33 protein-coding genes and 1 pseudogene (1 of these 34 only partly in view) are annotated in these 43712 nt (G+C 39.2%); 24 read left to right on the top strand and 10 right to left on the bottom strand.

What is annotated here, in order from left to right:
* A partial coding sequence (locus P20495_RS22330) for a hypothetical protein (protein WP_206774411.1) occupies positions 1 to 209 on the top strand: 209 nt, incomplete at its 5' end.
* A gap of 116 nt (positions 210 to 325) precedes the next feature.
* On the opposite strand, the gene P20495_RS00100 is transcribed toward P20495_RS22330, so the two are convergent.
* Together P20495_RS00100 and P20495_RS00105 are read right to left on the bottom strand one after the other, a co-directional pair.
* Positions 326 to 1825 carry a DUF2235 domain-containing protein gene (locus P20495_RS00100; protein WP_008139619.1) on the bottom strand — a complete coding sequence of 500 codons (1500 nt, stop codon included), beginning with the start codon at positions 1823 to 1825 and terminating at the stop codon, positions 326 to 328.
* Between the two features lie 95 nt (positions 1826 to 1920).
* On the bottom strand, positions 1921 to 3225 hold the full coding sequence (locus P20495_RS00105) for an NAD(P)/FAD-dependent oxidoreductase (protein ID WP_007377410.1): 1305 nt from the start codon (positions 3223 to 3225) through the stop codon (positions 1921 to 1923).
* 247 nt (positions 3226 to 3472) lie between these two features.
* Between P20495_RS00105 and P20495_RS00110 the strand changes: the two genes are divergently transcribed.
* From P20495_RS00110 to P20495_RS00120, 3 genes are all read left to right on the top strand, one after another.
* Complete coding sequence (locus tag P20495_RS00110) at positions 3473 to 5401, top strand: ATP-dependent DNA helicase RecQ (RefSeq protein WP_008139617.1); 1929 nt, start codon at positions 3473 to 3475, stop codon at positions 5399 to 5401.
* Between the two features lie 253 nt (positions 5402 to 5654).
* Entirely contained in the window at positions 5655 to 6062 is a 408-nt protein-coding gene (locus P20495_RS00115) for a phosphate ABC transporter substrate-binding protein (protein WP_007377412.1), read from the top strand.
* A gap of 344 nt (positions 6063 to 6406) precedes the next feature.
* Positions 6407 to 6715, top strand: a complete 309-nt coding sequence (locus P20495_RS00120) for a YkgJ family cysteine cluster protein (RefSeq protein WP_007377413.1) — start codon at positions 6407 to 6409, stop codon at positions 6713 to 6715.
* Positions 6716 to 6819: 104 nt separating this feature from the next.
* On the opposite strand, the gene P20495_RS00125 is transcribed toward P20495_RS00120, so the two are convergent.
* From P20495_RS00125 to P20495_RS00140, 4 genes are all read right to left on the bottom strand, one after another.
* On the bottom strand, positions 6820 to 8439 hold the full coding sequence (locus P20495_RS00125; RefSeq protein ID WP_033016536.1) for a methyl-accepting chemotaxis protein: 1620 nt from the start codon (positions 8437 to 8439) through the stop codon (positions 6820 to 6822).
* Between the two features lie 212 nt (positions 8440 to 8651).
* Positions 8652 to 9269, bottom strand: a complete 618-nt coding sequence (locus P20495_RS00130) for a glutathione S-transferase family protein (RefSeq protein WP_008139612.1) — start codon at positions 9267 to 9269, stop codon at positions 8652 to 8654.
* Between the two features lie 50 nt (positions 9270 to 9319).
* Entirely contained in the window at positions 9320 to 10348 is a 1029-nt protein-coding gene (locus P20495_RS00135; protein WP_008139610.1) for an NADP-dependent oxidoreductase, read from the bottom strand.
* A gap of 179 nt (positions 10349 to 10527) precedes the next feature.
* Positions 10528 to 11022: a GNAT family N-acetyltransferase gene (locus tag P20495_RS00140; RefSeq protein ID WP_008139608.1), complete on the bottom strand. Its 495-nt coding sequence runs from the start codon at positions 11020 to 11022 to the stop codon at positions 10528 to 10530.
* A 149-nt stretch (positions 11023 to 11171) separates the two neighbouring features.
* On the opposite strand from P20495_RS00140, the gene P20495_RS00145 reads away from it, so the two are divergent.
* Entirely contained in the window at positions 11172 to 12377 is a 1206-nt protein-coding gene (locus P20495_RS00145) for an anhydro-N-acetylmuramic acid kinase (RefSeq protein ID WP_008139606.1), read from the top strand.
* Between the two features lie 41 nt (positions 12378 to 12418).
* On the opposite strand, the gene P20495_RS00150 is transcribed toward P20495_RS00145, so the two are convergent.
* A complete protein-coding gene (locus P20495_RS00150) occupies positions 12419 to 12904 on the bottom strand; it encodes a hypothetical protein (protein ID WP_008139604.1) in 486 nt (161 codons plus the stop codon).
* Between the two features lie 366 nt (positions 12905 to 13270).
* Between P20495_RS00150 and P20495_RS00155 the strand changes: the two genes are divergently transcribed.
* The 8 genes from P20495_RS00155 to P20495_RS00185 all read left to right on the top strand — a co-directional run bounded on the left by P20495_RS00155 (position 13271) and on the right by P20495_RS00185 (position 26930).
* A complete protein-coding gene (locus P20495_RS00155) occupies positions 13271 to 19093 on the top strand; it encodes a DUF4011 domain-containing protein (protein WP_008139602.1) in 5823 nt (1940 codons plus the stop codon).
* Between the two features lie 463 nt (positions 19094 to 19556).
* Positions 19557 to 21524, top strand: a complete 1968-nt coding sequence (locus P20495_RS00160; protein WP_008139598.1) for a hypothetical protein — start codon at positions 19557 to 19559, stop codon at positions 21522 to 21524.
* Positions 21525 to 21595: 71 nt separating this feature from the next.
* Entirely contained in the window at positions 21596 to 22054 is a 459-nt protein-coding gene (locus P20495_RS00165) for a thioredoxin family protein (protein ID WP_008139596.1), read from the top strand.
* Between the two features lie 149 nt (positions 22055 to 22203).
* Complete coding sequence (locus P20495_RS00170) at positions 22204 to 22992, top strand: trypsin-like serine protease (protein WP_008139595.1); 789 nt, start codon at positions 22204 to 22206, stop codon at positions 22990 to 22992.
* Positions 22993 to 23572: 580 nt separating this feature from the next.
* Entirely contained in the window at positions 23573 to 23872 is a 300-nt protein-coding gene (locus P20495_RS21190; protein WP_202945848.1) for a hypothetical protein, read from the top strand.
* 407 nt (positions 23873 to 24279) lie between these two features.
* Positions 24280 to 24927, top strand: coding sequence for a hypothetical protein (locus tag P20495_RS00175; protein ID WP_008139591.1), 648 nt, complete (start codon positions 24280 to 24282; stop codon positions 24925 to 24927).
* Entirely contained in the window at positions 24924 to 26033 is a 1110-nt protein-coding gene (locus P20495_RS00180; protein WP_008139590.1) for a hypothetical protein, read from the top strand. Before P20495_RS00175 ends, P20495_RS00180 begins: the two co-directional genes overlap by 4 nt.
* Before the next feature lie 537 nt (positions 26034 to 26570).
* Positions 26571 to 26930, top strand: coding sequence for a GFA family protein (locus P20495_RS00185; RefSeq protein ID WP_008139588.1), 360 nt, complete (start codon positions 26571 to 26573; stop codon positions 26928 to 26930).
* Positions 26931 to 27011: 81 nt separating this feature from the next.
* Here P20495_RS00185 and P20495_RS00190 read toward each other — a convergent pair whose 3' ends face one another.
* Positions 27012 to 27890: a LysR family transcriptional regulator gene (locus P20495_RS00190; protein WP_008139586.1), complete on the bottom strand. Its 879-nt coding sequence runs from the start codon at positions 27888 to 27890 to the stop codon at positions 27012 to 27014.
* A 121-nt stretch (positions 27891 to 28011) separates the two neighbouring features.
* Here P20495_RS00190 and P20495_RS21185 point away from each other — a divergent pair.
* Positions 28012 to 29093: pseudogene (locus P20495_RS21185) on the top strand (YeiH family protein).
* A 26-nt stretch (positions 29094 to 29119) separates the two neighbouring features.
* Here P20495_RS21185 and P20495_RS00195 read toward each other — a convergent pair.
* Both P20495_RS00195 and P20495_RS00200 read right to left on the bottom strand, forming a co-directional pair.
* On the bottom strand, positions 29120 to 30430 hold the full coding sequence (locus P20495_RS00195) for a DASH family cryptochrome (RefSeq protein WP_008139581.1): 1311 nt from the start codon (positions 30428 to 30430) through the stop codon (positions 29120 to 29122).
* A gap of 119 nt (positions 30431 to 30549) precedes the next feature.
* Positions 30550 to 32277, bottom strand: coding sequence for a DUF885 family protein (locus P20495_RS00200; RefSeq protein WP_008139580.1), 1728 nt, complete (start codon positions 32275 to 32277; stop codon positions 30550 to 30552).
* A 226-nt stretch (positions 32278 to 32503) separates the two neighbouring features.
* Here P20495_RS00200 and P20495_RS00205 point away from each other — a divergent pair, with 226 nt between their 5' ends.
* The 10 genes from P20495_RS00205 to P20495_RS00250 all read left to right on the top strand — a co-directional run.
* Complete coding sequence (locus P20495_RS00205; protein ID WP_008139579.1) at positions 32504 to 33091, top strand: DUF4202 domain-containing protein; 588 nt, start codon at positions 32504 to 32506, stop codon at positions 33089 to 33091.
* Positions 33092 to 33126: 35 nt separating this feature from the next.
* The gene (locus tag P20495_RS00210) at positions 33127 to 33585 is read left to right on the top strand and encodes a zf-TFIIB domain-containing protein (protein WP_008139578.1); all 459 of its coding nucleotides are present in this window, start codon (positions 33127 to 33129) and stop codon (positions 33583 to 33585) included.
* A 382-nt stretch (positions 33586 to 33967) separates the two neighbouring features.
* Positions 33968 to 35041 (top strand): hypothetical protein, encoded by a 1074-nt coding sequence (locus P20495_RS00215; protein WP_008139577.1) that lies wholly within the window; start codon positions 33968 to 33970, stop codon positions 35039 to 35041.
* A 24-nt stretch (positions 35042 to 35065) separates the two neighbouring features.
* On the top strand, positions 35066 to 35809 hold the full coding sequence (locus P20495_RS00220) for a hypothetical protein (RefSeq protein ID WP_008139576.1): 744 nt from the start codon (positions 35066 to 35068) through the stop codon (positions 35807 to 35809).
* Positions 35796 to 38306 (top strand): hypothetical protein, encoded by a 2511-nt coding sequence (locus tag P20495_RS00225; protein WP_008139575.1) that lies wholly within the window; start codon positions 35796 to 35798, stop codon positions 38304 to 38306. The genes P20495_RS00220 and P20495_RS00225 overlap by 14 nt, the downstream gene beginning before the upstream one ends.
* Before the next feature lie 3 nt (positions 38307 to 38309).
* Positions 38310 to 38924 (top strand): hypothetical protein, encoded by a 615-nt coding sequence (locus P20495_RS00230; RefSeq protein WP_008139574.1) that lies wholly within the window; start codon positions 38310 to 38312, stop codon positions 38922 to 38924.
* Complete coding sequence (locus P20495_RS00235; RefSeq protein ID WP_008139573.1) at positions 38917 to 39396, top strand: hypothetical protein; 480 nt, start codon at positions 38917 to 38919, stop codon at positions 39394 to 39396. The genes P20495_RS00230 and P20495_RS00235 overlap by 8 nt, the downstream gene beginning before the upstream one ends.
* Positions 39393 to 40052 (top strand): hypothetical protein, encoded by a 660-nt coding sequence (locus P20495_RS00240; RefSeq protein WP_008139572.1) that lies wholly within the window; start codon positions 39393 to 39395, stop codon positions 40050 to 40052. Before P20495_RS00235 ends, P20495_RS00240 begins: the two co-directional genes overlap by 4 nt.
* A gap of 14 nt (positions 40053 to 40066) precedes the next feature.
* Positions 40067 to 40678: a hypothetical protein gene (locus P20495_RS00245; RefSeq protein WP_008139571.1), complete on the top strand. Its 612-nt coding sequence runs from the start codon at positions 40067 to 40069 to the stop codon at positions 40676 to 40678.
* A protein-coding gene (locus P20495_RS00250; protein WP_083829725.1) for an IPT/TIG domain-containing protein crosses the window boundary here: on the top strand, positions 40648 to 43712 show its 5' portion. 829 nt of this gene lie beyond the right edge of the window; the window shows 3065 of its 3894 coding nt (coding positions 1-3065); it begins with the start codon at positions 40648 to 40650; its stop codon lies off the right edge, out of view. Before P20495_RS00245 ends, P20495_RS00250 begins: the two co-directional genes overlap by 31 nt.

Here is a 43712-nt window from a genome sequence, read left to right as displayed (position 1 = left end):
AAAATATGACGAGCTGCACTCGTTACGCCAGCAAGCTGCGGGTCTACAAGGTAATGATCATTGAGCTGCGGTTACGATTTCTTGTAGGCGTAGAGCTTGATCACGCGAGAAGCGCAGCCTCTAATCTAAAGTCTGTTTTTCATTTTAAATATGACGTGCTTCACTCGTTACGCCAGCAAGCTGCGCGTCTACAAGGGAATGATCATTGAGCTGTGGTTACGATTTTTGTAGGCGTAGAGCTTGCTCACGCGAGAAGCAAAGCTTCTCATTACTTAATATCCTAAAAACTGCGTTTTTACACGCCAGCAAGCTGCGCGTCTACAGGCTATTCCAGTCTTGTTACTTTTACTTTTATTTTTCCTGCGTTCGCACCATAAAAGCGGCTTAAGTCGTTTGCAAATGGGCAAAACTCACCAGATTTAGTAATTTTAATATCAGCGCCGTCAGCTATTTTAAATAGGTGCTCGTCGTTTTTATTAATCGCTCCTATCAACGAAAACCATTGTGCATGAGGCAATCGTCTAAATGGTTCAAGCACTGCCATTGGGATTTCTTTTACGCCAAGCTTCACATTATCGCGATGCCAACCTATTGGTGTGCACTTTATACCATCGTCAAACCAGTATTGATTTGGATATGGGGTAAAACGGTAAGTAGCGCCTTGCTCTAGCATAAGGCCAGTTGCATTGTATTGCTCACTAGCAAATACTATTACATCTTGGCTTTGGTTAACGCTCAGCACATTCATATTTTGATTAGCCAGTTCTATATGTTGGCTTAAACCAATAAAGCTAAGCGTGGTGTTGTCGTTATAGCTAATTTTGTAATGCAGTTTTTTAAGCGATTCTGGGCGGTAACTGGTTAGCTTGTTAATACGCTCTGCAACGCTGTGATGCACTAAAGGTTTAAGATTGCTAGCTTCGTTATCTATAAGTACATAGCATTCTCTGTCTACTAGTTTAAATAAGGGGTTAAACCAAAAGTAATTTTGCTGATGACTTAATGCGAGCGGATCAGGAATAACCGTCACATCATCTTGCGCAACTAAGTTGTTATCGGGTAGTAGTGTTGTGTAATCTATATCGCGGCTAGTTAATAACGAAATATTAAGCGGTTGCTCTATTAACCACTCAAGTGCATAACGCAAGCTAATATCGGCTAGGCCATCGCGGTAGTAACCACCACCAATGTCTGAATGCGCGCCAGCAAACCACAGCTCGGTAATATTATTTTGATGGTTCATTAGTGTGGGTTCAAAGGCGCGGCGTTTTTCGTCAAGCGATACACAGTGCAGAGCTTGAGATACGTTTGTGGCTATGGTGTGGTTTTCAAAAATAACATGTTCAGCGCCGCGCGTTGCTTTACTTACTTTTGATAAGCCAATTGAGGCTACTGTATCAAATACACAAAGGTAGACTCGTTCACATATTAATAACTCCAGACATTTTGCAAAGCGCCTGGCAAGTGCTGCACCTCGACTAAAACCTGTTAAAAGTAGTGAATCGCCTAGTTGGTAATGAGTTTTAAAATCGGTTAAAGCCTGATTTAAAATACTGGCTACATCGTCACCACGAGGTGCAAATGTTTGGTTTAATACACGCTTTAAGCGACTACCTTTAGTGCCTATCCCTTGATAATAAAAACTGAGTTGGTTTGACTGTGGGGTAATGGGGGAGTCTTCTAATTTACCGCCAAGCAGTAAGTGTAATTTTAGAATATTAGAAATACTGGCGTCTTCTTTAAAGTGTTCTGAGCTAAATTGCTCTGCGTCACGGGGCTCATTCCCTGTGCCATCAAAGTTGAAAATTAGCGTTTTGCCCGTCATAACCCAATTTCCTTAGTTGTTTTAAATACTCTACACAGACAATGTTAAAAATTAAAGACAGTGATAACGCTCACTGCCTTTAATTTAAATCGCCTTTAATGTAACTTCATTTTTGGGCGCACTACACGCAGTACTTTTTCGCTTATCCATAATGCAAAGGTTTTTGCACTGCCGTGAATAGCGCGTTGATGCATTCTATAAAGCGATATATACATAAAGCGGGCAATTTTACCTTCAATAAAAAAGGTATTACTGGTGAGGTTACCCATTAAATTACCCACAGTACTGTAGCTTGATAAATTAACAAGTGAGCCATGGTCGCTATACTTAAAGCCGCGTAGTGGTTGCTGTTTTAGCGTGGCGATAAGGTTTTTTTCGACGCACTGCGCCATTTGGTGCGCCGATTGTGCGCGTGGTGGTACTTGCTTACCATCTGCCTGCGTAAATGCGCAGCAATCGCCTAACACAAAAATGCTTTCATCAACGGTGCTTTGTAAAAACTCATTTACTTGAATTTGGTTGCTGCGGGTCAACTCAAAAACACCTAAATCTTTTATAAAATCAGGCGCTTTTACGCCTGCTGCCCACACCATAATATCGGCATCAATGTGTTCTTCATCTTTGGTGATAAAGCCTTGTGCGGTGCCTTCTTTTACTTGCGTTTGCTCACGTACGTTTACGCCGAGTTTTAATAGTTCGCGTTTGGCGCTGGTGGCTATGCGCTCTGGTAATGCAGGTAAAATACGCGGGCCTGCCTCTATTAAATGTATATGTAAACGTTTAGACGACATATTTGTTAAGCCATACAACTTTAATAGCTCAGACACATGGTAAAGCTCAGCTGAGAGTTCAACACCGGTAGCACCGCCGCCTACAATGGCGATATTGAGCGATTGTTGTTGATTGTCGTCCTGATGAAGGCGCGTAAAGCTGTCGAGTAATGAATGCTGAAAGCGTTCTGCTTGTTGGCTTGAGTCTAAAAAGTAACAATGCTCTTTTATACCTGGGGTATTAAAGTCGTTACTTACGCTGCCAATGGCAATAACAAGGTGATCGTAGCGTACCGTGCGCCCAGGTAAAATGGTGTGGCCTAACTCGTCGTTGAGCGCGGAGAGAGTAATTGTTTTATTGCTTTGGTCTATATTGCAAAAAGTACCAAGTTGAAAACGGTAATGATGTTTTGCGGCATGGGCTGAGTACACAACGCCATCTAAATCGGGGTCAATAGAGCCTGTCGCTACTTCGTGCAGTAACGGCTTCCATATGTGGGTACGGTTTTTGTCTATTAACAGTATATCTGCTTGGTTTTTTTTCCCTAGTTTATGCCCTAGTTGGGTTGCAAGCTCTAGCCCGCCAGCACCACCGCCAATAACGACGATTTTAGGTATTGTAATACTCATAACGTTGCCCTTAAAAATAATATACCCAAATAATCTGTATTATTTTTAGTGTTTTGAGGTTATTTGGGTATTATGAAAATTATTTTTGGCAAACGTAATAACATACTCTTTAGTGAGGTTATTTTGCGCTTAAATAAAGGATATGTCAGCAAAAAATGATGATTAAAGGCATATAAGTTATACTCACTTTTTTATCGCTTAGCTGTGCAGTTAAATCGCTGTTTGAAAAACAACGAAAAGGGTATTTATGACCACGCCATTAATTCAGTCACTTGAACAACATTTTGGTTTTAGCCAATTTAGAACAGGGCAGCAACAAACTATAGAGCAGCTTTTAAATGGTCAATCGTCGTTGGCTATATTTCCGACCGGCTCGGGTAAATCGTTGTGCTACCAACTCACTGCTTTGCACTTACCTAATTTAACCTTAGTGGTTTCACCTTTACTTGCGTTGATGAAAGATCAAATTAGCTTTTTAAATAGCAAAGGTATTTATGCTGCCAGCCTTGATTCGAGCCAAGATCAAATGCAAAGCAGCACTGTAATGAACGACGTGCGAAACGGTAAAATTAAAGTATTAATGGTCTCGGTTGAGCGATTTAAAAACGAACGCTTTAGAGAATTTATAAGCCAAGTGGCGCTTTCTATGCTGGTGGTAGACGAAGCGCATTGTATATCAGAATGGGGCCATAACTTTAGACCCGACTACCTTAAACTGCCACGTTACCGCGAAGAGCTTAATATTCCTTTAGTGTTGTTGCTTACTGCAACGGCCACAAAAAAAGTAAAACGCGATATGGCAGAGCGATTTGCTATATCGCCTGAGTGCATTGTACAAACGGGCTTTTACCGCGCTAATTTAGATTTAAGCGTGTTGAGTGTTAAAACAGCCGATAAAAATACCGAGCTTACCAACATTGTGCGCGCGCAAAGTGGCCCTGGTATTGTGTATGTAACGCTACAGCAAAGCGCAGAGCAAGTCGCTAATGTGCTAAGCGCGCAAGGTATTCACGCTGTTGCTTACCATGCAGGGCTTGAAGATACGCTACGCTGGCAAATTCAAGATGACTTTATGGCGGGTAAAATTAACGTAGTGGTGGCTACCATTGCCTTTGGTATGGGCATTGATAAGTCGGACATTCGCTTTGTTATACATTATGACTTACCTAAATCGATAGAAAACTACAGCCAAGAAATTGGCCGTGCAGGGCGCGATGGCAATCCATCAAATTGCTACACCCTTGCCAATTTAGATGGGCTAAATACGGTTGAAAACTTTGTATATGGCGACACCCCAGAGCTTAGCGGTATTGAATATGTAATTAACGATATTCGCCAAAGCCACCAGCAATGGGAAATGCAAGAGTACAGCCTTTCAAGCGAAAGCAATATTAGGCAACTGGCCCTTAAAACCTTGCTAGTACAACTAGAAATGCAAGGCGCAATAACGCCACAATATGCCTACTATGCCGATTTTAAATACAAATTTTTGGTTGATAAAAACGAGCTACTAAGCCAGTTTGACCAGCAGCGCCAAGCATTTTTAACACAAATATTTAGCCATACCGATTTTAAAAAAATATGGGGTACGCTAAATTTTGACTCCCTTACACAAGCCGCGCAGGTTGATCGAAAACGTGTAGTGGCTGCTCTTGACTACCTAGCCGAAAAAAACCTAATAACGCTTGAAACTAAACGTATTACCCAAGTATACAAAGTGCATGGAGAGGTTATAAACAACCCTGAACTTGCCCAGCAACTGCACGACTACTTTAGCGATAAAGAACAGGCCGAAATTAAACGTATTGCTGCACTGGTTCGCTTTTTTGAGCTACAAAGTTGCTTAAGCTATAACTTAGCGCGCTATTTTGACGATCAAAATGCACCTGAGCAATGCGGGCATTGTAGTGTGTGTAGAGGCCATGCGGTTAAGCTTGAATACTCTATAGAGCCTGCCTATATTGACGAGCAACTTATTTATCAAAAGGTAGATGAGTTTTTAGCGCATATGGCAGGTAAGGGTAATCATAATGTGGGTATTGAAACCCAATGCCGCTTTTTAGCGGGGATGAGTGTGCCGTTATTTGCGCGTAATAAAGTGCGCCAGCTGAGTGGTTTTGCACTGTGCGAGCAGATGCGTTATAGCGAAATTAAAGCAACACTTCTTGCTAGATAGGTATTTAAATAATTACCAAACCAGAATAACGATAAAAAATGTTAAATTTTTGTTTGTTTTCTCGTGGTTTAACTATACTCAACGTGGATATTTCGTTCATACATAGATGATGTGAGCATCGAGACTTCAAAATTGATTGTTTTAGATGTGTTTAAAACTGCTGCAAGAAAGAGACAAAGTGGCTCGTTTGCATAAGCAGTAATGAGTAATAGTAAAGTAACCACGTTTGGTATTGTTTTTTAAGGGGATAGAGATGAAAAAATTAGTGTTATGTGTTCTGTTTTTGTTTAGTAATGTTGCCTTTGCAGATTTTGCCATTATTGTGCATCCCTCGAATGATAGCAGCTTTGACGAGTCTGTTATTACTCGAATTTACACCGGAAAAGAAAAGTCGTTTAGTAATGGCAATACAATTATTCCTGTATCTCAAGAAGAAAAAAATACCGCTACAGAGCAGTTTAACAGCAAGTTACTCAATAAAAGCGCTTCACAGTTGAGAGCATATTGGTCAAAACTTATTTTTACAGGCAAAGGCACGCCACCTAAAGCGCTCGAAAATGACGCTGAGGTCATTAAAATGGTTGCAACTAACCCAAATACCATTGGTTTTGTTTCTACCTCTGCGGTATCGGGCGATGTTAAAGTGGTTTTAAACTTTTAATATTAAAAAACACCAAACAAGCGTGCTAAGTAATAGCACGCTTAATATTTTTAATTGGCATACCCGCTCGTTTAATTAAATGAGCTACTTTAAGATAAAAAAGTATTGTTTATAACAAGACAAAAATTTTGTTATTTAGTTGTTATCGATAATTGCTCCCTGCATTGCTCTACCTCCTGCACCCATACAGTCGTATATAAGAAATTTTAGTATCAGATTAACTAATCAAATTGATTAAGTATTATTTCGGATTAGTATTATATTTATCAACTACAATAAAATTTACTAGCACGTTTTGACCGCTCGTGTATCCTAATTGACGAGTTTCTCTTATTTAAGCCACTATGCCGCATATTGTTATCCCCGTTGAAAATATTTCTACTATCTCAGAGCCAGTTACATGTGCTAACTGCCAAGCCTGTTGTTGCCAATTAGAAGTGCGCATAGTAACCGATACCGGCGTGCCCTTTAACTATATTGAATACGACAAATGGGGGAGCGAGGTAATGAAGCGCGCAGACGATGGTTGGTGCGAAGCGCTCGATAGAAATACGCTTATGTGCTCTATTTACGAAAACCGCCCATTGGTATGCCGCGAGTTTGAAATGGCGTCGGGTGAGTGTATTACTGAGCGCGATTTAGCGGGTATATAGTGATAGCAAGTTAGTTAACTAGATTATACCTACATACAACTTATTGCTACCTACAACAAAGGGGCTTAAAGCCCCTTTTTTAATTACTGTAAAACGCTAAACACTTAAACTTTAAAGTAACTAATATATTTCTTAAGCGTGTTTGAAAGGTCAGCTAATGCAACGGCTTCTTGTGCGTTACTATTAAGTGACATACTGGTTTCTTTCGACATACTGGCAATTTCTTCAACGCCGGTACTAATTTGCGCCACGGTGGCTACTTGGTTTGATGTTGCTTCAACAATTTCAAGTACGTTACTTAATGAGTCGTTAGCTTGTTGCTGTATTTGGTGTAGTAACTCGTTTGCCTCGTGAGTAAGCGTTAAGCCGTTTTCGACTTGCGGTACAGTGGTTTCCATTGCTGTTACCGACGCTTGCGTGTTTTCTTGTACTTGCAAAATCATCTTTTCAATATCGCCTGTTGCATCACCGGTACGCTGGGCAAGTTGTCTTACCTCATCAGCAACAACGGCAAACCCTCGGCCTGTTTCGCCTGCTCTTGCGGCTTCTATTGCAGCATTTAGTGCAAGCAAGTTTGTTTGATCAGAAATACCGCGTATCACACTTAAAATATCGCCAATGTGCTTTACATGTTCTTGAAGTACATTTACTTGAGTAACCGTCGCTTTTACCGTTACCGATATTTGTTCAATTTCGGCTGCTACTTTTTGCACTGCCGTACTGCCTTGCTGCGATAACTGGGCCGTAATTTTTGAATTGTCTTCAGTTTGCCTTACTGCATCGGCAACAGAATGAATACTGCGACTCATTTCTTCTAAACTACTGACAGCAGAATTGGTATATGTCACTTGTGTATCGGCTGCGCTTAGTGCTTGTTGTGAGCCTGATGCCACACTTGCCGAATGTGTTGAGAGCTCTTTAGATGAATTAATAATACTATCTACAATGGCTTTTAGCTTAGTTTGCATTACTCCTACTGATGCCATCATGCTGTTGGGGCAACACGAGTGTACATCGCCTCTTAAATCGCCTTGTGCGATAAGTGCAATTACTTCAGCGGCTTCTTGCGGTTCTCCACCGACTGAGTTTCTGATCAGCTGGCTAATAATATAAGCGACGCTTGCACCAATGATAATAGCGAGTGCCGTTAACGAAATCATCCATATTTTAAATGAGCTGGCTACTTCGCGGGTATCGATAGTTGTTATTTGATTTGCTTGCTCTTGCAAGTTTATGAATTGGTTTATGGTATTGAGCCACTCGGTAAAAGCAGGGCGGGCATCGTTTAATAAAGTATTCGAAGCCTCGTTTAAATCACCCGCATTTTTAGCACTTATTACATTTTGTATAAAAGGGAGGGTACGTCGTTCTATTTGGTTAATTTTATTTATAAGTGAGCGTTCTGCACTCGACATATCTGTAGTTAACTCGGCCATAGCGCGGCTCGATTTTTGATAAAATGCGTCGAGTTCTTTTATATTATTAAAAACGGTATTTAAATCGCTCTGGTTTGTTATTAACACAACATCGCGAACTGCAATAGCCCTGTCGTGTACACTGCCTCTAAAATTAATAGCGTATCGCTGTTTTACCGAATTTACGTCTGTTATGTGAGTAATATTAGAGTTAATGAGGCTAACACGTGAAATTCCGATAATGGTTAAAATAAGCATCATTGATAAGATCACGCCGAAACCAGTAGCTAAGCGCATATTTATTGTCATGGTTTGTCCCAAATATGAAAAGTACTCGTTTTAAGCTTACCAGTACAATTAAGAAATTTTAGAATAATGAATGCATTATGCACCATGACTACTAGTTTTAGCACAATAATAAGTTTTTTTTGTAAAAAATATGTATATAAAATTTATGGTTAAGCTATAAAGCTAAAAAAGAGGCCTAAGGCCTCTTGAGTTTATCTATATTAAATCATTTATTAGTCGTACTTTGCTTCTAGCTCATTAGCTGTATGAAACTTTTCATGGCTTTGTAATTGCTCGTCGTATTTAACGAGGTTTTTAAAGTGCGCTAATTGACCTGAGTTTTTAACTATTTCAACAATAAACGACATCATAAAGTCAGCGCCGGTTAGAGTATCGCCCACTAAATAACGTTTACCTTCTAGGCGGTCGTTAAAGTAGCTAATTACTTTAGCTGTTTCAGCGTCGGCATAGCCTTCTAAAAACTGTGTTTTAGCGCCATCTTTTAGTACAAACATTTTAAGTAAAAGCGGTAAAATTGCTGAGCTTTCTGCAAAGTGGAGCCATTGCTGGTAGTCAACATATTCAGCGGTATTTACTTTTGGAGCAAATTTACCGTTACCGTATTTAGTAATAAGGTAGTCGGTAATAGCGCCTGATTCAGCAATAATTAAACCGCCGTCTTCAATTACCGGCGACTTACCAAGTTGATGAATATGTTTTAATTCGTCAGGGGCTAGGAAGGTGTCTTTGTTGCGCTGATAAGCCACAATTTCGTAGTCAACATCTAGCTCTTCTAAAAGCCAAATTATACGTTTAGAACGGGATTTATTTAAATGGTGTAGTTTAATCATGTCAGTCCTTTTATGGCTTGTAAGGGCTTGGCCTTACAAGCCGTTTAAAATTAAAGTGGGTTATTAATTTTAACCACTGTTTTACCAAAGTTTTTGCCGCAAATCATATCGTTGAACGCGCCTACTGTATTTTCGATGCCTTCTACCATGTGCTCACGGTATTGAATTTTTCCGTCTTGTAGCCATTTTTGCATGTCTTGTGCAAACTCGTCGTAACGGTCACCGTAATCATCAAAAATGATAAAGCCTTGCATTTTAATACGCTTAGTAAGCAATTGACCCATTAGCATACCTAAACGGTCTGGGCCTTCTGGCAAGCTAGTAGCGTTGTATTGCGATACTAAACCACACAGTGGTACGCGCGCTGCGGTATTTAAGAGTGGCAGTACGGCGTCGAATACTTTACCGCCCACATTTTCGTAGTAAACATCAATGCCGTTATCGCAGGCTTTTTCTAGCTGCTCCGCAAAGCCATCAGCTTTGTGATCAATACAGGCATCAAACCCTAGTTTTTTAACTGCGTGTGCACATTTTTCGCTACCACCAGCAACACCCACCACTTTACAGCCTTTAATTTTAGCTATTTGACCAACGGTTGCGCCTACAGGGCCTGTTGCTGCTGCAACAACTACGGTTTCGCCTTCTTTAGGCTGGCCAATATCAAGTAAACCCATATACGCTGTAAAGCCAGGCATACCCATAATACCTAATGCGTATGAAGGGTTTGCAGGTTCTTTACCTAATTGCATTAAGCCTTCGCCGTCGGTAATGGCGTAGTCTTGCCAACCGGTGTAGGCAAGGACCCATTCACCGATCCTAAACTTATCGTTTTTAGACTCTTCTACTTGGCACACTGTTGCGCCAACCATTACATCGCCAATATTAACTGGATCTGCGTACGACTTAGCATCGCTCATACGACCACGCATATACGGGTCTAGTGATAGGTAAATAGTGCGTAGTAAAACTTCGCCGTCTTTTAATGCAGGAAGCTCTACCGTTTTTAATTTAAAGTTTTTTTCGTTCGGGGCGCCATTAGGGCGTGATTCAAGAGTAAGTTGGCGACTAGTCGTAGACATAAAAGATCTCCTATTAATATAAATAAACTACTTACCGAATGTTCACGCTTTAAAAATCGTGTTCAGCTAAACAATAATGCGCGGCTAAGCAGTATGAATATGTACAATGCGTACCTTGATAAAGGAGTTTTGGGCGGGTGGTTGATAATTCAACCTTTGCGCAGATTTAATTAGAGTAATTAGTCTGCTTTGAGCTTACTAAATATATGATTGTTGTAAAACACCCCGTTTTTATAAATGGCCTGTTTAAGCACAGCCTCTTGCTCAAAGCCGCTCTTAGTAAGTGCCTTCATAGAGCCAGTATTACCAGCAAACACAGCGCCAAAAATTCTATTTAGGTTAGATTGCGCAAACGCTTCTTCGCAGATAAGTTCAATAGCGCGAGTAATAATGCCTTGCCCCCAATAGGTTTTATTTAGCCAATAACCAATTTCGCCACTGTGGCTGTATTCAAATTCGCCGGAAGTTATGCCAATACAGCCCGCAAATTCCCCATTTACAACAATGGCCTTAATAATACCGTTTTTTGAGCCTTGGTTTATCCACCAATCAGCATCGGCTTGCGTATACGGAAACGGAATTTTTGACGATAAGTAACGAGTCACCTGTTCATCATTTAAGGTGTTAATAATAAAAGGCGCGTCTTGGGCTTTAAAATCTCTGAGGGTGATCATATTTTTCCATAAATTTTTAGTATGCACGCTAACTTAGCAATCATTTAAGAGTTAAACAATCAGAACCTAAATTAAACGGTTTACGGCTATTACTTTGTTTTAAAGTCCTCTAATATAAGCAAAATATTACACCTATTTTAGATGCCATTATGCACCCTCACATTAAAGCGCTTTATAACAGCGCCCAAAAACCAAGCCGTTTAATTATTGGTTTAATGAGCGGCACCTCGTTGGACGGGCTTGATGTTGCACTGTGTAAAGTAACGGGCGCAGGCTTAAATACACACATTGAGGTTTTAAATTTTACCACTGTTGATTATAACGACGATTATAAAACTAAAATAAAGCAGGTATTTGCTAAGCGAGAATGCGATTTAGAGCTTGTTACTTTATTGCACCCGTGGGTAGGTAAACTCCATGGCGATATGGTTAATAAGTGCTTACATACTTGGCAAATAAATCCGGCAAGTATTGATGTAATAGCAAGCCACGGGCAAACCATTTACCACTGTCCGCAGTCGCAACATAATCACAAAAGCTTTAATAACGGCACCTTACAAATTGGCGATAGCGACCAAATAGCCGTTACTACGGGTATTACAACCATTGGGGATTTTAGGCAAAAACACATAGCCGCAGGAGGCGAGGGCGCACCACTGGCTGTGTATGGCGATTATTTATATTTTTCGAGCGCTATTGAAAGTCGGGTTTTGCTAAATATGGGCGGCATAGCTAACTTAACGTTTTTACCCAAAAATGGTGATGCAAACGGTGTGTTTAGCTCCGATATTGGCCCCGGTAATACCATTATGGATGCCTACGTACAGCAGCATTTTATAGGACTACATTATGACGATGGCGCAAAAATAGCAAAAGCAGGCAAGGTAAATACGCCATTATTGAATGCATTATGTAATAACGCGTTTTTTAAACTCCCAATGCCTAAAACCACAGGGCCTGAGGTATTTAACTTAGCGTATTTAAACGCCGCACAGCAACTTACAAATACTCACCATTTAAGCCACGAAGATATAATGGCCACCTTAAATACCTTTACTGCAACCGTTATAGCAAATGCATTAAACGAGTGTGCAGAGCGCGCACAAAATTGTGTGGTGTATGCAAGTGGTGGCGGTATTCATAACCCGTTACTAATGGCGCAACTTACAGCGCTTTGCCCACGTATTAAGGCGTTTAAAAATACTGACGATTTAGGTATAAATCCCGACGCAAAAGAGGCCGTGTTATTTGCTATTTTAGCAAACGAATGTCTAGCAGGAGAGCAGCAACATCTAAGTAATACTGCACAAGGTATCGCGGGAGTCACTATGGGTAAAGTAAGTTTTTCAGACTAATAACTTATAAGTAGTGTCGCGTAATTTAAGTGCAGTGAGTACTAAAACAGCGATAAAAACGTAGAACCCATACTCGCAAAGTAGCTACGAACGCCTTGAGGCTTAGCATGTTCAGTTGTTATGTGTTCAGGAATGTAGCCTTGCTCAAATGCTTTAATGTACACATCGAGTTGTTGGCTTTCTTTTAAGGTCGTGTTTTTTCCGTGCAGCATCATTTGCACTACAAAACACTGGCTTTGTGTAATGTTACTTAAAGTTAGGTTTACAGTACCAAATTCAAGGTCGTCATTGCTCAGTGTTTTTTCAGTAAAATACTGCGCCCCACGCGCACTGGGTTGCGTTGCACTTAGTGAAATAACATCGCTCTCATTTGCGCCATCAGGCAACACACACTGCAGCGTAATGTTATGCGCAGCATTGGCTTTTAGCGATAGCTTTTCATATTCCATAGCGTGGCTCATCGCCGCAGACATAGAATCATCAAATGATTGCAGTGCAAATGTTAGTTGCACTAAAGGTGTACTCATCTTACTTAATCTTCTTGAGTGTATTCATTTATCGGATAGAGATTATCGCGGATCAAAGTTACAGAATTATGACTCTTATGGTATAAAAAATACGCGTTAAGTTGTGGTGAGTTTCGGCACGGGAAAAGCTATTTAGCAAGAGAGGGGATGCCTTTGAACTCTACCAACGTATGGCTTTTAATGAAATCATGTGAATAAAATAGCCAGACTTGTTTTAGCATATTTTTGGTACATTTTGTTTAAGTGAATAACTTTCTCTATGTAACCAACATGCAAGCCGAGCACTTCTTGACCTATAGTAATGTTATGGTTACATTGATTAAATACACTATCGCACACTAGCAGAAATAGGGATTAATACCTCTCATGGAAGAAACCGATTTACTCGAACAAGATCAAATTCAGTTGGAAATTGATGTAATCTCTACTTTTTCATTAGCTGCTCAGCAGAATGCTTACTCAGTTCTTCGTAATATTCAGGTTTTTGTCTCTGAAAATAACCAGTCAATCTATCGAAACTTAAAGTTAAAGTTATGTGGTATTGACGGGTGGTTAGATACGGTTGAATGGTTAATTGATGAAGTTACTTCTGGCCAACCGGTTAGGTTACCTATTAAAGAGCTAAAGTTTCCTTTTGAAACATTGTTCGGTTTAACCGAAGAAATGGTTTTGCAGCTTAATTTTGAGTTGGTCGATAGCGAAGATAAAATAATATGCAACAAAATTCATAAAGTCAGTGTATTACCTTCAAATTTTTGGGGTGGTGAAACACGCCAACCAGATTTACTTGCTGCTTTCGTTAAGCCAAATGGTTTATATGTAGAGTCTTTAGTGAGAAAAGTTGCATCTGTATTAGAGACCGGTGGCCATGGGCGTTCTGTAGATGGATATCAGTCCAACACTAGAGAAAAGCCTTATTTAATGCTTGCAGCGCTTTGGAACGTGATTTTTCAGGAAAAACTTGCGTATGTCAGTCCACCACAAGGTTTTGCTAAAACGGGTCAGCGAATTCGCCTAGCTGCTGATATAAGTCAATCTAAAATAGCTGCGTGCTTAGATTCGTCGATTTTATTTGCTAGCTGTATCGAGGCTATGGGTTTAAACCCAGTAATTGCAATTACTCAAGGACATGCATTTGCTGGTGCATGGCTCATTGATGAAAAACTTCCTGTTCTTTGTAATGACGATCCTCAAGATATAAGAAAACGTTTCGATAATAGAGACTTGGTTTTATTTGAAACCACGCTTGTAACAAATGCCTCTGCTGTAACTTTTGAACAGGCTAAAGAATACGCCCGTAATTTACTCGGTGAGGATAAAGAAGAAGAGTTTATAATGGTTTTAGATATTGCTCAGGCAAGATCACAATCAATAAAGCCATTATCTACAATTGAGGAAGCACGAATTGAAAGTGAATCTACAGGTGAAAGTATAGAACTTGTTTTGTCTGAAATCCCTCCATTACCACCAGTGCGAGCTGAAGAACGTATAGTTGAAGATAGTCCAGAGACGCGCATTGAATCATGGTGTAGGAAGCTTCTTGATTTAACTAAACGTAACCGGTTATTAAACTTTAACGATAGATCGGTATCAATTAAATTATATTGCCCAGACATAGCGAATATGGAAGATATGTTAGCTGATGGGACTAAATTTAAGTTTTTATCAACGCAAGAGAGCCCATATTTTGACTCTGATCGTGACAGTGAACTATTTCGCTTCCAAACAGGTTCAGAAATTCATAAAGAGTACGCTTTAAACCAGTTAAAAAATAAAGTTTTGTTAGCTAATCAGCCACCTAAGCGGGTTGAGAAAAGTGCGATTGAGCTTTTTAGAAAGGCAAAAAATGATTTAGAAGAAAGTGGTTCAAATACTTTATTTTTAGCTCTAGGTTTTCTGAAATGGAAAGAGAACGCGGACGATAGTCGAAGCTTCAAAGCTCCATTGATATTAATACCTGTGAATTTAACCCGTAAAAGTGCACGTGCTCCTATCTATGTAGAGCAAGTACAAGGTGAAGATCCGATTTTTAATCTTACTTTGATTGAGTTTTTATTATCTGAGCACGATATCAACTTAAATGAGTTTAAAGATGAATTACCTGAAGATGATAGCGGGATAGATGTTCCTTTTATTTGGCACAAAGTCAGGCAAGCAGTCAGTGAGCAGCAAGGTTTTGAAGTTGTAGAAGAGTTGGTTCTATCTTCTTTTTCATTTGCAAAATATTTAATGTGGAAAGATTTAAGAGATCGGTTAGAAGTTTTAAAAGAAAATCAATTTGTTCAACATTTAGTCGATAATCCAAAAGAAGCGTATATTCAAACAGCAGAGTTTGTTGAACAGCATAAAGTTGACGATGCTATAGATCCTGCTGAAGTATTTACTCCATTGAATTGTGATAGTTCGCAATTAGTCGCTGTAGATGCGTCAGCGAAAGAGCAAGACTTTGTTCTTGAGGGCCCTCCAGGAACAGGGAAGTCAGAAACTATTGCTAATATTATTGCTCATAATATTGGTAAAGGTCGCAAAGTCTTATTTGTTGCCGAGAAAATGGCGGCCTTGAACGTGGTATACAAAAGGTTGCAAAAAGTTGGATTGGATCACCTGTGTTTAGAGTTACATAGTAATAAAGCAAACAAAAAAGCTGTGCTAGATCAACTTGGTCAAGCTTGGCAATTTAGAGAAGGGTTGAATCCTGAAACGTGGACTATGCACATCTCTGATCTAAAGGATAAAAAAGATAAGCTAAATGATTATGTAAGAGAACTTCATAAAAAATCGAAGTCAGATATCTCTGTTCGTGACGCAATTTCTAAACTTGCTTTAAACAAAGATAATATTAAATTCAGCTTAGATTGGCCTCTTGATTTGGGTGCAGATAAAACATTAGAAAATGACTTAGGTACACTCAAAGACGCGGTTCTACAGCTTAAAATTGCATTTGAAGACATCTATGATCTGGATATTACTAGTTTCTCATGTGTTAATTCTTCCTCATGGTCGAATGTTTGGCAAAGCCAGCTTATCCAAAAAATAGATGAATGGGCTTCTCAGTTTGCAAGCATTTCAAATAGGTTTAAATCAGCTTTAGATGTTTTAGAATTAAAATTACCTGACATGACTGGCAAGAGCTTATCTGCTTTGAACTCATTACATAAGCTAAAAGAGTTTGCAAAGAGCCGTAATATTTTATTTGTACTGAAGCCAGGTTTTAATGAACGACTCAAATTAATAGAAGATATTGCGTTACGAAAAGAGAAACTAGATGAATTAATTAGTAAGCAAGATAGCCTCATAAAGATAGAGCTATTACTAGCAGCTCCAATAAGAGAATGGCACTCAGAATTTAAGGCGGCCGATAATAGCTGGTTTAAAACCTTTTTTGCTAGATGGAAAATTAATCAACAAGTTAAAAGCTTTGGCTTTCAAAAATTTAATAATTTATCTGTTTTATCTGAGCTCATAAGGGCTAAAAATCTTGCAGAAGAAATCAGTAAAGATGTAACTGAGCTTGAAAATTTAGATATTTGGAAAGACTGGTCAACCACTACAGAAGAGTTAATAGCCACAGCTGAATTTGGTAGATTAGTGAAAGCTAAGTTAAATGAAGTCTTTCCTCTTACGAATGACCTAACTAACATTTTAGTATTAATAAACAAGTATTTCGTTGATGGCAGAGATTATCTAGATAGCTCACTACTGGTCTCTAAACTTGATGAATTCAACTCAACATACATTGAATTTGAAAAAGTACAAAAAGATTTATTTGATTTCAGTATTACGGTTCCTTTTGATTCAAACTTAACTAAAATTAGTAAGTCATTGGCTAAGGTGAAAGATAATCAAGCTAAGCTGAAAAGTTGGTGCGAGTGGGTTAATGCAAAAGATATAGTAAGTAATATCGGTTTAAGTACAGTAGAACAGGCACTAAGTTCAGGTGTAGTTTCATCCTCTGAGTTACTAGATCAATTTGAGCTAGCATATTATAGCTGGTTGGCCCCGCTCATGATCGATGAAAGCAAAGTGTTGAGAGAGTTTAAAGCTTCAACCCATGAAGCAACAATTGATGCTTTTTGTAAGTTAGACGAAAAAGTAGCTAAGATCACGAGCGAATATATTATTGCACTTGCTTCAAGCAGAGCACCTAGTAAGGAAATAAAAGATTCTAAAAATGATCAGCGCTTTGGAGTATTAGCAAAAGAGGTTCAGAAGAAAACCCGGCACATCCCAATTCGAGCTTTAATTAATGAGCTAGGGGAGTCATTGCTAGAACTTACACCATGCATGATGATGTCACCACTTTCAGTAGCTCAATTTTTGCCAGCAGACTTCAAAGGGTTTGATTTAGTCGTTTTTGATGAAGCATCGCAAATGACAACATGGGATTCAGTTGGTTCTATTGCAAGAGGCCGCAATGTTATTATTGTTGGTGATCCAAAGCAAATGCCTCCAACAAATTTCTTCTCAGCGGGGACTTCTGATGCCCCTGATGAAGAAGATCTGGAATCTATTTTAGACCAAGCTTTAGCTGCTCGATTGCCGCTTAAAAGGCTCATGGGACACTACCGTAGTAAACATGAGACTCTCATTGCGTTTTCCAATAGCAAGTACTATGAAAACTCTTTAGTGACTTACCCTTCGTCAGAAACAAAAGAATCAGCAGTTTCGTTGCACAAAGTAAATGGCCTCTATGCAAAAGGTAAAGGTAGAAATAATGTCAAAGAAGCACAAGCTGTTGTTAATGAAATAACAAGACGTTTGCTTGATAAACAATTACAAAACTATTCTATAGGTGTAGTGACATTAAATAGTGAGCAACAACGTACAATTGAAGATTTATTAGATGAAACTAGACGGAATAACCCTGATATTGAGAGATTTTTTCATGAGTCTGAAACAAGTGATTCTGTATTCGTCAAAAACTTAGAGTCAGTACAAGGTGATGAACGAGACATTATCATGCTTAGCTTAGGATATGGTCCAACTGAGCCTGAAGCGAAGACTATGAGCATGAACTTTGGACCGCTTAATAAGCAAGGCGGTGAACGTAGGTTAAACGTTGCTATCACACGAGCGACTACAGAGGTAATTGTTTTTAGCAGCTTTAGCTCATCAATGATTGATTTGAGCCGTACTTCATCTACTGCAATCGAACATCTAAAACATTATTTAGAGTTTGCAGAAAGAGGTCCGGTAGCACTTGCCGAAACTGTTAGAGCTGAGCACGGAGTTGATCAATTCGATAGTGATTTTGAACAAGCAGTGGCTAACGACTTGCGACAATTGGGCTGGAAGGTACAGACTCAGGTTGGTGTCAGTAAATTCAGAGTTGATTTAGGTATTCTTCATCCAGACAAGCCCGGTTGTTATATTACGGGTGTTGAATGTGATGGGGCAACATATCACAGCTCACCAGCAGCTAGGGATAGAGATAGAGTAAGGCAAATTATACTCGAAAGCTTGGGTTGGAATATCGTTAGACTGTGGTCAACAGATTATTTTGTTGATGCTGAAACAGCTATTAAAAAACTTGATCTTAAGTTGAATGAAATACTTGAGCTTGAAAGAGAAAAAGATAGGCTGTTAAAAGCAGAAGCAGAAGCAGAAGCAGAAGCAGAAGCAGAAGCAGTAATGACCCATAAAGATTATGAGCACAATGCTATAGATCAAGATACCTTATCAAATCAAAGTGTCCTTTCTAGAGGCTTACCGTTGCTTGCAAGTGATGAGTTCGATGCAAATAATTACTTCAAGCCTGAATATAAAGCTCGTTTAGAAAAACTTGTGAAAGAAACTTTAAGAGAGAGGCCGGGGATAACATTGCATACTCTTGCCTTAGAAATTGCTAATTTACATGGATTAACTCGTACAAGTAAAAAGCAAGTCGACTACATTTGTGAGCTTATAACTCCGTGGGCTGGAATCAAAGATAACGCAGGTTATTCCCCAACAGTCTGGCTTTCACCTGAAGATACTTGTGAGCTAATAAATTGGCGTGGTGTTAATGCTTTTGGCTATGAACGAAATTGGAAAGAGCTAGCTTATGAAGAGGCTCTGGGTTTAGCTATTCATGCTAAAAGTGCAAATGTAGAAAATCCAGTTGAAGAAATGTGTTTAGAGCTAGGACTCAAAAGGAAACATGAGACAACGATTAAGCAGTTTCAAATGTGGCTTTCTTTAGTTAAGTAAAATGATTTAGGCCATTATGCATCAGGTAATATTCTTATCTTATGGCCAAAAGTGTGATCCAGCTCTTATATTAGGCGAGTTTATTCGGCTTGTTTAGAATAAACCGAGATTGATTGTAAACGTAATATCTCAGCTAATGACACTTCGTGCGTGTAGTTGCTCGAAAATGCAGTAGTGATATTGCCTGCAACGCATTTGTGCATTGTATTACTGTATTAGTCCGCGCTTTAGTACGCCATAAATATACACTTTGCTATGAAAATATCTTAAAACTAAAAGAGTTTAATTATTGAGGATTGCAGAGCTGGGTTAATAACATGTCAGATGACGCTGCATTTACCCGTTCTACGTTTATTAATAAATATTTTGTATAAATAATAGGTAAAAAAAGCCTCTTTAAACTAAAGCTTTTAACCAAACGACCGATAGGTTACTTAATAGAGTTTAGCGATTAGGGATAATCATGGTTAATAATGCATTTGGCAGTTTGGCTAATTTAAACACTTTGCTTGCCCAATCAGTTAATAACACTAACCAAACCTCTGTGACTCCTGCGCTACTAACCAGCGGCGATCTTCAAGCTATTAATGATTTACAAACTAACGCGCCAAAAATAACCGATGGGTTATTAAGCCAGTTAAATAATGAAACTCTTGATGAAGCACTAGCCAGTAATCAAAATGTAGAGGACGTTTTAAAGCAGCAACTTACCTCGTTATTTACTATTTCAAGCACGCCTAGCGCGCTTAACTATAAACTCTCCGATGAAGAACTCGCCCTACGCACCGTAATAAGCTCTCAGCATGAGGGGTTATTAAAAAACGAAAACAGTACCCAATTAATTGAGCGATTAAATACGTCGGTTAAAAATATTCACGGTGCTTATGCTAATACCAGCGATATTTTATCGAGTTTAGGTCAGCTTGGGCATGAGCAAAAAACGTTTTTAGCCTCAAGCCAGCAACGTGTTGAGCGCTCGCTTAATCCTTACATGGAAAGCCTTAATCGCGCAAAATACGAGGATGACGATAACTACCTGTTTGAGCTCTCGGTAAAAACTAAAGAGGGTGATGTTATAAACATTACCTTTAACTCATCGCAAGGTTATGACGAAAAAACAGGTGAAGCGATAGATGGCTTTGGCATAAGTTACGAAGTTAATGGTAATTTATCTGAGGCTGAACATGGCGCTTTAACGCAGGTTATGGCGGGGGTTGGCGAAATGGCCGATGAGTTTTTTAAAGTGAGTGAAAATTCATTCAACCCTCTTATAGTGCCAAATCAAACAGACATGAGCTTAGATTTTTTAGCGGGCTTTAATAGTGATCAGTTAGCCGGTTTTAATGTGTCGTTTTCAACAACGCAAAATGATGCGCTTGATACTGACCAGAACACGCTTGATTTAAGTTACTCCGTTGATGAAGCATTAAACCAGCAAGCACTTGTGTTTAAAGCCGCAGGTGGGCAAAACGACATTGATTTTGCACTCGATATGTCAACCATTGGAGCTAAAGACACGCAGCAAATGCAGCAGTATTTAGCGTCGCTCGATCAAAGCCTAGAAGATAGCCGAGTAAACAGTACTAAAGATGATAAAACATCTGCATTTGGTAAAAGTGGCGATGAGGTAATGCAACAAGGTTTTGCATTGTTTAAAGGCGCTTTTGCGAGTATGTCAGCGGCGGCTGAGCGTTATAGCAATTTGGAGTCACTTGCAGATCAGCACTTTAATGACGGGCGCGCTATGGTTGCCGATTTGGTTGATAACATGATTACAAACGATGCCCGTTACCAAGGGCTTGGTAATAAGGCGCCAAATACATTAGGAGCGGGTATTTCTAAGCTCGCTGATTTTGATGCTACATTTTCTTATGCGCTTGATAACGGCGACTATCAACCTAAAAGTACAATTGAGCTAAGCCAAGCGACTGAACAAGCCCAATTAGGGGAACTTAGCGGTGTAACGCAAAGTAAAAATGTAAGTAGCCACTTTGATTATCAATACAGTCGCCCTGATTATTACGACAAAGAAGAGAGTTATAACGTAAACACCGCCGTTAAAAATAAAGAGCTTGTGGGGCTTGATCAGTCTCACGAGGTTGATGTTGATACAAAAATGTTTGAGTTTAATCCGCAAACTAATCAATACGAGCTGCAAATGGCGATGCAAGAGCAAACTGTTAGTAAAAGCGACATTCGCTTAATTGACGATATTTGGCTTGAAGAAAACGAAAACAGCTACAACATGAATAAAAAAGAGCGTGTTGAGAGCGACGAAAAGCAAGACGAGTTTAAAAAAACAAGCAGCCATTCTCATAATAAACTAGTTACCTTAATTGGTGACTTAGATAAGCTAGCTGAGAATAAAAACGTAAGGCGAGAATATTTAACTAACTTATCGCAAGTTAACTTTTTTATGGATAAAAAGTAACGGTTTTGAGTTGTTCACTCCACACTCAATATTGGGTATAGTCGTTTAATACCTAAATTAAGAGCAACCTTATGTTTAAACAATTAATTTTACTGTGCGCTCTAAGCATGCCGCTTGTAAGCTGCGCTGCTACGGCACCATTTTCGGGCGAGATAAGTACGCAAGCACTGCTAAGCGACTACGATAAATTTAACGAACAATACAAAGTGTTTACGCCAACGGCGCAAGATATAGCGCTAATGCAAAAATTAGCAGGTAAAGAGCTTATTGTATTGTTCGGCACGTGGTGCCACGACAGTGAGCGCGAAGTGCCAAAACTCATTAAGTTACTTGATGCATCGAAAGTACAACTTGCAAGCATTGACTATGTGGCCGTAGGCTACAACAAGCAAGACGATGCAGGCATTGCACAGGCCCACGACTTACAATACACACCTACGTTTATTGTTAAACAAAATGGCAAAGAGTTAGTACGTGTAGTTGAAAAGCCAACGGGTACATTGGCGCAAGATTTAACTCAGGGTTTGTAAATAGACCTTGGTTATATCGACGCTGCCAATTTAGCTAATAGACTTATAAGTTAGCTGCTGGCCCGCTATGAATAGTCTCCTGATACTTTATTATATGAACTCAGATTTTGACCTCTTTGGATTCTTCACAAATTACACTATGGAGTGATATGAAACTTTCCATTTTTCTAGTATTAGCCCTTTACTGCATCGACTCCAATGCGGTAGTCATGCGACATGATGTTTCAGTTGACAAGTATCGTGTTGAAAAAATACCCGAATACATAATCGATATGCCTCAGGAAGGTCATGGAGTTCTCATTGATGAACAATGGGTAGTCACCGTTGCACATACCATCTTTTTCGATTATGCGGGCTCTAAGTTAAACGTCGGTTCGAAACAATATGAAATTGAAAAAGTATATATTCATCCAAACTACGTAAAACCCAGCAGTAATATACTTAGTGGCGATTTAGCACCGCTTATGCAAGTTTTGAAATCAAGTAGTGATATTGCTTTAATAAAACTATCCAGGCCTGTTTTAGGTATTAAGCCAATTTCTATTTATTCAAAATCTGACGAAAAGGGTAAAGTCATAACTGTATTCGGCAAAGGCGCTATGGGTAATGGATTAACAGGTGAAAATTTAGAGACTAAATCGCTATATCGGCCAAACAAATTTCAAAATGTTGTAGAAAGTGCAAATGGCAAATGGCTAACTTTCAAATTTGACTCACCGCGCAACGCGCTCCCTTTGGAAGGAATGCATGGCTCTGGAGACAGCGGGGGCGCCTCTATCATTTATCAAGATGGTGAGCTCTCTCTAGTGGGTCTGTCTAGTTGGCAATTTGCAATTGGAGATGTTTCGGCATTTAAAGGCGGTTTATATGGTACAACTGCTTATCAAACTAGAATATCTAGTTACTACAACTGGATTAAAGGTGTTGTGGGTAGCTAGCAAGCCGATTAACGCGCTTACTTCGTTTGCTGGGACGCTACAATATTTGTGGTTTCGCCAGTATGCCCCACGAACCTGCCCCCGTTAATTACTACGAAAATATCTAAATTAAACAGGTGATAAGCCCAGTTAATACTTTATTACGCGAAAAATGTAATGTTTAGTACATAATCTAGAAAAGCAGAGAAACATGATAAACTCATAAAAGCTACTCAAGCAGCAGTAATACCTTATAAAACGCCAATTAAAGCAGCATCAAACTCTTTTTTATATTCAGGGTAAAAATACAACAATCGATTGACCCAAAATAGGAACTCGGCTATGGTTAGTTGACCTACCAATATAAAATTAAAAACGAGTTATACCAATTTACTAATGAAGTTAGCTATTTTGAGATAAGAGCACCTTGTTGATAATGAAGCTAAAATTTCGTTATTCTCTTCAATTGCTCTACATCCATGCAGTCGTAAATAATAAATTTTCAACGCAATTGTCGTCAGATTTGAGCACTCAAACTGATTAAGTATTTTAACGGATTAGTATTAATGTGAGGCTTGTTAGCCTACTCAAGGATGTGTACATGTATCGAAATATATTCCTATTCTTATCAATGTTTTTATCTTTCTCAGTATTATCTGAAACATCCAGTGATAGTGAAAATATACAAAGAGCTGTTCTTGATTACATAGAGGCTCAGCACAACGTTGAACCTGATCTAATGAAAAGAGGCTTAGATGAAAAACTAGCTAAAAGAACTTACTGGAAATCTGAAGATGGTTCAGAGTTCGTCATGGAAACCGATTTTAAAACAATGGTGTGGGTGGCTGAAAACTACAACAAAGAGGGGAATAAATTTGCTGTCTCACCAAAGTTGATATAGATATACTGGATATTGATAATCGAGTAGCATCAGTGAAGCTAACGGTCGATGATTGGATTGATTATATGCATTTGTATAAAAATGGAAAATAATTAACGTTTTTTGGCAATACCATGATCCAAAAAAACACTCGAGTCAAAAGTAAGCTAACAATTTAATAAACAGGGGCATAGCTAGCTTATCCCGCTGTTTAGTATACATCTTTACATCACACTTAATGATGGTGTAAATGTGAGTGAGCAATAATTTGTTAGTCCCTAAATTTAAAGTTGAACTTAATGGTAAAGCGTTCGAAGATTAATTAGGTGGCTTTTCGTTTCATTTTATTTTATTGATTTAAATGCATGCTATGCGATAAGCCTTTACTTAATGATAAGTGCAAACAGCTTTTTAAAATGGAAGTTTCTATGAAAACTGCAGTATTAGTTTTAATGATTATGTTACTAACCGCCTGTAAAACAACAAATATAAATACAGTTTTACATCATGAACCATCAACTCAAGGAATCATTTCTGGCAGTATGGCTTGGCCTATTGATGGCCCAGTGTATAACCCTTTAGTTTTTAAATTACGATCAACAGACACCGGGCAAGAGTATTCACTAGAAGTTCGCCCTTCATTTAATATATTTCATGGAAAAACAGAGGTTCAGTTTTCTTCTAATGGTTATGGTGGGACGACGTATGCCCTAGCCTTACCATCGGGCGAATATGAATTTTATAATTACAGCATGTATGATCTAAACGGGACAACGTGGTCTTCTAGAAATGATTATTCAATCCCTTTTAATGTCTCCGCTAATCAAACTATCTACATTGGTGAAATTAAGCTTCATGTTAAGAGCAGCACAGATTTTTTAGGCGGAGACGTATACCATGGCGGGTTCTGGACATTTGCAGATAAGCATAAACGTGATTTAGCTATCCTATCAAAACACCAACAAAACCTATTTAATGAAAACACCTTAGTAGATATTCCAAAAATTAAACGTAAATTTACTGATTTAGTTTTATTACCTAGTGAAAAAATTAATCAAGATGAGAGCGAAAAATGAAAATAAAAAATATTAAACCTCTTGCAATAATTATTGTGTTGTTAACTTCACTGCTTGGTTGTCAATCAACAAAAAGCAATAAAGCAGATATAGAACATAAGCAATATGCTACCTATTTTAGTGAACATAAAAACTATAAAGATGCTATTGCAAATGATAATAAAAAAGAGGCCTACCGAGCACTCAATGCTATGTTTGAGCTCTCTAAATCAAATACAGATTATTATTCACTGACAGGGAATTTGCTAGCGAGTTCATTTGTTTCAGGTGCATTTAATAAATTAGATGAAAAGGAATTTAAAAAAATCGCCGCAGTGTTAGGAGACGAATTAAACTTGCAACTAAAGTTTAAAATTGAAAGTATTGAAAAATATTATGCTTTTAAAAAGTTGGAACCAACAAAGCTGCTGGCTTTGCATAATGATACCAATAAATATTGTCAAGCGGATAGCATCGCTATGCGTCTACCTATTACTGATGAGAATGAGGCATTACATTATTTAAGTAGTAATGATTGTCTAAGTGATGCGTTAAAAGATGATCCAAATGCTAGAGCATTATACGTAGAGTACTTAACATATATTGCCAGTCGGCCAGATATGAAGTTACGCGCTGATGGATTCAAAATTTATGATACCAGTAGTAGTCAGTATTCTGCGTTGTCTCAAGAGCAACAAAGCGCGTTATTATCTGCCAAGGAACAGGTTTTTGCTTTTTCTACTGAAACTAAAGCACCGAATTTCTCGCTTTCTGTAAAAAAAGGAGAGTTAGAAGAATTAGAGGCTATAAGCAAAATTGGTGAACTATTACCATTAGCCAAAAGTGGCATAGCCAAAAACTATCAACAGATTGAAACATTATTTAATGAAATAGAGGTGACAAGTAAACAGAAATCTAAAACAGTTCCTGCGGTTTTAAATTTATTAGCATCGCTGGCTTTAGAGCAAAGAAACTTAATCGCGTTTGATAGTTATGTAAAAAATATGAATAGTGCACAGTACTTAACAAAAGAAAATAACAATTATTTCAATCAATTAAGGCTTATTATTTTCATTAAGAGTAAAGACTATGTAAACGGTTTGAGCTATGTTGATACTTTAATATAAGCAAAGCCACGGCTATTAGGATTTTTTATATGGATCAGATACTTTTGCTGATCCTATTTTCACCTGGTTTTTCTAGCAACTCCCTGGATCTGTTGACCTTTCAAGGTTAAATATGCAGCAGTCTATTTGGTATTTAGGCGAGGCAGAGCCTACGTAGTGGCAGGAAATAAACATGACATAATGGACGCTCCCTTGAAGTCAAGACGAGCTAATGTATAAACATAAAAATAAATGTTTTTCTTTAATTATCGTGAACGAATAAACATGACACCCATCCTAAATTTTGCACTTTTCGAAGTTAGATGTCCCGAATTCGGGGCCCGCATATAAGCTAGCATCTAAATTTATTTTAACTTTTTCTTTTTGACATTTACGGGGAGTCCATATAAGACCCTAGATAGAGGCTGAACAATATTAGGATGATCTCCAGTTAAACCTGCTTAGTGGCGGTCTAGTTTTGTTAGTTCAATAAGCGATTATGCAACATAAACTGCGTGTTGTGTAAATACTAAAGTGTTAACTGTCCAAGGAGGCTACATGATCGAAGCAACTTGCCATTGTGAAAATATAGCAATAACCACAAAAAAATTACCGAAATCAGTAACCAGTTGTAATTGTTCCATATGTTATCGTATTGCAGCTTTGTGGGTATATTACACAGCGAATCAAGTAGTAATAAAACAAGAATCAAATAATGCTGTATATCTATGGGGTAATAAACTACGTTCGTATCACTCGTGCTCGTTTTGTGGTTGCACCACTCATTACACTCAAAAACGAGATAATGGTACAAATAGAGTTGCAATAAATGCCAGAATGGTAAACTCAGATATTATTAAAGCAGTAAATATCAGATATTTTGATGGTGCGAATACATTTAAATATATCGAGCAATAAAGCACTCAACAAGAGGCTAAGCTTACCAATTATCGCATATACGCGACTTACAAATCGCGTATACACTTATTGATATAAACATTATTCACTAAACAGGCTTTTTTCGAATGCTTGTGCGGCATGTGAAGACGGTCTGTCTTTATAATGCAGTTGGTATAGCGGCCGAGAGAGTTGCTCGTTATTTTTTTGGCTCAGGCGTGTTAATTTACCTAGCTGCACTAAATCCTCAGTAACTACATTTGGCAATAAAGCGACCCCCATACCTTGAGCGACGGCTCTTGCTATTGCCTCGTTGCTGCCCAATTGCATACTGCGCTCTGCTATTGCGCCATGTTGGGCTAATAACTTAACCGACATTTCTAAAGTGCCCGAGCCCGGCTCGCGCAGTAGCCAAAACTGTTTGTTTAACCATGCTTTTAAGTTTTTAGCTGGCTTAAAGTTACTGGGTATAACGATACTCATTAAATCGTTTTGCCAGTGCTTATTTATAATATGCGGCTCAGTTGGTGTGCCTTCAACCAGTGCTAAATCGATAGTGCATTCAAGTATGGCGTGCTCAATTTGCGCGGTATTAGCCACTTGTACTTCTACTTTTATATGTGGGTACTGCGAGCAAAATTTAGCTAAATAGGGCGGTAGCCAATAGCTGGCAATGGTTGTACTAGTGCCTATAACGAGCGTGCCACGCTTGAGCCCTGTGCGTGATTTAATATCTTCAATGGCGGCTTTTTCAATGGCAAAAATGCTACGTGCATGATCATACAAGGCTTGGCCGGCCTCGCTTAAGGTAAGTTTTTTGCCTTTAGATGCACGCTCTATAAGTTGAATATTTAATTGGTGCTCAAGCTCTTTTAGCGCTTTAGATACAGCCGGCTGGCTTATAAAAAGCGCTTCGGCTGCGCCTGAAAAGCTACCCAATTTAGCCACTGTATAAAACACCCTAAGTGCATGTAAGTTCATTGAACACCTTAAACTGTATAACCTTAGGTTATCAAATCATGATTTTAATATATTGGAGTTATATTTTGAGCTTTTTTACAATTAAGTCAACACATCAACATGGTTTAAGTGAGGGAATATTATGCTTAGCGCTATTAAAAATAGTTTTCAGCCTTTGGGTATTAATACTAAGCAATACGGCGATACGCGCTGGTGGTTAGGTATGCTGCTGGTGGTTGTTTTGGCGGGAGCATCTGTTGCATTAAGTAAGTTACCCATAATGCAAAGTGCGCAATTTAGCTCTTTAACTATTGGTATAGTGCTTGGCATTATTGTGGGTAACAGTGTGTTTTCGCGCATTGCTACGCAAACCGATGTTGGTGTTGATTACGCTAAAAGTATATTGCTTAAAGCGGGGGTAATCTTGTTTGGGTTTAGAATTACCTTTGCGCAAGTAGCGGGCGTAGGCTGGGAAGGCTTATTAACCGATGTTGTAATGCTGTTAGGCACATTTATTTTGGCAGTGCAGCTAGGTAAGCGCGTATTTAAGCTTGATGAACAAACAACCATATTAATTGGCGCGGGTAGTTCTATTTGTGGTGCCGCTGCGGTTATGGCAACTGAGCCGGTTATAAAAGCGCAGGCGCATAAAGTATCGGTAGCGGTGGCAACGGTGGTGGTGTTTGGCACGTTAAGCATGTTCGCCTACCCAATTATGTTTGATTACATGGGGCTGAGTGAACACGCTTACGGTATTTTTGTAGGCTCAACTATTCATGAAGTAGCGCAAGTGGTTGCAGCGGGCACAGCTGTAAGCGCCAATGCTGCAGATACCGCCGTTATAGAAAAATGCTAAGGGTGATGATGCTTGCACCATTTTTAGTGGGCTTATCGTTTTGGCAAAGTAAAAAGCATGCTAAAACAAACAATAACGTGCATGGCGGCGAGCAAAAAGCGGGTATTACAATCCCTTGGTTTGCGGTGTTATTTATTGTGGCAAGTGGTGTGCATTCACTCTCTATTATTCCTCAAGTGACTACAAACGCAGTTGTTTGGTTTGATAATATATTACTCACCATTGCGATGGTGGCTTTGGGTTTACGCACACATGTTGGGGCAATTCCCCAAGCGGGTATTAAACCGCTGTTACTGGCGCTGTGTTTATTTTTGTTTTTAACGCTAGGCGGCTTTGCCATTAATATAGGTATTGCTGAGCTGTTTTAAACGTTATTTGGTAAAAGTTGATTGGCTTAAATTGGCCAATCAACTTCGTTTAAGTTATCCAGCTGCGCGCTGGTATTTTTATTACCTTGCCATTTATTAGTGTAAATACCGTGCGGATCAAACTGTGCGGTTTGCTTTTGTATATTAAAATGCCTACCGCCACGCGGATCTACACCTACACCAGCAATATATTGCCAGTTACCCCAATTAGCCGCTACGTCGTAATCAATCAATTGCTGTTCAAAATAAGCCGCACCATAGCGCCAATCAAGACCAAGTTCGTTCACTAAGCAGCTCGCTGCAACTTGCCTTGCTCGGTTTGATATATAACCCGTGGCATTAAGCTCGTTCATAATGGCATTTACAAGTGGGTAAGGCGTTGAGCCATTACACCACGCAGCAAAGCGATTTGGCATAAACGTAGTAAGGGGCTTGGTTTGTTTTTGGCCAGTAAAGCTAAACAGGCTGTTGCCCGCATTGAGTGCATGCCATTTAAAATACTCTCGCCATAGCAATTCAAACTTAATCCAATAAGTAGATTCGTTTGCGATATGTTTATGTTCGTACTCTTCAACCGCTTTATAAACTTGCCGTGCACTTACACAACCAAAGGCAAGCCAGGTACTAAATTTTGTGGTGTTATTAAAGCCATCAAGCTCGTTTCGAGTTGTTTTATAGGTACTTGGCAGTAAGCCCGAAAAGTACTGCGCCAAATGAGCTTGCGCACTTTTAAATCCGCCGTGCATTATCGCGTTGTTGTCATCAGTAAGCTCAATTGGTTTGGCCGCACATAATGTTATAGGTTGAGGGAGTAAACCTTCAGGTAACATTGAGAGGGTTATAGGTATATTGGCTGCCTCTGACTTTTTACGAAACGGGGTAAAGCTTTTAGGTAGCTCGTTTAAATCAAAAGGTAGGTCGCTTTGTTTAAATAGGGTGTCTTGCAGCACGCCTGTAAATTCAATATTTTGGCAATGTGCTTTGAGTAAGTTTATTTGGCGTTGCTCGTACAGGCCAAATTGCTCACTGTATACCACTTCATGAATATTTTGCTCATTTATACGCGCTTTTAAAAGCGATACGGGTTCACCCTCAAGCACATGCAGGGTTTGCCCGCGCTCAATTAGTGTTTGTTGTAGTTCGTACAAGCTTTGCATTAAAAACTGATGTTTATGCACGCCATATGGCTTTTGTTGGTAGTTATTATTTTTAAACCAGTGTGGATTTATTACAAATACAATATCGAGCGCACATTGCCCAGTAGCAAGTTCGCTTAAAATAGGGTTGTCGTCTATTCGTAAATCGTTTTGTAGCCAATATAAAATGCGTTTGCTCATAGGTTTGCTCAGGTTTTTGTAATCATTAACTTTACGAAGCAAAAGCGGGTGAGGATTAGTTTTGAGGTGTTTAAGAGGGTTTTAAAAAGAGGCGGCAAATAATACCGCCTCCTTTAATGTTAAATAGCTGATTTTTGCTCTGCTATCCAATCATTTATTACGTCTTCTAGTACTTCCATAGGCAGTGAGCCTTGGCCTATAACGGTGTCGTGAAAGCTGCGAATATCAAATTTAGCGCCTAGTTCTTTTTCGGCTTTTGCACGCAGTTCGCGTATTTTTAGCTCGCCCATTTTGTACGAAAGCGCTTGGCCTGGCCATGATATATAACGATCTATTTGATCCTCCACCGCGCTTTGTGGCAATGCAGTGTGATCTGCCAAGTAGTCTATTGCCTTTTGGCGGCTCCAGCCAAATGCATGAATACCGGTATCAACAACTAAACGCACTGCGCGCCACATTTCGTAACCTAAACGACCAAAGTCGCTGTAAGGGTTTTGATAAAAGCCGGCTTCTTTACCTAAACGTTCGGTGTAAAGTGCCCAGCCTTCGCCAAATGCTGAGTGGCTAAGTGTGCGTCTAAACTGGGGCACGTCTAACTCCATTGCAATGGCGTTTTGTAAATGATGCCCTGGTATTGCTTCGTGTAGGCTTAGTGCTTCTAAATTATACAAAGGCTGTAGCTTAGGCGTTGAGGCCAAAAAATAAGTACCCGGTGAGCGATTATCAGCCGGTGGCATATAAAACGCGCCGCGACTTGCTGAGCCTTTTATTGTAAAGGTGTTACGTGGTAAATGATTAAAGTAGGTTGGTAATTTGCCATACATTTTTTGCGTAATAAAGGCTGTTTTTTCAAGCAGGTCTTGTGCGTCTGTTGCGTAAAATTGCTCATCGGTTGCTAAAAATTCTAAAAATTCAGCGTAAGTACCGTCAAAACCTACTTTATCAATAATGTTCTGCATTTGCGTTTTAATGCGCGCCACTTCTTTTAAGCCTAGCTCATGAATTTGCTTGGGTGTTGCATTGGTTGTAGTGTAATAATTTACCGCATATTTGTAATACTCAAGCCCGCCTTTAACGCTTGAAATCCCCGGTTCTGCTCTGCAATTAGGCATGTAATCGTTTTCAAAAAAGTCGTAAAAGTGCTGATAAGCTGGTACTACTTTTGAGCTAATTAAGGCTTTTGCTTTGTTTTGGTATGTGGCCTTTTGCTCTGCTGTAAACGTATTTGGTATACGTGTAAAAGGCTCGTATAAGGCGCTATTTTCAGGTTGCTTAACTATATGAGCGTTAATGCTCTGGCTGTAATTTTCAAATGTTTTGCAGTAGTGGGTGTAACCCTTTTCAATGCCTTCCTTCATCAAGTTAATGTTTTCTTGATTAAAGCGAGGATAGTCGGCAAGGCTTACTAAAAATGCGTTGTAATCATCAGGCGTTAAAAATGCCATATTAGCCGGTGCTTCGGCAAAGTAGGTATGCCAGCCACTTAAAAAGTTAACCTGAAAATACTTATCTTGAAAAAGGTAACTTTGCTGCTCTGTTTCACGCTCGTATTTAAATAAGCGGTAGTTCATTAGCTGCGAGCTGCTCAGCGTTTTAGGATCTATTTTACTTAAGCTTTTTATTACACTGTTATTGTAAGCTTGGCGCTTTGCAATGGCTTGTTCGGTCCAATTTGGTAATTTGCCACTGGGTTTCCAACCGTCTGGGTCGGTACGAAAGAATATTTTTTCGGCTTTTGCGTTTTGCCAATGGTTATCAATAATCGTTTTTAAGTCACTGTTACTATCGGCAATGCTTGGCAGTGATGCAACAGCTAAGCAAATAGCTAAAATACTTTTTTTAAACATAGTCATCCATTTATTGCGCGTTAATTTTTATTAGTTTTCGCGTATTTATCGTTTTTGTTTTTAATATAGTACCAAGTTAACTTTATTAATGCGCTTAATTTAATAACCTGTAACTATTGGTTTTTCTTTTTGATTGAACAAATTTCACTGTGCAAGTGAGTGGCGCACTAGTTTATTGCTTTATCAGCGTTTAGAATGATTAAAACTAATTATAATAAAGGTCGTCATGTTTAATAAAGTAATAGCGCTGATTGATGAAGCGAATAATCAAGATCCTAATAGCGAACAACACAATGGCGAAAATTTCCCAAAAGAAAGTTTATACGCCTTACGCATGAGCGAAATGTTAACTCGTTTTAAACCAGATGCAGATGAACTCATGCAAATTGCAGTGCGCGGGCAGCATATACAACGCTGGAAGTCGCCACGTAATGACTTTGAAATGAATAAGCAGGGCTATCATCAATGGCGCAGTGCACTTTATATATTTCATGCTAGCAGTGTTGTTGCGCTCATGAAGCAAGCTGGTTACGATGAAGCTGAGCAAAACCGAGTGTACGATGCGGTCGCTAAAAAGAATATTAAACGTAATCCAGACAGCCAGCTTGTTGAAAATGTGGCTAGTTTGGTGTTTATTGAACATTATATGCTTGGATTTGCCAATGCAAAACCAGATTACAATGAGGAAAAGTGGATTGGTATAATTCGTCGTACGTGGCAAAAAATGTCAGATGAAGCGCATGAGTTTGTACTTGCAGGTAATATTACATTACCCGCACCGCTTGTTGGGCTTATTCACAAAGCACTCGAATAAATAATAAAAGTACAAAAATAAAAAAGGAATTCTAAATGTATTGTCCTCGTAGCGATACGCCACTTGAGCCTTTACTTGTTGGCGGCATTACTGTTTTTACGTCAGCGCAAGGTGGCGTGTTTTTTGATAACAGCCAAATATTTAAATTTAGCTCTCCAGAGCTAAAGCATGGCCAGGTTTTACTTAAGTATTTGAGTAATTATACCGAAGGTGAGGGCGATGTATCGCTACGAATTAATTGCCCAAAGTGTAAAAAAATTGTAATGATGCGCAGGTATTTTTCGCCAGTAAAGGCCGTCGAAATAGATGAATGTCCAGGCTGTGCAGGAATATGGCTTGATAGTGGCGAGCTGGCAAAAATACACGAAAACCATTTAACACCCAAAGAACGAAAACTGCTAGCCCACGAAATGGCCACCAATCATGGGTTTATAACTATTAAATCGCCTGCTTCTAGGTTTATGCCAACTAATAAAAATAAAAATAGCGCATGAAACCGGAGTTGATAGTTGAGTGCACTTAGCTTTACTTGGTATACGACGTTAGCACGTTTATAGACTTTTTAATTGACTATTCGTACTGCCTATCCAAACCACAGTTATTTTATTTAGAACATAATGCAAGGAAACTCACAAAAGAAGTTTTTTACGCTTTGTTCTCGAATAATTATGAGTTTAAACGTGTCGATTTTTAATATGTCTAATTTTAAAAGTTGTTTTTTTGTTAATTTTAATGTTAATCGATGGTTTTCTGTAGTACAATTATGGTGTTACGCTACTCTTGTAGAGTAATGCTTTGTAATGAAATCATTCTAATTTTGTTTAATTCTGATTGTTTTCATAATTTATACGGAAATAATAAAAAGGTACATTCAGGATGTTTTTTTCTTTTTTAAAATCTAGAGTTAATTTTACTTTAAAGTTAATTTCACTTTCATTTTTTTTAACAAGTGCAAATTTAGCCGCTCTGACCCTATCAGAAATAAGTGCAATAGACTCTCAAATCAAGCAACTTCCCAACCAGTCCGATAAAGGGCTTAGTCAAATCCCAAGTTTAGTTGAGCAGTTAAACACGGCTGAAACGAGTAATAATACCGAGCGTGAAAAACCTAATCCTAATACAGCAGAATTAGATGAAGTACTGGGTGCAATATTAAATAGCAAAATGGGTCTAACAAACCATATTTACGAATATAAACTGTATAACTATCTGCAAAGTGAAATGCAGTTACTTGCGGCAGGCACAGATAAAACAGCCATTGTTCATAAAAGTATTAGTTTAAATATTTTGTTAGCAGGCCCGAATGCAGGCGCTGAATCGTTTTTTGTTACCTATTTAAATAGTGACGAAATAGGTGGGCTTAGATTACGTGAAGCGCTGATGTATTTTACTTTACATCCTAACAATGCTGTTAAAGACAGAGCCAGCTTTTTTGCCAGTGAAAAAGGGCACCCTATTTTTAGAGGGCCTGCGAGCTGGGTGTTTGGCAAATTAAGTACCATTGATAATACCGCAGCAATTGCACAGCTAACTGCTGCACTTAATCAGTCTATTATCGACAATTATGGTTTTGATACGCAGTTACTTACGCTGCTGGGGCTTGCTGAGGTTGCAAATATTAGTTATTTAAAGGCCAACTTTTCTAATGTTGGCCTTGATAAAAGCCTACTCGAACTAGGCGAACGCTACATTAATTTTAAGCGCGCAAGCGGTACAAATAAAAGCCAACTAATTAGCAATACCTTTAATAAAAGCATGACTCGTTATGAAAGAGATGAAGCGCTTGGTTATATTTTAAAAAACAATAAAGCCGATTTATTAACAGAGTTAGGGCTATTGTTTGATACAGACAACGGCCTTGTGTTATCGCCTGAGCTGGCGCAACTTGCCAATATTTATGGCTACCAAATTAATGGCAGTGCCGACAACCCCATTATTAGCGCTAAATAATTATTAAAATAGAAGGTTAATAGTGTGAAAAATTTAGTAATGCACATGAGTGTGCTACTGGCGTGTGTTTTGACAACAAGTTGCACTACGGTATTCGATAAAGCGCATGGTTATCGTGGGCCCATTGTTGTGACGATTGAAACAGAAGATGGCTCAGTGCCAGAATTTCCTTTTTTGATAGAGTCTGTGTACACAGAGTCATGTGGTCATAGTAGTTGTGGCATAGACTCAGGTTATAGATACTTTAAAACTGCCTATGCTAACGAGCCAATTACCTTCCCACGCGAGCGTTTGGATTTATTACAACCCAATGCCTATGCAACAATTCTTTTTAAGGTTACCCATCCTAATTATCACTACAATGTATTTACGCGAGGCTTTGCGCCCACCGATGCCGATGACCCCATCCATAGTACATTTACCGTTAAGCCGTTTGCTGAACAAATGAAAAAAGTGGCTGGGTGGGCGACTGGCCCTAAGCAAGACATGCAAAACTTTACACCTGAGAGCAGAGAATATAAAAAAGCAGACATTCGGTATCGCCAAGCGCGTTTTAATTTAGGAGATATGATTAAAAGGCACATTACGGTGATCAAAACTTTTTACTTACCCCATTTTTCAAAACGTATGCAACAACGCGTAATTGAAAAGTATCAACCGATTTTTAGAGCCTGGTATTACGGCGTACCCGAAACAGATTGTTGGAACAAAATGACTTGCCAAGAACATATTTTAAAGCCAAGGGAAGCTGAATATGAAGGATTATAAGCGTAAAACTGCAATGCTTTTTGGGGCGGTAATGGTATTTAATTGTGCAGCGCACGATACCAATACCAGCCACCCACGTATTACAGAAGCAGTTTATTTTTCAATGCTAGGGTTAGATAAAGAAAACTTTTCTTATTACCAGCTATATCAAACCCACCCCGATTATGTCACCAAGCTTGTGGGGGATGCGCACTATGCGGTGGAGCTAGATCAGCCTTACCCTTATTTATGGGGTTATGACCCGCAGTTCGATGATGCTGATGAAAAAGAAATTGACGAGGATCAGGCAAGCCCAAACTACCCTGCATTTAGAAAAAAAAGCCTCAATGTACTTGATGGGGTGGTGATGGAAGACTCCCCAACTAATCGCGTAATGTCGCATTTTCAGCATGCTTATACCGGAGCTGCGATGTCTGTAAATGATTGGGTTGTGAATGGTGTTGATTATGCGATTAATGAATTTTACGGAAAAATAGAGCCTAGCGAAATAACTGCAGGGCGCTTTTTTAACGATGCAATACATACCATGGGGTATTTACATACTATTGAAGACTTAAGCGAAATGGAACCTGATACCCCTTGGTTAATGGAAAAGCACGGGCGGCAGCTAAGTGGCGCTAAAGCAATGTGGTTATTTGGTCATGCATTGCACCATGCTGAAGACATGAGCTCAATTGCGCACATACATGGTGATGCTCACTTAACCAAATTTAAAGAGTTACTTGGTGAACCTGATGATTATGAAGCGCACTTTATCCCCAGTAAGATTTATGAGTTTATAAAGAGGTTAGATACAGATCTTTGGTTCGAGCCTGTTAGCTTTAGTAAAACCATCAATAATGCAGGGCAAATTTGGGGGCGCAAAACAGACCCAGCAGCGTATGCTTTACTTGAGAATTACCTAGACCCGGCGAATATGTCGCGGGGTATTTATAATACGGCTTTGTTTCAAGCTGATTTACCTGTCGGTTTTAAAGTATCCCCACTAGATAGCTCTTTTGGTAATCCAATGAAAATTAGGCATGAGGGTAAATATTGGCGCTATAACGCTAAAGCAACAAAGGCGTCTTATGAAGCTGCTGGTAAGCTTTGTGGTGGTGGGGAGCTAAGTAAAATGTTTTATTTTGGCGATTTAAGCGATTTTGACCGCCTTGAAGGTCCTAGCTTTAACGCGTGCGGTTTAAGAGTAAATATAGGGTCTCGTAGAGCATTACCCAAATACGAAATTATGCATGCCGCAGCTAAAACTTTTGAAGACAGTGGTGATTTTAAAGCCCATAAATTTCACTATAATGGGCGCTTTAGTAGCTTGACGGCAGATTGGTGGGAGGCCAGTGTTTTTGGCGGCCCTGAAGATTATTATTACATAGAGCAAACTATGAAAGGGGTGGTATATGAAGGTGAAGTAGCAGGCAAGCAGATTGCACCTGGAGAGGTGCTGCTGCGACCTCACTATATTAGGCAAGATATCACTAAACCTCATTCAGCGAATAACCCGCTGATTAAAACCTGCACTGACTGGTCTGTATCTGCGCTGCGTTGTTATAAGGGCGATAGCTTATTAGAGCGTTTTGCGGAAAAGCTTATTCCTTATTCACTTGAGTTTTTAGTGGGCTACAGTCAGTTTTTTTATGATGTTGCTAATTTGCCACCCTATTTACAACAAGTAGAAGTAATACAAGACGAGCGTAAACGCTATGGTATGAAATGGCAGGGTAAAATTAATAATACCGGGCGTATTGAAATGACTCACGAAGAAGGGGACGGTAAACACACCATTGAAGATTTTGCTTATATTGCTCAGCGCTACAAAGCACAAACAATTCCTAATTTATCTTTTATAACTCAAGATAAAGCGATTAGCATTAATTTAAAATTTAACGAAGCTATTAGAGCGCCAGATGCACAGAACAGTGAGTTCTCGTTGGGGCTTGCGGTGAATAATCAAGAAGCCTTTTTTGATAGCAGTAGTTTAGTGACTACTATTTTAGCTGACTCAAGTTTTAAAGGGTGTTTTACCGTGGGGTCATCTGAGAATCTGACCAGCAACTGCTGGAAAATAAAAGTCCCCTCAAGTGCTTTGAAGTCGCTTTTTAGTGGCGATTTAAATGGGCGCGTTACTTTATTAGTACGCGCTGCTGATATGAATAACCACAGAGACGTAAATGGCAAACCAAGCGACAACCTTAACCATGGCGCGCTGTTAGATGCCACGCCGACAACTCCAGCAAGGCGTTATGTAAAACGTAGCGGGGCTGAATACACTATTTTTGATGATGGTAAGGCTCGTTATAGTTCACAAGAAAACCTCTATTATTGGCACTCAGATACATCAACACCGGGTGATATGTTTGGCACTTATGCAAATAAACAAGGCGCATTTGCCTACGATCCAGGTTATGACAAAAATCACATTTTATTGTTCGACAGTCGTAAGCCTGAAATTAGGCTGGAAGTGACAACAGGCATTGCGTTGCCTGAAGAGAAAAAGGAGTAAGTTATGAGAGCATTTACCTTGGTTATTATACTAATACTGAGCTTTGCAAGTTCTGCCAATGACTTTAGTAAAGAAATTAAGCTTGCCGATAATGTTGTGCAAGGGCGTGTTATGTTTAAAAGCAGTGAGTGGGTTGACGGTAAAGTAGTGACTTACCATCAAGTTTTAGTGCGCGATGACTTAATGGCGGGTGCGTTAGGTAAACCTGCTCAAAGTGAGCTGGTAATTACACAAGCGGGTGGTACTGCTGTTCATCCTGTTTTAAAAGTGGCTATATCACAGACTATTTCGCATCAAGTAACGCTAAAAGAAGGGGATGAAGCAATATTTTTTACCCGCACTGACCCGTTAGGGCAACAGCAGCTGGTAAAGGGGCAAAATTCAGTCGTGGCAGTGCAAGGAATGGGTACTGATAATGTTGTTTTACCAGCTTTTAAACAGCTAAAAGTGTCAAAAAGCTCACCGCAACACGCTAATGTATTACGCGCAAAACAGACGACTGATGTGGTAGGTAAAGCTGTACTGCAGCAAGAAGCGCTAACTTTGCCAAACGCTAAAGCAAGGATCAAGCAGTTGCTCGCAGATAAGCTGGCTAAACAAGGAAAAGACGATGCGTAACTTAATGTTAATAGGCGTGCTTACGTGTTGTACAAACGTAAAAATGGTGAGTGCTGAGGAGTCAAAAGCGGTGCAGTCTCTTGATATTTTAATGAGAAACCAGCACGTTGAAGTTATCAGTATGGAGCAAGCTAAAGCGCAACAAGCAAAGTTTAATAAAGATTATTTTAGTCAAGCAAAGCGCGCTTATGCTCAAGGCTTAAAAAAAGTAAAACAACCAACAGGGAAAGTGATTCATTTAGCACATGAAAAAATTAATAAGGTTAATTTTACCGATAAATTTGTTGTAAGGCGAATTGATGCACAAAAACTTGCTCTTGGGGCAACGGGTATTGCCAGTTTAAAACAGCAACCAGATGTTAAAATTTACGACCTTGATGAAGACGAAAATACCAAAGTTAAAGTGCAGGATAAAACCCCGGTAGATAAAAAAATACCTGCAAAAACAAACAAGGAAGTAAATGAGTTATGATAAAAAAAATAATAGTTTTGCTCTTGCTGATTGCACTGTTTAGTGCTTTGCCATTGGCTGCACAGACAAAATACTTACAGTTTAATACGACACCCCATAGCAGTGAAATGATATTTATTGATGCTGTTAGTCTACAAGATGACAGCATCCCTGTTACTCATTTTAAACTTGGGGCAGACGAGCAAGTAGTGAATGCTTCATTGCGTACACTTAATAGTCAAGGCATAACAATTAATTTACCGACTGTTCAGCAAATGCTTTTGAGTGAGCAATTACCTTATATTGTTGCGCCAAGTGAAAATCGTGAGTTTGGCCAGCATTTATTAGCGATCCCTGAGTTAGGTAAGTATCCAATTGCTATTACAGCGAGCTTTGGTAAAAGTATTTTTAATCTTGCCAATTTAGTTTTATCTGAAGCGCCCGCAACGGCCATGGAAGAGTATATTGTTTTAACTACTTGGTGGGATCCCGCGCAGCCTTTATCTGAATTAGTAATCAACTTTTCGACCATAAAAACTGGCACCGAAGCACAATGGTTAAGGCTGCAATATTTGTGTGAGTTAACTCTTTCACCACGCAATGGGCTTGAGCTGCTTGGCAGTGCACAGCAATCTTACTTAAAACAACTCTCTGAAAGTCAAGATTGTATCAACTAAAAAGGATGTAGTTTATGAAAACTGCAAATTGGATTTGCCGACTTCTTATGTTGGTTACTATTTCTGTGTCTGCTGGAAGTCCATCTTACATATTAAACGAATCAAATCAGCTTGTGCCACAACTATGGCATCAAAACAATTTACCTTACAAATGGCATTTGAATGAGCGCGGTTATTCACCATTAGAGTTCAGCGTGGTTGAGCAAGAGCTACAACGTGCATTTTTAGCCTGGCAAACTCTTCCAGATAGTAATGTTACGTTTGAATATCAAGGTATTACTCAGCAATCAGGAGAAGGAGCTGGTAGTCAATTATCTACCAATATTGATGGAGTAAATGTTGTTTCGTTTGTAAATAATGAATTTAACTTCCCAGAGAGTGTGCTAGCTATTTGCAGTATTTCTACTTTTAATAAAGAAATTATGATTACGGAAAATAATTATGATTTAAATGGTGATGGAGAAGGTGATATTCCAGTAGGTTTGTATCCGGCAGGGACCATTTTTAATGCTGATATTTTTTTGATGGGGCCAAACCTTTTTCTCCAGAACTGCTCCATTATACAGCGCTGCACGAAATTGGCCACTGTCTTGGTTTGCAACACAGCTCTATTGAGCACAGTGTGATGTACCCTGCCGCAGATCACGATTTAGCGCGAGGCGCAATTATAAAAAATGATGATAGTTCTACTTTGGCAAGCTATATGGAGGCGCCTCAAGTTGAACAACGTTACGGTACTATAAGAGGTAAAGTATTAAATGGTGTAACCGGCACAACGGTAAGCGGTACACATGTTTATGCTGTAAACAGTGAAACTTTAGAAAAAGAAGTGGGTACATACAGTTTAATCGGTGGTGAGTATCGTTTATTTTTACCAGTAGGTCAGTATTTTTTAAAAATTGAACCTCTAGATGCTTCACATCCAGGGCTAGAAGCTGAGCGGCTGGTATCAGTTGTTAATCCGCCGGACAACACGTTTTTTGACCGCGAATATTTTGATTTAGATGAGTCATCTTATGAAACCGAAGCAGAGGAACCTAAGTTATTTGATGTCACGGCTGGGGCGGATATAGCCGATATAGATTTTTATATTAATGAAAAAGTAACCAGTGAATTTAAGTTTGACCTAAAAAAAGGCCTTAATTATTTTGGGTATCCGCAAAATGTGCCTTTTGGTTTAACATCGCACGATTTATTGCAGCAGTTATCGGTGTTTATTGAAGTGAACCGAATTGAGAGGTTTAACCGCAATACGGGCGGTTTTGAATTTGCTTTTATGTTAGACGGTCAGCCGCAAGGCATTCAGTTCGATATTCAAGAGGGGGAAGGTTATTTAATCAGCAGTGACACCGATGGTGAATTGATTTTCCCTGGGGCTACCTATTGCCATGAGTTCGAACTAAAAAAAGGTTTAAATCTTGTCGGGATTACCTGCCCACCTGCAAATTTGGACTCTTACCAGTTTATTCAGGCGATAGGTTCTAGCGAGATCATTGAGAGCATACGTTACTATGACCCTGCAAAAAAACAACATTTAGAAACCCGTTACCAAGGTGACCAAGTTATTGGTGATAAGTTTGCTGTACAGCATGGCTTTGCTGTGGAAATTCGCATGTTGGCGGACAATGGCATATTTAAGCTTTCAAAAGTTGATGTTTCGGCTCCAGTTATAAACTATATTTCTCCAGGTACAGCACTACCGAGAGATTATGTTTTAATATCGGGACAAGGGTTTATTGCTGACCCAGATCAAAATATTGTATTGATAGGCGGGCAACGTTTAGCCGTGCAGAGTGCTTCCCATGACTCCCTTTTAGTGCAAATACCAAGTGATATAAAGGCAGGTGAATATTTGCTCACGGTAAGTGCAAATGAACTAACAAGTAATAGTGTGCCACTAGCTGTAAAAGCCCGAGAGCAAGAAGAGAAAGAAGATGATATAAATCAATTACTATCCGGCATGGAAGTTAAAGGTAATATTAGTGCCTTTGGCGAACAGGATGTTTATACATTCGTTGCACTCGAAGGCTCTAAAGTGAATATTAATGTGAGCCCTTTAAATAGTCAGCCAGGGCTCAGTCTACAATTACTTAACCCCAATGGAGGCTTGCTTATTAAACGCAGTGCGTCTTCGAGTGAAGGCGATATTAACCTGCAAAATTACCAAATTAAAGAAACAGGAATTTATACCATTGCCGTTTCGGCTGTGTCGGTTGGTGCTTATAAGTTGTCTATCTCTATAGATGCTCCTCAGGGGGCTGCTAGAACATCAGCATTAATGGGAGAGTCGCAAGTTGCGGTAAAGGGCACTGAGCTTAAGCAAGCAATATTATTACTTGTTACTGACAAGCGCGGACAGCCAGTGACCAATGCTGATGTGGTTCTTTCTCAAAGAGTGGTTGAAAGTACACCCAGTAGTAAAGACATTAATATTTTGGCGAATGCTCTTTCAACTCCAAGCACCAAACCAATGAGTAGCCGTATTCAAAATTCTCCGCAAGTGGCTGCGGGTGATACTTACCTGAAAACACTTAAATCAGACAATTATGGGTTAATTGGCGCAAGTGTTGCAGTACCTGATTTAACTAGAGACTTTCAAATTGTGGTGAAGGTACCTAGCTTTCCCGATATTGAGCCCATTACATTAGATGTAAAAGTAATTGATGAGCCAATAGCACAAATAAAAATTGATAAAACAGAGCAAAACTGTGGCAGTAAATGCCCTGTGGGTGCTGAGTTACCAGAGCCATGGCGTGCTACTTTTTTAGATGATGAAGGGAATGGAGTTAAAGGCGTGCCTGTTGAATGGTTAGTCATTTCTGGTGGTGGAAAGCTTGGTGGAAAAAGTGGAGAAACTTCACAAACTCGCATAAAAATTGAATCCGATGCCAGCGGAAAAGTAGAGGTTTTTCATAAGTTGGGCGAAAAGCTTTACTTGAATAAAGACGTAAGTGACCTAGATGAAACTCTGGTGAAGTCACCGCAGGTCATCATGATGTCTGTTCCCGGTCAGTCTGCTCCTGTTGTGTTTACTGTTGATGTGAAGGCTGGCCGAATAACCACTGTTACATCAAGTAGAGCAAACGATTTACAGGGAACATTATTGACTCAAAGGATAAATAGTTTAGGGCTACAAGTTAAAGACAGCTTTGGTAATCCAGTTGCAAACGCCGAAGTAACAGTTTTATCACCAACCCCTGATTCTGGTATTGAAATTACTCCTGGGTATATTGATGGTGCCCAATTAACTGGTCACCAAACGAACGAACGTGGAATTTGGCTTGGATCAATTAGTGTTGGCTTGGTAGTCCCAACAATCGATGAATTTGGTAATAAAGATACGGTTGGATTAGCAGAGGCTTACTCATTAAATCTGCAAGTAGGTAGTCAAAATATTAGCTTTAAACTTGATGTAGATATGGGGCCTATATTAGCACTTGAGCGTTCAACGGACAGTGCTTTGATAGGTCAGCCACTTACAAAGCCCTTTACTTTTAAGCCACATGGTTTTATGAGAAACCTTAAGGTAGATCCATCTCAGGTCCTTGGGAGCGACAGGGTAAAATTAAATAATATTTCTATCAGAAGAGGTTATTCAGGAAACGTTGAAGATTATGGATGGAAGCATTATGAAAGTGCATTTGTTTTTTACGATATCAA

The organism is Pseudoalteromonas sp. BSi20495, from assembly GCF_000241185.1.
Classification (GTDB): Bacteria; Pseudomonadota; Gammaproteobacteria; order Enterobacterales; family Alteromonadaceae; genus Pseudoalteromonas; species Pseudoalteromonas fuliginea.
The sequence above is the reverse complement of the archived record's forward strand: the minus strand, read 5'-3'. Positions and strand labels throughout refer to the sequence as shown.

What these genes read in the sequence shown, in the direction of transcription:
- P20495_RS00165 (WP_008139596.1), top strand. Translation starts at nt 21,596, where the DNA reads ATGTTTAAACAATTAATTTTACTGTGCGCTCTAAGCATGCCGCTTGTA.
- P20495_RS00195 (WP_008139581.1), bottom strand. Translation starts at nt 30,430, where the DNA reads ATGAGCAAACGCATTTTATATTGGCTACAAAACGATTTACGAATAGAC.
- P20495_RS00100 (WP_008139619.1), bottom strand. Translation starts at nt 1,825, where the DNA reads ATGACGGGCAAAACGCTAATTTTCAACTTTGATGGCACAGGGAATGAG.
- P20495_RS00225 (WP_008139575.1), top strand. Translation starts at nt 35,796, where the DNA reads ATGAAGGATTATAAGCGTAAAACTGCAATGCTTTTTGGGGCGGTAATG.
- P20495_RS00120 (WP_007377413.1), top strand. Translation starts at nt 6,407, where the DNA reads ATGCCGCATATTGTTATCCCCGTTGAAAATATTTCTACTATCTCAGAG.
- P20495_RS00170 (WP_008139595.1), top strand. Translation starts at nt 22,204, where the DNA reads ATGAAACTTTCCATTTTTCTAGTATTAGCCCTTTACTGCATCGACTCC.
- P20495_RS21190 (WP_202945848.1), top strand. Translation starts at nt 23,573, where the DNA reads ATGTATCGAAATATATTCCTATTCTTATCAATGTTTTTATCTTTCTCA.
- P20495_RS00210 (WP_008139578.1), top strand. Translation starts at nt 33,127, where the DNA reads ATGTATTGTCCTCGTAGCGATACGCCACTTGAGCCTTTACTTGTTGGC.
- P20495_RS00200 (WP_008139580.1), bottom strand. Translation starts at nt 32,277, where the DNA reads ATGTTTAAAAAAAGTATTTTAGCTATTTGCTTAGCTGTTGCATCACTG.
- P20495_RS00130 (WP_008139612.1), bottom strand. Translation starts at nt 9,269, where the DNA reads ATGATTAAACTACACCATTTAAATAAATCCCGTTCTAAACGTATAATT.
- P20495_RS00245 (WP_008139571.1), top strand. Translation starts at nt 40,067, where the DNA reads ATGAAAACTGCAAATTGGATTTGCCGACTTCTTATGTTGGTTACTATT.
- P20495_RS00205 (WP_008139579.1), top strand. Translation starts at nt 32,504, where the DNA reads ATGTTTAATAAAGTAATAGCGCTGATTGATGAAGCGAATAATCAAGAT.
- P20495_RS00190 (WP_008139586.1), bottom strand. Translation starts at nt 27,890, where the DNA reads ATGAACTTACATGCACTTAGGGTGTTTTATACAGTGGCTAAATTGGGT.
- P20495_RS00145 (WP_008139606.1), top strand. Translation starts at nt 11,172, where the DNA reads ATGCACCCTCACATTAAAGCGCTTTATAACAGCGCCCAAAAACCAAGC.
- P20495_RS00240 (WP_008139572.1), top strand. Translation starts at nt 39,393, where the DNA reads ATGATAAAAAAAATAATAGTTTTGCTCTTGCTGATTGCACTGTTTAGT.
- P20495_RS00235 (WP_008139573.1), top strand. Translation starts at nt 38,917, where the DNA reads ATGCGTAACTTAATGTTAATAGGCGTGCTTACGTGTTGTACAAACGTA.
- P20495_RS00180 (WP_008139590.1), top strand. Translation starts at nt 24,924, where the DNA reads ATGAAAATAAAAAATATTAAACCTCTTGCAATAATTATTGTGTTGTTA.
- P20495_RS00175 (WP_008139591.1), top strand. Translation starts at nt 24,280, where the DNA reads ATGAAAACTGCAGTATTAGTTTTAATGATTATGTTACTAACCGCCTGT.
- P20495_RS00215 (WP_008139577.1), top strand. Translation starts at nt 33,968, where the DNA reads ATGTTTTTTTCTTTTTTAAAATCTAGAGTTAATTTTACTTTAAAGTTA.
- P20495_RS00135 (WP_008139610.1), bottom strand. Translation starts at nt 10,348, where the DNA reads ATGTCTACGACTAGTCGCCAACTTACTCTTGAATCACGCCCTAATGGC.
- P20495_RS00150 (WP_008139604.1), bottom strand. Translation starts at nt 12,904, where the DNA reads ATGAGTACACCTTTAGTGCAACTAACATTTGCACTGCAATCATTTGAT.
- P20495_RS00110 (WP_008139617.1), top strand. Translation starts at nt 3,473, where the DNA reads ATGACCACGCCATTAATTCAGTCACTTGAACAACATTTTGGTTTTAGC.
- P20495_RS00125 (WP_033016536.1), bottom strand. Translation starts at nt 8,439, where the DNA reads ATGACAATAAATATGCGCTTAGCTACTGGTTTCGGCGTGATCTTATCA.
- P20495_RS00105 (WP_007377410.1), bottom strand. Translation starts at nt 3,225, where the DNA reads ATGAGTATTACAATACCTAAAATCGTCGTTATTGGCGGTGGTGCTGGC.
- P20495_RS00185 (WP_008139588.1), top strand. Translation starts at nt 26,571, where the DNA reads ATGATCGAAGCAACTTGCCATTGTGAAAATATAGCAATAACCACAAAA.
- P20495_RS00160 (WP_008139598.1), top strand. Translation starts at nt 19,557, where the DNA reads ATGGTTAATAATGCATTTGGCAGTTTGGCTAATTTAAACACTTTGCTT.
- P20495_RS00155 (WP_008139602.1), top strand. Translation starts at nt 13,271, where the DNA reads ATGGAAGAAACCGATTTACTCGAACAAGATCAAATTCAGTTGGAAATT.
- P20495_RS00115 (WP_007377412.1), top strand. Translation starts at nt 5,655, where the DNA reads ATGAAAAAATTAGTGTTATGTGTTCTGTTTTTGTTTAGTAATGTTGCC.
- P20495_RS00230 (WP_008139574.1), top strand. Translation starts at nt 38,310, where the DNA reads ATGAGAGCATTTACCTTGGTTATTATACTAATACTGAGCTTTGCAAGT.
- P20495_RS00140 (WP_008139608.1), bottom strand. Translation starts at nt 11,022, where the DNA reads ATGATCACCCTCAGAGATTTTAAAGCCCAAGACGCGCCTTTTATTATT.